This window comes from Pseudoalteromonas luteoviolacea (genome assembly GCF_021654285.1).
GTDB classification, from domain to species: Bacteria; Pseudomonadota; Gammaproteobacteria; order Enterobacterales; family Alteromonadaceae; genus Pseudoalteromonas; species Pseudoalteromonas luteoviolacea_J.
Genome location: NZ_JAKFZS010000036.1, coordinates 1 through 53429, shown reverse-complemented (window position 1 = coordinate 53429; position 53429 = coordinate 1). Strand labels below are relative to the sequence as shown.

At 40.5% G+C, this 53429-nt stretch carries 46 protein-coding genes; 23 read left to right on the top strand and 23 right to left on the bottom strand.

What is annotated here, in order from left to right; all coding sequences use genetic code 11:
• The first annotated feature begins 282 nt into the window (after positions 1-282).
• Positions 283-693, top strand: coding sequence for a hypothetical protein (locus L1077_RS23865; protein WP_237139318.1), 411 nt, complete (start codon positions 283-285; stop codon positions 691-693).
• 138 nt (positions 694-831) lie between these two features.
• Here the strand turns inward: L1077_RS23865 and L1077_RS23860 are convergent, their stop codons facing one another.
• Positions 832-1827 (bottom strand): ChaN family lipoprotein, encoded by a 996-nt coding sequence (locus L1077_RS23860; RefSeq protein WP_237139317.1) that lies wholly within the window; start codon positions 1825-1827, stop codon positions 832-834.
• A 1188-nt stretch (positions 1828-3015) separates the two neighbouring features.
• Here L1077_RS23860 and L1077_RS23855 point away from each other — a divergent pair.
• From L1077_RS23855 to L1077_RS23845, 3 genes are all read left to right on the top strand, one after another.
• Positions 3016-3429, top strand: a complete 414-nt coding sequence (locus L1077_RS23855; protein ID WP_237139316.1) for a hypothetical protein — start codon at positions 3016-3018, stop codon at positions 3427-3429.
• A 113-nt stretch (positions 3430-3542) separates the two neighbouring features.
• Positions 3543-3992, top strand: coding sequence for a hypothetical protein (locus L1077_RS23850; protein ID WP_237139315.1), 450 nt, complete (start codon positions 3543-3545; stop codon positions 3990-3992).
• Positions 3993-4227: 235 nt separating this feature from the next.
• Positions 4228-4659 (top strand): hypothetical protein, encoded by a 432-nt coding sequence (locus L1077_RS23845; protein ID WP_237139314.1) that lies wholly within the window; start codon positions 4228-4230, stop codon positions 4657-4659.
• A 131-nt stretch (positions 4660-4790) separates the two neighbouring features.
• On the opposite strand, the gene L1077_RS23840 is transcribed toward L1077_RS23845, so the two are convergent.
• Positions 4791-5867, bottom strand: a complete 1077-nt coding sequence (locus L1077_RS23840; RefSeq protein WP_237139313.1) for a response regulator — start codon at positions 5865-5867, stop codon at positions 4791-4793.
• A gap of 118 nt (positions 5868-5985) precedes the next feature.
• Here L1077_RS23840 and L1077_RS23835 point away from each other — a divergent pair, with 118 nt between their 5' ends.
• Positions 5986-7080 carry a helix-turn-helix domain-containing protein gene (locus L1077_RS23835; protein WP_237139312.1) on the top strand — a complete coding sequence of 365 codons (1095 nt, stop codon included), beginning with the start codon at positions 5986-5988 and terminating at the stop codon, positions 7078-7080.
• Between the two features lie 68 nt (positions 7081-7148).
• Here L1077_RS23835 and L1077_RS23830 read toward each other — a convergent pair whose 3' ends face one another.
• From L1077_RS23830 to L1077_RS23820, 3 genes are read right to left on the bottom strand one after another with little or no spacing between them, the layout of a single operon-like run.
• Positions 7149-8000: a hypothetical protein gene (locus L1077_RS23830; protein WP_237139311.1), complete on the bottom strand. Its 852-nt coding sequence runs from the start codon at positions 7998-8000 to the stop codon at positions 7149-7151.
• A 30-nt stretch (positions 8001-8030) separates the two neighbouring features.
• Positions 8031-8825: a hypothetical protein gene (locus tag L1077_RS23825; protein WP_237139310.1), complete on the bottom strand. Its 795-nt coding sequence runs from the start codon at positions 8823-8825 to the stop codon at positions 8031-8033.
• 28 nt (positions 8826-8853) lie between these two features.
• Complete coding sequence (locus L1077_RS23820) at positions 8854-9711, bottom strand: hypothetical protein (RefSeq protein WP_237139309.1); 858 nt, start codon at positions 9709-9711, stop codon at positions 8854-8856.
• A 303-nt stretch (positions 9712-10014) separates the two neighbouring features.
• On the opposite strand from L1077_RS23820, the gene L1077_RS23815 reads away from it, so the two are divergent.
• Positions 10015-10380, top strand: coding sequence for a hypothetical protein (locus tag L1077_RS23815; RefSeq protein ID WP_237139308.1), 366 nt, complete (start codon positions 10015-10017; stop codon positions 10378-10380).
• A 79-nt stretch (positions 10381-10459) separates the two neighbouring features.
• On the opposite strand, the gene L1077_RS23810 is transcribed toward L1077_RS23815, so the two are convergent.
• Together L1077_RS23810 and L1077_RS23805 are read right to left on the bottom strand one after the other, a co-directional pair.
• Entirely contained in the window at positions 10460-11968 is a 1509-nt protein-coding gene (locus tag L1077_RS23810) for a hemolysin (protein ID WP_237139307.1), read from the bottom strand.
• Between the two features lie 203 nt (positions 11969-12171).
• Positions 12172-12381, bottom strand: coding sequence for a hypothetical protein (locus tag L1077_RS23805; RefSeq protein ID WP_237139306.1), 210 nt, complete (start codon positions 12379-12381; stop codon positions 12172-12174).
• 77 nt (positions 12382-12458) lie between these two features.
• Here L1077_RS23805 and L1077_RS23800 point away from each other — a divergent pair, with 77 nt between their 5' ends.
• Positions 12459-12965: a GNAT family N-acetyltransferase gene (locus L1077_RS23800; RefSeq protein ID WP_237139305.1), complete on the top strand. Its 507-nt coding sequence runs from the start codon at positions 12459-12461 to the stop codon at positions 12963-12965.
• Here L1077_RS23800 and L1077_RS23795 read toward each other — a convergent pair.
• The 9 genes from L1077_RS23795 to ald form a co-directional block, all read right to left on the bottom strand.
• The gene (locus L1077_RS23795; protein ID WP_063360098.1) at positions 12960-13205 is read right to left on the bottom strand and encodes a hypothetical protein; all 246 of its coding nucleotides are present in this window, start codon (positions 13203-13205) and stop codon (positions 12960-12962) included. The two genes, L1077_RS23800 and L1077_RS23795, sit on opposite strands and share 6 nt — an antisense overlap.
• A gap of 13 nt (positions 13206-13218) precedes the next feature.
• Positions 13219-14061 (bottom strand): CsiV family protein, encoded by an 843-nt coding sequence (locus tag L1077_RS23790; RefSeq protein ID WP_237139304.1) that lies wholly within the window; start codon positions 14059-14061, stop codon positions 13219-13221.
• Positions 14058-17531: a transcription-repair coupling factor gene (gene mfd, locus L1077_RS23785; protein ID WP_237139303.1), complete on the bottom strand. Its 3474-nt coding sequence runs from the start codon at positions 17529-17531 to the stop codon at positions 14058-14060. Before mfd ends, L1077_RS23790 begins: the two co-directional genes overlap by 4 nt.
• 17 nt (positions 17532-17548) lie before the next feature.
• Positions 17549-18439, bottom strand: coding sequence for a carbon-nitrogen hydrolase (locus L1077_RS23780; protein ID WP_046355559.1), 891 nt, complete (start codon positions 18437-18439; stop codon positions 17549-17551).
• Positions 18426-19484, bottom strand: coding sequence for an agmatine deiminase family protein (locus L1077_RS23775; protein WP_237139302.1), 1059 nt, complete (start codon positions 19482-19484; stop codon positions 18426-18428). Before L1077_RS23775 ends, L1077_RS23780 begins: the two co-directional genes overlap by 14 nt.
• 56 nt (positions 19485-19540) lie before the next feature.
• Positions 19541-20137, bottom strand: a complete 597-nt coding sequence (locus tag L1077_RS23770) for a PilZ domain-containing protein (protein ID WP_063360094.1) — start codon at positions 20135-20137, stop codon at positions 19541-19543.
• Between the two features lie 85 nt (positions 20138-20222).
• Positions 20223-22091, bottom strand: coding sequence for a methyl-accepting chemotaxis protein (locus L1077_RS23765; protein ID WP_237139301.1), 1869 nt, complete (start codon positions 22089-22091; stop codon positions 20223-20225).
• Between the two features lie 122 nt (positions 22092-22213).
• Positions 22214-23056, bottom strand: coding sequence for an HDOD domain-containing protein (locus tag L1077_RS23760; protein ID WP_237139300.1), 843 nt, complete (start codon positions 23054-23056; stop codon positions 22214-22216).
• Positions 23057-23209: 153 nt separating this feature from the next.
• On the bottom strand, positions 23210-24331 hold the full coding sequence (gene ald, locus L1077_RS23755) for an alanine dehydrogenase (RefSeq protein ID WP_039609996.1): 1122 nt from the start codon (positions 24329-24331) through the stop codon (positions 23210-23212).
• Positions 24332-24468: 137 nt separating this feature from the next.
• Between ald and lrp the strand changes: the two genes are divergently transcribed.
• The 7 genes from lrp (at position 24469) to rmf (ending at position 32018) form a co-directional block, all read left to right on the top strand.
• Complete coding sequence (gene lrp, locus L1077_RS23750; protein ID WP_039609997.1) at positions 24469-24948, top strand: leucine-responsive transcriptional regulator Lrp; 480 nt, start codon at positions 24469-24471, stop codon at positions 24946-24948.
• Positions 24949-25016: 68 nt separating this feature from the next.
• Positions 25017-27662, top strand: a complete 2646-nt coding sequence (locus L1077_RS23745; RefSeq protein ID WP_237139299.1) for a DNA translocase FtsK — start codon at positions 25017-25019, stop codon at positions 27660-27662.
• 1 nt (position 27663) lies between these two features.
• Entirely contained in the window at positions 27664-28293 is a 630-nt protein-coding gene (lolA, locus tag L1077_RS23740) for an outer membrane lipoprotein chaperone LolA (RefSeq protein ID WP_237139298.1), read from the top strand.
• Positions 28286-29641: a replication-associated recombination protein A gene (locus L1077_RS23735; protein WP_237139297.1), complete on the top strand. Its 1356-nt coding sequence runs from the start codon at positions 28286-28288 to the stop codon at positions 29639-29641. Before lolA ends, L1077_RS23735 begins: the two co-directional genes overlap by 8 nt.
• A gap of 6 nt (positions 29642-29647) precedes the next feature.
• Complete coding sequence (crcB, locus tag L1077_RS23730) at positions 29648-30028, top strand: fluoride efflux transporter CrcB (protein WP_063360119.1); 381 nt, start codon at positions 29648-29650, stop codon at positions 30026-30028.
• A 10-nt stretch (positions 30029-30038) separates the two neighbouring features.
• Complete coding sequence (gene serS, locus L1077_RS23725; protein ID WP_063360088.1) at positions 30039-31328, top strand: serine--tRNA ligase; 1290 nt, start codon at positions 30039-30041, stop codon at positions 31326-31328.
• A 519-nt stretch (positions 31329-31847) separates the two neighbouring features.
• On the top strand, positions 31848-32018 hold the full coding sequence (gene rmf / locus L1077_RS23720; RefSeq protein WP_023398857.1) for a ribosome modulation factor: 171 nt from the start codon (positions 31848-31850) through the stop codon (positions 32016-32018).
• 69 nt (positions 32019-32087) lie between these two features.
• On the opposite strand, the gene fabA is transcribed toward rmf, so the two are convergent.
• Entirely contained in the window at positions 32088-32603 is a 516-nt protein-coding gene (fabA, locus tag L1077_RS23715) for a bifunctional 3-hydroxydecanoyl-ACP dehydratase/trans-2-decenoyl-ACP isomerase (protein WP_046355548.1), read from the bottom strand.
• Between the two features lie 191 nt (positions 32604-32794).
• On the opposite strand from fabA, the gene L1077_RS23710 reads away from it, so the two are divergent.
• From L1077_RS23710 to L1077_RS23695, 4 genes are all read left to right on the top strand, one after another.
• Positions 32795-33649 (top strand): 6-carboxytetrahydropterin synthase, encoded by an 855-nt coding sequence (locus L1077_RS23710; protein ID WP_237139296.1) that lies wholly within the window; start codon positions 32795-32797, stop codon positions 33647-33649.
• Positions 33642-34460, top strand: a complete 819-nt coding sequence (locus L1077_RS23705; RefSeq protein ID WP_237139295.1) for a M23 family metallopeptidase — start codon at positions 33642-33644, stop codon at positions 34458-34460. The genes L1077_RS23710 and L1077_RS23705 overlap by 8 nt, the downstream gene beginning before the upstream one ends.
• Entirely contained in the window at positions 34460-34891 is a 432-nt protein-coding gene (locus tag L1077_RS23700) for an acyl-CoA thioesterase (protein WP_063360085.1), read from the top strand. The genes L1077_RS23705 and L1077_RS23700 overlap by 1 nt, the downstream gene beginning before the upstream one ends.
• Before the next feature lie 524 nt (positions 34892-35415).
• A complete protein-coding gene (locus tag L1077_RS23695) occupies positions 35416-35709 on the top strand; it encodes a hypothetical protein (protein WP_237139294.1) in 294 nt (97 codons plus the stop codon).
• Between the two features lie 472 nt (positions 35710-36181).
• Here the strand turns inward: L1077_RS23695 and L1077_RS23690 are convergent, their stop codons facing one another.
• Together L1077_RS23690 and azu are read right to left on the bottom strand one after the other, a co-directional pair.
• Positions 36182-36475, bottom strand: a complete 294-nt coding sequence (locus L1077_RS23690; RefSeq protein WP_237139293.1) for a hypothetical protein — start codon at positions 36473-36475, stop codon at positions 36182-36184.
• 418 nt (positions 36476-36893) lie between these two features.
• Entirely contained in the window at positions 36894-37337 is a 444-nt protein-coding gene (gene azu, locus L1077_RS23685) for an azurin (RefSeq protein WP_237139320.1), read from the bottom strand.
• Between the two features lie 520 nt (positions 37338-37857).
• On the opposite strand from azu, the gene L1077_RS23680 reads away from it, so the two are divergent.
• Positions 37858-39855, top strand: coding sequence for a S8 family serine peptidase (locus L1077_RS23680; protein ID WP_237139292.1), 1998 nt, complete (start codon positions 37858-37860; stop codon positions 39853-39855).
• Positions 39856-40310: 455 nt separating this feature from the next.
• On the opposite strand, the gene L1077_RS23675 is transcribed toward L1077_RS23680, so the two are convergent.
• Complete coding sequence (locus L1077_RS23675) at positions 40311-42536, bottom strand: TonB-dependent siderophore receptor (RefSeq protein ID WP_237139291.1); 2226 nt, start codon at positions 42534-42536, stop codon at positions 40311-40313.
• A gap of 380 nt (positions 42537-42916) precedes the next feature.
• Between L1077_RS23675 and L1077_RS23670 the strand changes: the two genes are divergently transcribed.
• Complete coding sequence (locus L1077_RS23670) at positions 42917-43987, top strand: sensor histidine kinase (RefSeq protein WP_237139290.1); 1071 nt, start codon at positions 42917-42919, stop codon at positions 43985-43987.
• Positions 43988-43991: 4 nt separating this feature from the next.
• Complete coding sequence (locus L1077_RS23665) at positions 43992-44816, top strand: LytR/AlgR family response regulator transcription factor (RefSeq protein ID WP_237139289.1); 825 nt, start codon at positions 43992-43994, stop codon at positions 44814-44816.
• A 95-nt stretch (positions 44817-44911) separates the two neighbouring features.
• Here the strand turns inward: L1077_RS23665 and pyk are convergent, their stop codons facing one another.
• Complete coding sequence (gene pyk, locus L1077_RS23660; RefSeq protein ID WP_237139288.1) at positions 44912-46345, bottom strand: pyruvate kinase; 1434 nt, start codon at positions 46343-46345, stop codon at positions 44912-44914.
• A 434-nt stretch (positions 46346-46779) separates the two neighbouring features.
• Here pyk and gndA point away from each other — a divergent pair, with 434 nt between their 5' ends.
• Complete coding sequence (gene gndA / locus L1077_RS23655; RefSeq protein ID WP_237139287.1) at positions 46780-48153, top strand: NADP-dependent phosphogluconate dehydrogenase; 1374 nt, start codon at positions 46780-46782, stop codon at positions 48151-48153.
• Between the two features lie 57 nt (positions 48154-48210).
• On the opposite strand, the gene ansA is transcribed toward gndA, so the two are convergent.
• Positions 48211-49221, bottom strand: coding sequence for an asparaginase (ansA, locus tag L1077_RS23650; RefSeq protein WP_237139286.1), 1011 nt, complete (start codon positions 49219-49221; stop codon positions 48211-48213).
• Positions 49222-49306: 85 nt separating this feature from the next.
• On the bottom strand, positions 49307-51175 hold the full coding sequence (sppA, locus tag L1077_RS23645) for a signal peptide peptidase SppA (RefSeq protein WP_237139319.1): 1869 nt from the start codon (positions 51173-51175) through the stop codon (positions 49307-49309).
• 239 nt (positions 51176-51414) lie between these two features.
• Here sppA and L1077_RS23640 point away from each other — a divergent pair, with 239 nt between their 5' ends.
• Positions 51415-53376 (top strand): FAD-dependent oxidoreductase, encoded by a 1962-nt coding sequence (locus tag L1077_RS23640; protein WP_237139285.1) that lies wholly within the window; start codon positions 51415-51417, stop codon positions 53374-53376.
• Positions 53377-53429 lie beyond the last annotated feature (53 nt).

Below are 53429 nucleotides of genomic sequence, written 5' to 3'. Positions count from 1 at the left end.
TATATTGATTTTTTACTGATTTTTATTTCCTTATCTTGGATAATATATAATTTATTTTATTTATTAATGGGTTTTTATTTCGCTTTTTTAAAGTTTGGTGGGTTATCATTAAAGCTCTAATGGTGTGCTTTTGTAATTTAAGCATTTTAGATTTTCTTTTATTGCGATTTGTGATCTGAAAATAAATTTTATGTGGTGATTTTTATATTTGTTGTTGACATAATTTATTTTAAATGACATTTTATTTTTAGATTATATATGCCTAGTTTAAAAGGAGATAAAATGAATAAATATAAATTATTATTGGCATTAGGTTTGGGTTTAGCTAGCATTTCTGCACAAGCAGCTGTTGTTGAATGCCTTATTAGTGGTACACCTACACCTCAAAGGTATACGGAAGAGTCGTGTGCTAGTCAAACTTCATCTCAAAAGTCAGCGGTTAACTTTAGGTTGAAAAGTAGCAAACCTGTTGCTCGAGTAACATGGAGCTATCGCGGCTATAAGGGGCGATGGGATTGTGGTACTGGTACTAGTTGTCGTTTCAGTAATTATTCTTCATATCCGGACGGTACAGTGACAGCTTGTGCTAAAACAGTGTTATATACAGATGGTACTTGGGAAAACTTAAATTCATGTGCAACGGGCATGTATTGGTATCAGGGCTCACCATTTTTCCCTGAAGCAACAGAGTAGGGCTAAAAGAGCATAAGCGTTTTTTCTTATGCTCTTTAATTGTAAATATTACTTATTTGCGATGAATCCTAAGTGATTGCAATTTAATATAAATTCTCGTTTAACTCTTAGTTAATCATTAAAAAATCAAACTATTATTTATAGCTCGCATCTTACTGATTTACGCTTTTTCATCATAGCTTTCACAGCGAGATTCAAATTTTCTTTTTTAATATAACGTTCTGGCAATGGTTTTATAGTGTATACAAAGTCACCAACAGACCAGTCGATTTGGTTGGTTATATATTGTGGGCTAATAACTGCAATTTTGAGGTCAGGATCAAGTCGCTTAAGCGCATCGACGGTGCCTAGGTGGTAGTTACTGTGGAAAGCGCCATTAAAGTGAATTACTTGGCTATTTTCAGATTGTTTGAGTGCATTAAAAATTGATTCCGCCATGGTGTTGTCACGTGCCAACTGAGCGTAAAAGCTATTACTGAGTTTCACAGGGCCAGATTTAGTCGTCTTTGAACCGTGATGGCGCATAGCGGCCATAAACTTTTCTTGGTACGCTGATGAACTGGTGGTTATATCCTCTGCGACCCATTTTTTCTGCGACGCTGTAAATTGTTTAATATATTCAGGGCCTTTGCGTGCAACGCACCTAACAACGTTTAGCGGGGTGTTGGCGGCAATGGCGTCTAGCTTATTTTCACGTGCAAATTCAACTAAAGGGCGGTAGTCACTTTGATAGTTGTCCCAAGCATTAGCTTGTTTAATCAATGTTTGCTCGCCAATTTCATTGTTTAAGTATTGATTTAATATATTTTGTTTATCGCGTGTAAATTGCTCAAAGCTCAGTTTTAAGTTTGGGTTTTGTTGGAATATGAGGGGCAGTAAACTTGCCTGTAAAAGGTGAGAGGCGCTGTGGCTGTGGTATTCACCCATAAAAATTACGTCTGCGTTTTTTAACTTCTCAGTTAGCTTTTTAGTTGTGATAGGTTGCTCATTACTTGCGTCGTACAACGTATAGCCATGTAACATGGTTAGATGATTCGAGTGGGGGGTATCTTGTTGTGTTGTCATGCAGCCCTGAGCTAACATTAAAGGGATTGATAGCATCACTGTGGCTTTAAAGCGCTTGATTTGTTTCATTAAAATTCCGGTTACTTAAATTCAAGTTGAAGATTTTAGCACTTGTAATGATAACTGTTCTCATTAACTGTGTCGAGCTTGATCAAAGACATAGAATTTTTCTTTTTAATCTTGTAAATAATTGAAACCTAATGAAAATCATTGTTGTAACTGATATGTGAAATGTGTTCCTTGAAAAAGGAGCCATTTATATTGAAAAACATTTTATTATCGTCATTACTTATCTCGACACTGACTTACAGTCAGGCTTGATTTTCTTAAGGGTATGATATTACTAAAGATTTTTACTGCGCATCGCCATTCAATAGCGTGTGGACCTTCTGATGGCAATCAAAAGGTTTTTCGTCATTTACGTTATATCCCAATCAAACCGATACAGGTCAAATTCAGCACTGGTTTGATGATGTGATCGATAATGGTTATACCCCTAACGTTGGATTTAATTAATCGATTGTATTGAAATACGGTATAGCACATCAAACGCTACCTTTGCGCCCGGGCTCTAGCGGTGAAGTTGCTGTTGCTCGTTTTACGGCACCAGCTAGTGCTGTTTGCAATTGACAGCGCATTTTTAGCTGGAAATACAGGCTCTATGACAGTTGCAATCAGAGTTAATGGAAACTCTGTTTGGATAAAAGTAAATGCTGGAGTCTTTGAATTTGTTGAAGAAGTGACAGACAGTTTTGAGCCACTTAACTATTGCTTCGAATTTCGCTTCTGTGTTTATTCAAAATACCTCCTTAGGAATAGGTGGGTTTTCTTTGAAATTACCCATCTTCACATCTCAACTATGAGTCGTGAGCCTGTTATCTGAGCTAGGTAATAGCTTTTAGTGCAACACAAAATAAACATAGGAACAGTTTTAGTTTTGTTTTTTCTTACTTTGTTCGGTTAATTTTAATTGTTAATGCCTTTTATTTTAATTGTTTTTACAAGTTACTATAACTTTTGAGTATTAAATGCTTCAGTCTTTTTTATTGGTGTTGTTCTTTCAATTATATTTCCTTTTATTTTTTCTTTGGTGGTTTTTATATCTTTAATTATCAATATTGTTAACCTTCTCTTATCATGGCTCTAAAGGTTATCAAGCCTTATATTTTTTAAATCGGTTGTGAGGCTATGTTGACAAACTAACTTCTTAGGTGGCAGCTTAATAATTGTTAAGGGGATAATTAAAGGGAAATTCAAATGAAAAAACTTACGTTATTAACAGTATTAACATTAGGTATTGCTAGTGCTTCTGCGCAAGCATTAGTAGTTGAATGCTTAGTTAGCGGAACGGCGACAAAGCAAGAGTTTACAGCACATTATTGTTCTAGCGCTACAAATACATTAGATAGCGGTATCTTATTCAACCTTAAATCTAGTAAACCTATAGCCGATGTGACTTGGTCTTATGCTGGGACTAGGGGGAATTGGAGGTGCAACAACAGTACATATTGTTCATATCAATCATATTATGGCATTGAATTTGGCATGGTTGAAGCTTGCGCAACACGTGTTTTATACAAAGATGGTACTTGGGAAAATACAGACGTTTGTGCAGAAGGTGAGTTTTGGTACACCGGTGGTGGTCCTATTGAATTTGGTGCCAAAGGTTAACGCGTATAATCAAAATCAGCCATTGGTCGCCATTTTACTAGATTAATGAAGGCGGCTATTTTAATACTGTTTTAATTAAGGCTGGTTTATTCACTAAACTAAAAGGAATATTTATGAAGCAACTTCACTTATTAGCATTTATAAGCTTTGGTGTTGTTAGTATATCAACTCAGGCTGCGATAGTAGAGTGCTTAATCAGTGGTACACCGACCCCACAAGAATATACGGCCAATTTTTGCTCTAGTTGGACATCGACTACTTCGTCTGCCGTGGTTTTTAGATTAAATGCAACTAAACCTATTGCGTCAGTATCTTGGTCTTATTATGGTTCCGCTGGGAGTTGGGGAGACTGTAGAAATGGTCAGTATTGTATATTCAGAAATGACAGAAGAGAGCCGACTGGTAGTGCAGAAGCTTGTGCAACACGTGTACTATATAAAGACGGCACCTGGGAAAACGTGAACTCTTGTGCATATGGTATGTTCTATCATGAGAGTAATCCAGTTAAGCCGTCTATTGTAGAAATTTCAGCAGCGCTGCTTGACGAGAACATGTCATATTAAAAGTAAAAGCACTATTTAAACTACTGAATTACCCTTTGAGATTTCCTTGTTGTACCAAGTTAATTATTTTGGTTGTGAAAAAGGGGATGTAGCTTTCACATGCTAATTTTTAACTTTATTAAACTGTCAGTTTTTTTGGTTTGATTTAATTGTGTTTTCAATTTCACTCTGATTTTATTTTGTAATTACGGTGAGATGAAAGCTAAATTTAAAATACTTAGATAAGGAAATAATCATGATAAAAAATGCTTTAATACTTACGTTGGGGCTTGGGGTATTCACCTTATCCGCACAAGCTGCGGTTGTCGAGTGTATAGTCAGTGGCACGCCCACACCTCAAGAGTACACAGCGGATTTTTGTTCTAGTGCAGTCAGTTCCACTGCGTCAAGTGTCAGATTTAGGCTTGTTACAAGCAAGCCTATCGCCGAGGTATCTTGGACATATAGCGGCTCGTCAGGAAGGTGGAACTGTGGAAGAGGGCAGTATTGTACCTTTAGTAATTACAATGATGAGCCTAGTGGTGGCGCTCAAGCTTGTGCAAGGCGTGTTTTATACAAAGACGGTACATGGGAAAATATAAACGCTTGTGCATATGGCATGTTTTGGTACGGTAGCGGTCCAGTGATCCCGTTTACTGATGAAGCTTCATCTGAACGAATAAATTAAAGCCTGATATCATATACTAGAGTTTGATGAATAACTATGTGAGTACTCAGGGTAATAGAGTACTTACATTATTGGTTGGTATATCAAAGATAATGGGGGAATGTTTTATCTAGCCTATTACTTATAAATGTTCAGAAAAAAACCATGTTATCATTGTCATCACTTAGATCTTTTTCGGTTGTGATAGCTGCTAAATCATCGACTAATTCATTAACTAACGACAGGCTTTTATCATCTTGCCGATCATTTAAATGCTCTTGTATATCTTGAATGATTGAGTCCATGTGCTGAAGCTTGGCAATTTCATTCAGTCTGATGTCAATGGCTTCGACAACATAATGAAAAATATCAATCAATGAGCCTTTGCTGTAACTGTCGGTTGGCATGTTTTTGACAATGAGCTCGGCTTGATGATATTTAAAAAAAGTTGCTTGACCAAACGATTGTACGTTTGCACTATTCACCTCTAAATCATTGAATAGCTCAAGTTCCATATCGCAAATGGCTTCATCATTATTTTTAAAATGATATTCAGTGCCGTCCGTGAGCTTTAGACGGGCAATGTAATCTAGCTCCCAGCTTTGCATTAATGATGATAAATACCCCGAAAATTTGTTGATATCGTTCAGGTTTAAGCATTGACGGTAAAAGTGTATAAGTGCGTTGTGATCAAGCTGCGTTCTAAAAGTTCTATCTGTTTGTATTTGCGAGTCCTTTTTTGCATGCTTAAGTGCGCGTAATCGCTTCGCTTGGTAATCTAACAAGCTGTCTAATTTTAATTTTAAAACCTCTTTGCCAATGTCTTTTTGTATGTAATTTTCTGCCCCAGCTTCAAACGCTCTTAGTCTCCATTCTAAGTCAGTCTCACCACTTAAAAACACAGTGATCGTATCCTCTTTTTTGGGCGTGTTTATCCTGCGGCAAAACTCTATGCTGTCGCCATCGGGTAAATAAAGATCTAGAAGATAGATATCGAATTGCTGTTTATCTAATGCTTTATTAGCTGCTTCTAAGCTATTACACCATGTAAAATCAGCTCTATCTCCACTTAGAAGTTGTACTAGGTTTGCATAAACTTGGTTGTCTTCGACCAAAAGCACAGAGAATTTTTTCATGGCATTTAACTTGTGAATAGACTGGACTGAACCTTGATAGATAAGTATGCGCTGCAATACGACAAAATCAATTTCTGTACCTGCATGTTTCATGGTAATGCTTTGGAAAAGCACTTTAGATCACATTTATTTAAATTTGTAATTATTTTTGTAACATTTTCAGAGGGGGCACGGTCTGCTTTTGAGCGCAAATGAAAATAAGGAAAATAGTATGTTTGAGCTAGTTACCGATGTGATTAGAAATTTTTATATTCTCAGCTTAGTTTTAGGGTGTATTGTCAGCCTATTACTTTTCTTGTCTAAAACGAAAACACTGGCATGTAGCCTCATAAGCATTTGGATATTATTGTTTGTGACTGAGCTGACTCAAGTTGCGTTTGTCATGACAGATATAATGACATATACCAGCTTTATATCATTTGATGCTTTATATGGATTGGTTTTCTATTTTTATGTTCGCTTTCAAGTAGAAGCAAAAAAAGTCTCCTTTGAGGATGTTTTTCATGCACTGCCAATCTGTGCAAGTTATTTGTTTAGCATGACCTGGGAGTTTTGCTTTGGTGTTGTCTGTGCACTGTCTTACGCAATTTATATTGTCTATTACTTAAACACGCATCGGCCAATCCTTGAAATTGAAGTCACTAATCGACACTACGACAGTTATACTTGGCTTGTCGTGATGGCTAGATTTCAGCTTATCTGTTGGTGTTTAGTTTTTTTACTTTTGTCCGTAAACGATATTTTCTCTGTGCCGGTTAGTAAACTTATTGCCTTAGCAAGCTATGTGCCTATGAGCTTTTGGCTTTTTTATTTGTCCTACTTTAATCAAATCAAGCCGCTTTATGTACAAGGCAATGTGAATGAGCTCAGTGAGAGCATTGACAGTCCTCAAATACATAATAGTCAGTGCAAGTCATATGAACAGATTATTCGACAGCTTAACAGCTCAATGCGCAGTGATAAGCTCTTTTTAAATCCTCAATTGAGTATTTCAGAGCTTGCTAAGCATATTAACTCAACAACTGCTGAAGTCTCTTGCACGTTAAATACACATTTAAACATGAACTTTTATGACTTTGTAAACCGTTACCGTGTTGATGAAGCTAAGCTTTTATTGTGCAAAACTCAGCACAAAGTACTTGCTGTCGCTTTTGATGCGGGCTTCAATAGTAAATCCACGTTCAATAAGTTGTTTAAATCTTATACTGGTTTAACACCAAGCCAATTCAGAAAAGAAGCCTGTGGCTTATTTCATGATGATTCACAAGGTACCGGTAAATCTCTCAATCATTTATTGGTAGAATGATCCGTTTACTCTTAAAAAAGCCATCAAGTTGATGGCTTTAACCGAAGAATGATGGGAGATGTTCGTTACTATTGGTTAGAGAAGAAGTTGCTACCTGCTCGATAGTCATGTATGCCTGTTGTAGAGCGCTTAAAGCCACCTGCAACGGTTGAAGCTTCACCATTTGCTTCGTTGAAGCGCCCACCAAGTACAACCGCTGCTGGGCTGCCTGATTTGTTTTCGCTACCACCTACAACAACTGCATAAGGCGCGTTTGCAGTCGTCTGATTGAATTGACCGCCACTGATTGAAGATGCAAAACCATAAGCAGAGTTGTGTCTTCCTCCTACCACACTCGCAAACTGTGCATATACTCGGTTAGTCTCGCCTCCAGAAATACTGGCCCAAGTTGCATCAGAGTATATGGTGTTGTTGGTTCCACCGAAAATACTGGCATGGTCCGCTTCAACAGTGTGATTGCTCCCAGACATAATTGCTGCGCCATAACCGCTGATGTGGTTATTTGAACCTGCGATGACGCCTGACTTTCCTGTAACAGTGTTATTTTTACCTGTCAAAATGGTACCTGTAGATTGATAGCTATGGCCATCACCTAAAATTACATTGTGTGAGCCTTGACGGTCTAGTTCAGGCGTTTGGCTACCGTAGCGAAGCGTATTGTAGCCTAAGATTAAGTTACCAACACCATTGGCTGTGCTTACATTATTTTTTTCGTGTGTATAGCCCGTGCCATTGGCAATATGCAGGTTGCAACCGTTAATAATTAATGTATTACCAACTTTACTCATGCACTGTAAAATTGCGCGAAGTGCTTGGTCGCTGTCAATTGGGTCGTGGCCATGGTCGTGTGAGTTGGCAAAGGTCACGCTGCTGACTAGTGACAAACTTAATAGGGCAAATGATTTTTTTAAATTCAACATGTTGTTACTCCAAAATAGGTTGTTTTTAGGTTATTTGTCAGAAAAGAAGTAGCCGGCTTGATAGTCGTCATGACCACCAATAGTGCGGCTTAGACCGCCGCCGATGCTTGAAGTAAAGCCATTTGCACGGTTAAACTCGCCGCCAAGGACTGCGCTGAGCTCACCATTTGCTTCGTTGTTTCGGCCACCTGTAATGCTAGAAAGCGGGCCTTCAGTGAAGTTATTCTGGCCACCTAAAATCATAGAGCTTTGACCTTTTGCTATGTTGTTTTCACCCCCATACACGGAAGCGTAGAAGTTTTTAGCCGTATTGCCTTTACCACCTGCAATCAAGGCATAATTATGAAATGGAAGCGTGTTGTTCTGTTGGCCACCTAAAATGGCAGAGAAGGTCGCCTCAGCGGTATTTGATTCACCGCCCCAAATTACACTGTGTGGTCCAGATACATAATTATTCACACCTGCAACGCTAGTTGCATCTGCAAATGCTGAATTATTGTCACCAGCAATCAAGGCACCTGCAGAGTTAAATTGATGTCCATCACCAATAATTAAGTTATGGGAACCCGTTGCAACACGTTGCGAAGGAATCGCTTGGGCATTGTATCCAATGATCACATTGCCTTTGCCATTTTTAGCTGTGTTATCTTCAGAACCATTAATGACTTGCACATCACAGCCACTCACAACCAGGGTATTATCGACTCTTTCTAAACAAGACAGGATATCAATTAAAGCCGTTTGTTCTTGTTCAGTAAGTGTTGCTTGTGCGTTTAAAGAGGCAGCTGATAGCGCAACAACTGCAATTTTTGATAGTATTTTCATGTTCGTTATCCTTAAAGTTCTGTCTTAATTAGTTTTGTTGGTTTAGAGCGTCAGCTCTGTATGGGTCTTGTGAATTGAAAATACCCGCTCGGAACTCATGGTCCTGGGTTGTTTGTCTGTCAGCGCCGCCTGCGATGGTTGAACGGAAACCTTTAGCTGTATTGCGTTGTCCGCCTAAAATAGTGGCTGCTTCTCGTGCTGCGGTGTTGTAACGGCCACCTGCAATAACTGTTTGTTGTACAGTGGCTGTGTTGTTTTGGCCGCCAAGAATGTTGACTTGCAGCGCTTTAACGACTTTGTTATTTACACCACCTGCAATGGTACTGTATTGGCCATCGAGGTCATTACCTTGACCGCCAAGAATAACCATGGCATGAGAAAACTCATCTGAAATTGTGTTGCTATTACCCCCTAAAATGCCGCTTAAAAAAGCTCTGTTTGTATTACCTAAACCACCAGCAATGGTTCCTCTTTCTGCATTTGCCCCTTCAATTAAGCTGCTCGACCCAGCAACCAAGCTTGACGGCGCATGCACGGTATTTTTGGTGCCCGCAATCAAGGATCCAGAGCGTGTGTACGTATGTCCATAGCCTATAACAAGATTGTGCGATCCTGATGTGGTAACAACTGGGGCGAGTGGATTAGAGCCGCCATCGTTGTAGCCAATGATAAGGTTGCCCGTACCATTATTTGATTTAGTTTCCCCGAGACCGTTAGTAATTTGTAAGTTACAACCATGGATATGGATAGTGTCATTAGACTGAGACATACAGCCTAAGATGTTCGATAATTTAGCACGTTGATCAGCATTCAAATGATGCGCGCTGGCTGAGATTGATATGCAGGTTAGCCCAGTTATAATGGCTAGTTTTTTAAATGTGTTCATATTAATTGCTCCAATTTAATATTGTTCTCATCTTGCTTCTAGTGTGCAGATAGCTTGATGAACTGTTTGGTACTTGTTGCTAAGCACTGGAGCCACTTTATCGAGAGTGTGATTCGGATACGTCCGAACTGTTTTAAGAAGACCCTTTTTATTTTAGTTTTCATTAACCTTATGAATATATTAGATTTATTTTATATATATTAAAGTGCATATAAATGTGGACTAGAAAATGAGCCGTTTTCAGGCTGGTCTTGCTGTACTTTTTATGGTTAAAGTAAAGGAGAGGATAAAAAAGGAGAAAATATGGTTATATCTAATATCAAGTATGTAACGTTAGGATGTTTAGTCTCATCCAGCGTATTGGCAGAACCTGTATTTTCGGACTTTAGTGATAAAATAGACATACCAAGTGTCAAACCGGTCATTGTTGAAAATCAAACACAAAGGCAATTTAGCAATTATCTCGATGATACAAAGGCTCAGAAGCACCAGACTTCTATTGGTGCAATATATTCAGCGCTGACGCCAGACGAGCAAATCAAATATAAATATCAGAAAGGCATTTTACGAGAAGCAGTCAAGTTTGAGTCGTTATATGAGTATACTTACAAGGTGAAAGTGTCAGCTAGCAAGGTTGAGCAGCAAACACACTATATATTTTGGGAGTAGAAGAGAGCTCGATAAAAAAAGCGATTTGCTGTTAAGGCCAGTTAAGCAGCAAATCGCATAAAGGTTAGATTAGTTAAATTTAGTCACATCCTTTTTGGATTGGCGTAGTCCACACTCTCACGACAAAGTCATTGTAGTCATTGTCGTTTTGATCTTCCCAGTATTGTTTGTCACCATATACAGTGTAATTAGTGGTTAACTGATTACTGTTTCCGTTGATTGCTAATACATAATTATAACTACTGCCGACTAGCACATCGTAACTACCAGAGCCGCCGTACTCGTCTAGCAGTTTGACATAGCTGCCGTTAACTTTGACGCCCCAATCGTTATTATAACCGGCGCTTTCACTCACGAATTGATAGTTGATACGGGTATATTCGTCTGGAATACACTGTGGGTCATTTTCAAGTACGGTACCTGGTAATGACGCAGAGCCTGTCACATTCTGATCTGCGGTAGCTTGAAGGGTGAATGTTTCGTCGCCTTCATAATCTTGGTCGTCAGTTGTATCAATGACTATATTCGCGGTGGTATCACCGCTCGGGATAGTGATGCTTGTTTGGCTTAGGGCCAAGTCCGCTGAACTGGTCGTACCATGAGTGATACTTAAATCAATAGAGATGTCTTGATAGTAATCATTACTCAAGGTGACTTGATACTCTAGCTGTGCCCCTTCAAAAGCAGAGTCTTTAACAGCTTCCAGTGTAAAAGTTGGAATAGGGTCAGTTTCACACGTTGGCGTAGTGTAACAAGCAACTTCATTGTGCGTGTTCGTGGCTAGATCGTTGAGTCTCACAGGTACAGTCGCCAGTAGGCAAGTGTTACCTGACTGTGGATTCATTTTATAAAGCTTGGAGCGATTCACATGACCATAGTCGTTGATCAGTGTTCGGCTAACTACGACTTCTCCAGCTTGGTTTAACGTCGCACCGGTTGCGGCAGTTAGTGAGTGGTTTGCAAGCTTGGTGACTTCGTATGTAGTTCTATCAATTTGATACACAGATCGACTGGTAATTAGATAGAGGTTACCGTCTTGAATGACTAAGTCTCCCCTAAATTTGCCCTTCAATGAACCTAATGCGCCTAATTCAGTGGCTGCACCAGTATTTTTATTAATTTGATATAGCTTTTTAAAGTCAGTACCAAGTAGGACGTTACTGTCAGGATCAAATACCATACTCAACACTTGTGTGGTTCTGTCAACCACGGTGTGTGAGTTGGTATTAAAGTCGTAATAAGCAAGACGTAAATACTTAAAACGCTGCCCTTCAATAGGTAAGTGCGCCTTTTGCTCTTCAGTGAGGTCTGTTAAGCCACTGATGTCTACTTTGTATTCAATGGGTCTTGGTGCCGAAATGTAATACATACGCTTATCTTCACTGTCATAAGCTAACGCGGAGGCGCTAAATTCGGCAAGGGTTTGTGCATATGCACTATTATTCTGCTCATTTAAGCCAAATAAAATCCCCACATCGCCACGACCAGCATTGATGCCGAATAATTCGCCGTGACAAGTATTTGCAAAGCCAAGGGTGGGCAATGACGCAGTTGCGAGGGTTAAAATGGTTAGTGATGTTTTTAGCATGGTAACAAACTCTGTTCAGTTTATCCTAAGCAAGCTAACACAACACAAAGTAATCACACATCTACATCCTCTGTACGATGTGCATTCTTATTCCTTCGAGACAGACGCATCCATTATTATCTTTGCAATCTCATTATATCATCCTCCCTTATGAACAAAATTACAACAATAAAATACAACTAATGGATTAAAAAAAGCGAGTTTTAACTGTTTTTCTGTGATTCCAAGTAGTTAGGTAGTAGCTCATCAACAATTACTTTTGCAGGGAGTGTATAGCGAACACCTTGGAACATGACAGAAGTGTGTTCATCGATGCCTGTAATACCAGTTAAGGTCCAACCTTCGCCTTTTTCTGGACACAAAACTTTCGTAGTCGGGGGGATCACCTTAAATTCGTCACTTTTTTCCGTCATATTTTTATCTTCACTGGACTTTCAAATAAGATGGGGTAGTTTATACCAAAATAATAAAAAATCGACCCATAAACCAGATGGAACTACGAACAAAAAGGCTGATATTACGCCTCGTTTCTTATAGAGACTGTAACGCGCTGCATAATATTTTAAATGACCCAAAAGTGAGTCACTATAACGACTATGGTACTGACTTATCTTTGCAAGATATCAAGGCCATGATCCAAGGTGATTTAGAGCTTTTTTATCAGGGGGTTGGAGCTCGTTTTGCACTATTAAAGGAGGGGGTTGTAATTGGCTCCATTGGTTTGTTTGACTATCAAGAGTCAACATCAGAAATTTCAATTGGTTATGAACTCGCCCCTGAGCATTGGGGTAATGGGTATATGCGCGAAGCGGCTAGTTGTCTGGTTGATTCATTGACAAACGTACTCCCCAAAGCGCTTATTGAGCAAATTAATGCCAAAGTTGATAAAGAAAATAAAAGAAGTATTAAGTTATTAAAGCATTTGGGGTTTGAGCAAAAGCATAAGCAATATCGCTTACACCTTTGCCAAAATCAATCACAGATGCGTGCCTTATAGGCCTTTTTTGCTAAATAATGTCACGCGATCAGAAACTAGTGTCACAGTAATGTTCTTTGATTCATTTCCCCAAACACAGTTAGTATGCAACGTTTTTTCTTCGCATGAATCTGCTGAACCGAGGACCTTCTCAAGTTCTGCTTTTTCCATACCAACAGATATTTTTTCGTAGTTTTCTATACTGACTTTTGAGCAAGCAGTAAGTGAAAGTAAAGCTGCAATGACTAAAAGTTTTTTCATGCTATTGATCCTGTTAGTGCCTATATTTTCTTATCTGGAAAATAATACCCATTTTAGGGTGGTCTAAATAATGTATATCGCCACTATAAACACGAGTGAACTGAGACATTCTAGCTGATACCAGCTCACCAGTGTCCGACATGTAGCGATAGTCAAAGTTACTCGTCACATATAAGTAGTGGCGAATATGAATTTTCATCGTGCCATCTAGCTCCCACAATGTGTCACCGCCAGATGTTAGGTTGGGCTTTGGCTCGGTACTGAGTAAGCTGATAAAGTTATCGTTACTCGACTCATTATAGATGTAGCTGGCAGGCTCAGCATACTTTTTACCGCCATACACAACAACGTTGGGAGCGCGCTTTTTGCTTTGATCAGGAAAACGCCAACCAGTATGTAAAATAGCTGTATGCCCTTTACGTTCAAGCTTTTTGCGTATTGACTCAAACTTAAGTTGCTCAGGTGCCAACAAATACATAGATTGCATATGTTCAAGAGGCTCACTGACAGGCACAACAGGTAGAACGTCATAGCGCTCTACATAGTTAATGTCGTCATCGCAATACCAAGAGCTTTGGGCTCTAGTAAACTTTTCAGTGACACTGCGTGGGTCATAGTTTGGGTCGCCTGACAAGCAAGACTGATGACCAACATTATTGTAACCCTGCGTGAGTAAATCTAATCGCTTCTCAGTAGGTAACGGTGGTGTTTCAATTGAAAAGTCTTCCCTAATGGTTGACGCATCTTTTTGAGAAAAAGCGATTAACTCAACTTCAAACCAGCGTACTGCAAAAGCAGGCATGGCTGATGTGCTCAATGCTGCTAATAGTCCCCATTTAACGATTGATTGCTTCATGCAACAGCCTTTTTCTGAAAGTCATTCATCATGGCATTAATGAGCTTCAAACGCTCTTGGCCATTTTTTTCTTCTATATTAAAGCGTAGTTTACTCGCGCCTTCCATACGATATATGGCAGGGTTGCTTTGTATCAAGCCGATGATGAACGTCGGGTTAACACTGGTGTTATTACTAAATTCAAAATAGCCACCTTTTGGATTCGCTTCAATTTTCTGTATTCCGATTTGTTGTGCTTTACATTTTAATAGCTGTATTTCGAAAATATTTTTAGCAGCATCTGGTAATAAGCCAAAGCGGTCTATTAGCTCAACCTTTAACTCGTCCAGCTCATTTTCAGAAGACAGAGTAGCAATGCGCTTGTACATGCTCAGGCGAGTATTCACATCATGGATGTAATCATCAGGCAGTAGAGCGGGTAGTTTCAAGTCCACTTCGCTTTGTTGTTGTAACAAGTTTTCAAGCGTTGGCTCTTTGCCATCTTTGAGCGCTTGGACGGCTTGCTCTAGCATTTCCATGTACAAGGTAAATCCAACAGTTTGGATTTGACCGCTTTGGTCGTCACCTAGCAGCTCACCCGCTCCACGGATCTCTAAATCATGCGTTGCAAGTGCAAAACCAGCGCCTAAGTCTTCAAGAGATTCGATAGCTTGTAGTCGTTTTACCGCATCTTTGGTCAAGCTTTGGCTATTTCGAGTGAGTAAATATGCATATGCTTGGTGATGGCTACGACCAACTCGACCACGAAGCTGGTGTAGCTGTGCTAAGCCAAGTTTGTCAGCACGGTCCATAATGATGGTATTCGCAGTTGGAATATCTATACCTGTTTCTATGATGGTGGTACATACCAACACGTTGTGCTTTTGATGGTAAAAGTCACTCATCAAATGCTCGAGCTCGCGTTCGCGCATTTGACCATGTGCAACAGCGATATTGGCTTCTGGTACAAGCGCTGAGATATCCGCTGCGGTTTTTTCGATGGTCTCAACGTTGTTGTGCAGGAAGTAAACCTGACCACCACGTTTGATCTCACGCAAGATGGCTTCACGGATAAGTTCGTCATTGCGCTCACGGACAAAAGTTTTAACTGCCAGTCGTTTTGCTGGTGGCGTTGCTATGATAGATAAATCACGCATACCACTCATCGCCATATTAAGCGTTCTTGGAATTGGCGTTGCTGTCAGCGTTAAAATGTCGACGTCTGCACGAAGCTTTTTAATCTTTTCTTTTTGACGCACACCAAAGCGGTGTTCCTCATCGACAATCAATAAGCCTAAGTCTTTAAACTTTATGTTTTCTTGAATGAGCTTATGGGTGCCAATGACAATGTCAATTTTGCCATCTTCTAAGGCATTTAATGTTTCTTTTTGTTCTTTTGTGCTGTTAAAGCGAGACAATACGCCGACTTCGATAGGCAGATCTGCAAATCGGTCTTTGAAGTTTTCAAAGTGTTGTTGTGCAAGTAGTGTGGTTGGTACTAGAACAGCAACTTGTTTATTGTCGTTTATGGCAACAAAAGCGGCGCGCATGGCGACTTCTGTTTTACCAAAGCCCACGTCACCACATACGAGCCTGTCCATTGCTTGATTAGTTTGCATATCACCAATGACGGCCTCGATAGCGTTGCGCTGATCGTCTGTTTCTTCAAATGGGAAGCTATTGCTGAAATCTCTATATGCGCCACCATCAAGTTTAAATTGATGGCCTGGTTTACTTTGACGCTTAGCGTAAATATCTAATAGTTCAGCGGCGACATCTCGCACTTTTTCAGCGGCTTTGCGCTTGGCTTTCTCCCAAACATCTGAACCTAATTTATGGAGTGGGGCAGAGGCTTCTTCACCGCCAGAATAACGACTCAGCATATGTAAAGATGAAACCGGCACATAAAGTTTGGCATCACCAGAGTAGATAATGGTCACAAACTCTGTGGCAACCCCCGCAGCATCAATGGTTTGCAAACCAAGGTAGCGACCAACACCGTGGTCTAAATGCACAATTGGCTGGCCTTCTTTTAGCTCTGCTAGGTTGCGAATCAGGGCATCTTGTCCTTGCTCGTATTTGTGCTTACGACGTCTGCGTTGGGATACTTTAATCCCCAGTAACTCTTGTTCAGTAATAAGTGATAAAGGCTTCGCGCCATTAAGAAAGACAGATGCTTCAAGCGGACTGACAACCAACCCAACATCTGTACGGCCTTTAGTGAATGCTTCAAAGGACTCGAATTCTTTTAGTTTCAAGCCTGTTGGCTTTAAAAGCGTTAATAATGATTCTCGACGACCATCTGACTCAACACTGAAAAGTACTTTACCTTTTTGTTGTTTTTGTTCAGTGATGTAACTCACAATGGATGAATACGGATCTGCTTGCTTGTGGTCAATACGCACATCATCAATAAGGGCAGAATTAACGTTTGTATGGCCCGCTTTTGTCCCAAGTGATGCTTGGCTTAATCGAATTCTCGGGTAATGTGAAAACGCCTCAAAAAGCGACTCGACATTAAGGTAAAGTTCTTTTGGTTCAAGCAATGGTCTTAATGGATCAACTCTACGGTTTTCGTATCGCTTACTGACATCCGACCAAAAGTCACCAGCGGCGTGCTCGATGTCGCCTAGATGCATGAATACAGCATCTTTTGGTAAATAATCAAAAATGGTCGCCAGCTTGTCATAAAATAACGGTAAGTAGTATTCGATACCTGCTGGCCAATTACCACGTGTTACCTGCATGTAGATGGAGTCTTGTTCAGAGCTTGCTCCAAAGGTTTCGCGGTATTGAATACGAAAACGCTCAATGTCACTGTCGTTGGTTGGAAATTCGTGTGCAGGCAATAAGTCAATTGACTTTATGGTCTCGCTTGAGCGCTGTGTTTCAATGTCAAAAAGACGAATACTATCTAGCTCATCATCAAAAAAGTCTAATCGGTAAGGGTGCTGACTACCCATTGGGTAAAGGTCAATGATAGATCCGCGCACAGCGAATTCACCATGTTCCATCACCTGCTGTACGTTACGATAGCCCGCTTGAGTAAGGGTTTCTTTGAGACCTTGCGCATCTAACGTGTCGCCCACTTTAAACTGCAGAGCATTGCCATAGATAAATTCAGGCGGCGCGGTTCTGAGCATTAATGTTGCAACAGGGATGAGTAGCACCCCCTGTTGCTTTGTGCGTAGCGCATTAAGACTAGCTAAGCGCTGAGAAATAATATCTTGGTGCGGCGAAAAATGGTCATAGGGGAGGGTTTCCCAATCCGGAAAAACCATGACATTGTCTTCACCAAGTAAATAACCGAGTTCAGTTTCTAAGCGAAGTGCACTGGGGGTGTCTGGCGTGACTAACACGACAAGGGATTGATTCTTTTTTACTCCCTCGCTGATAGTAATTGCCAAACTACTACCGAGTAATTGACCCCAATGGATCTTATCCTTTGCTGATTTTACCCAAGGTAGCTCATTCCACTGCACTAATGCCATTCTTAACTCCTAACTACTTAATCTCTGTATATTTTACATAGGTCTTGATAATGATCTATACGTCTATCACGTAAATATGGCCAAATACGGCGAACCGACTCACTGCGGTCTTGATCAATATCGACGACAAGCACTTCTTCTTGATCTTCAGTACCATGAACAAGCAGTTCACCCTGAGGACCGGCGACAAAAGAATTGCCCCAGAATAAGATACCTTCGCTTTGCGCACTTGGATCAGATTCGTGGCCAACTCGGTTCACACTGATAACAGGCACGCCATTAGAAACAGCATGTGCGCGCTGTGCAATCATCCATGCATCACGTTGACGAATCTGCTCATCTTTATCATCACGCGGGTCCCAGCCAATCGCCGTTGGGTAGATAAGCAACTCAGCACCTGCCATGGCCATTAATCTTGCGCCTTCAGGGAACCATTGATCCCAACAAACTAAAACGCCTAGTTTGCCCACTGATGTTTGGATTGGTTCAAAACCTAAATCACCCGGGGTAAAGTAAAATTTTTCATAGAAGCCTGGGTCATCAGGGATATGCATCTTACGATACTTTCCGGCAATGGTACCATCTGACTCAATGACGACTGCGGTATTGTGATATAAGCCCGTTGCTCGTTTTTCAAAAAGCGAGGCGACAATAACAACGTTGAGTTCTTTCGCAAGCGCACAAAATGCATCCGTACTTGGGCCCGGTATGGTTTCAGCTAAGTCGAATAAATCCGTGTCTTCAGTTTGACAGAAATATAGGCTACGGTGAAGCTCTTGTAATACAACTAATTTTGCACCTTGTGCTGCTGCATTTTTAATGCCTGAAATGGACTTTTCGAAGTTACTTTCTAGGTTGTCGCTATTAGCGTGTTGGATTAACGCGACTTTCAAATTATTGTTGCTCATTTGGGTTCCTACTTAAAAAGCCTTGAGGTAGTTGCATTGTGATACAGTGCAAGCTGCCAAATTGATGAATAATTGGCAGGCAGTCAATGCCAATAATGGTTCTTTCAGGATGTGCCTTTTGCAATTGAGTCAGTGCGAGTGCGTCTTTTTCATCCCCATAAATAGGGAGCAACACAGTATCGTTAATGATCAGATAATTCGCATAGGTTGCAGGTAAACGCTCATTCTCATCATTGTATTTAGCACTTGGCCACGGCAAAGGCACTAAGTTATATGGTTCACCTGAAGGAGTGACAAACTCTTTAAGTTGAGACTCCATTGCATTGAGTGCCTGATAATGTTCGTCTTGTTCATCGTCACATTGCACATACACAAGGGTATTATTTGGGGCAAATCTGACTAGCGTATCGATGTGGCTGTCCGTGTCGTCACCAGCAAGGTAGCCATGGTCAACCCACAAAAACGAAGTTGCGCCTAGCTCTTTAGTAAGCTCAGCTTCAACTTGCTGCTTGTTTAGGTGTGGGTTTCGATTTGGATTCAGTAAGCACTCTGATGTGGTTAACAAAACTTTGTGCTCGTTAATCTCGACACCGCCACCTTCTAAAACCAAGTTGACTTGTCGAACTTGGTTACGTTCGTCTGCAATTTGCTGACACATAGCGGCATTGATCTGGGTATCTAAATCACTTTCGTATTTGTTTCCCCAGCCGTTAAAGATGAAGTCTTTAATACTGAGTTCACCGCTTATATTGACTGTAGTAAGCGGGCCATGATCACGTGCCCAAGTATCGTTGCAAGGCGCATCAACAAATACGATTTGTTGCATATCTACGCTGGCATCAATCAGTAGGGTGGTAATATGGTTTTTAAGCGCTTCGTCGTGGGCAACGATAACCACTTTTTGAACCTGTGATATTTGCTGACATAGGGCGATATAAACAGGCTCAACTTGCTCAAGAATATCAGCCCAGTCAGTATTTTTGTGCGGCCATGTGACCATCACCGCATCTTGCGGTGACCATTCAGGTAATAACGTAAAACTCATGACGATAATAGATTTTTAATTGCTAGGGGCTAAGTGTATCACTGCACGGCGCTGTGTCAGCTATTTTGATCACTTTCGGTGTCTGATTGACGCTTTTTTAATTGCCTTGTTTGTGCATGTAAGCTGGCTCGAACTAATAGCTCTTGATCTGTGTCTCTAATTTGAGTGAAAGCTAGGGTATATTGAAGTGCATCATCATCTTGTTTTGAAATCTCAATCACTTGGCTATAGCAAAAAATGGCACTGGCTTCATATTGCAAAAAAACTTTAGTTCTAAAGTTTTGTCCTATTTGAAATTGCTCATTGGTCGTGACCTTGATCCCACCACCGCCATAACTGTCGCAATAGCTGGTTTCATCTTCAGGTTGTTCATTGGCAAGAATGTGGCTCATGATGAGGTCAATTTTTCTCGATTGAGCTTGAAGGTAAGCAGCTAAGTCTGAAGCAACATCACCTAGATTTCTTAAAGGTCTGAGTGCGTTTAAATCTAGCTCATTAATTTCATTAGCTAACCTGAACAAGGGAGGTATTGCGGCTTCAAGCTGAGCTTGGTTTTTAGGCACCATGTTTTCATCAACAGGGAATAAGTTGATTTGGTTTGCTTCGTCTATTTGAAAATATTGGTCAAAGTTTTCTTTTAAGTTCGTTTGCATTTATGTATGCCGATATTAATGTGGCTAGAGTAGCTATACCTTTATTCTCGCCACTCTAGCCATTTAAATCAAGATGTTAACTAATTTATACTTTAAATTGCTCTAACATATCCTCTTGTTTTGCGATTTTATCAACTTGTGACTTCATGGTGTGATCCACCACTTTCGCTTCATCGACAACGGTATTTGATAGGTTTCGTATCTCAGACGCATTGTGATCGACTGCTTCTACCACTGTTTTTTGCTCTTCCAACATGCTGGCAATATTTACATTTAGCTCAACAATGTTGTTAATTGACTCGCGAATGGCATGGAGGGCATCTTTTGTTTCTTCCGCTTTGACAACGGTCTTTTCAACAATAGTTTGACTCTGCTTCATAACCCCTACAGCATTTTCAGCGCCAGATTGAAGTTGGTCGATCATAGACTTAATTTCTGTGGTGGCCTCTTGTGTGCGCTGGGCTAAGGTTCTCACTTCATCTGCCACCACAGCAAAGCCTCTGCCAGACTCACCGGCTCTGGCAGCCTCGATTGCGGCGTTAAGAGCGAGTAGGTTTGTTTGCTCTGCAATACCATTAATGACAGAAAGTATCTGCTCAATTCCAGACGAAGATACTTCTAGTTCATTGACGACTTCTACAGCACGTTCAATTTGTGATGAAAGCTCACTGATGGAGCTAGTTGATTGCACGACTATGCTCTCACCATCTTTTGCCAAACCGTCAGTAGTCTTAATTGCGTCAGCAGCAAGTTGTGCTGTACTTGCAACCTGTTGCTCTGTATTGGACATATTGGCAGTCGAGTTGACTAGTTCATTAAGTGCCTCAAGCTGTCTTTGTATGGCTTGCGTTGCGTGATTAGCACCGGCAGATGTTTGCTTGGCATCGTCGAGTACTTCGTGTCCTAAAGTTTGAATTTCGGCAATGATGTTTTGCAGTCGAGAGGTAAATAAATTGAAGTTTTCTGCTAAGTCCGAAAACTCCGGTTCACTCGAAGCTTGCAACCGAACTGTAAGGTCTGCGTTACCCCTGGCGATATTAGACATCGCAGCGTTAATCGCTTCAAGTGGTTTTAATAAGATATTAATGACGTAAGATAAGGCTAAGAAGCTGGCAATAACTGCGATGATAGAGACGACTGTTGCGTTGTAGGTGAGCGTTTCCATAGCAGAAAACACTTTTTCTTTTTCGAGGGCGACACCGACGTACCAATCATATCCTTCAACTGCTTTAAACATAACAAGATAGGTGATCCCGTCAATTTCAATTTCCTGTGATGATTCCCTGACAACTGTGTTACCTAAAAAGTTACGTGCAGGTTGGCCATTTAGCGATACATCTGGATGAGAAATGGTGCTGCCGTTGGAGCTCACCATAAACGAAAAACCGGCATCAAATAAATTAAATGAATTAATCATGTTGCCCAGTTTCGCAAGGCTGACATCATAAAAGATGGCGCCGTGAAATTGGCTGCCTTTAAATACCGGTGCACCAATTGACACAACAATCTCACCACTGACGGCATCCGCATACGGATCTGTCACGACTAAATTCTTTGCCGCCTTTGCATCTTTATACCAAGGGCGAACTCTTGGGTCCCATGTCGAACCAGGGTTCCAGTTTGGGTCGCTTGCCACATATTTACCTGAACTTTCTTCACCGTAGCCGATGAGTAAAAACTCAGAGGTTAGCTTGGGCTGAGAAATCATAGGCCGTGCCTTTTCAAGGCCATCGACCTGAGCGACTAGCCCTGTAGTAAGCGCTGCAAGGTTCATAGCGCCCTGCATTTGAGCTGTGACAGTATTACTGATCCCTTGGATCACTTCTTCCATACTGTGAGTGACTTGTTCTTCTAAGTTTTCTTTAAGCAGGAAGTATTGCTTGACCGACAGTAAAAATAAGGCAAGCACTAAAACACTCGCAGAAACGGCGACTACTTTATATTTAAACTTCACTGAACGTCTCCCAGATGTGAGCTTATTATTAAAGGTAAATCATAAGCGAATAGTTGCAATGATTTACGGTAGTTTAATGGTTTTATTTACAATTTAGCATCAAAACTTCAAAATAAAGTACGTTATGTTGACTCCAAAGTACTATATAACTCATCCAGTTCTTCTTCAGACATATTCACAAAATCTAATACTTCATCACTAATCGCCTGCCATTCATGATCGTTCTCGATGGTGGCGGTATTTTTGAATAGAAAATTACCGTGACGAGCAAGCTTTAAAACTGAAAGAAGTTCCAAAGCAATACCGTCTAGCTCGCCAGAGCGGAATATGCCATTGGCATCATGTTGGTAATAGATGACGTTGATCATAGGTTTTGGCAACTTCCATTGCTGCGCAAGTAGTGCGCCTATGGTGGCGTGGCTAGTATTGTATTTACCAAATTCAAACTCAGTCGCTTTGCTCCAACCATGGGTTTTCGCAACGTCTATCACCTCGATGTAATCATCAAAATGTACACACAATAAAGGGATCCCAACGGTATGGAATAACCCAAGCATGTAAGCATGGTTCGATAAACCGGGTTTGTTTAACTTCAAGCAGAGCGTTGAGCAAAGCTGCGCAATATCGCTTTGATCTTGCCAAAAGTTTTCTAAAGCTGGTGGCGTTTCAACAGTCGCCTTAACAGCAACCGCTTTAACAAGCGGTATTAAACGCTTCAGGCCAAGGATCATGATGGCTTGTTCAAGAGATTCAATTTCTTTACTACGGCGAAAGGCTGCTGAGTTGACGACTTGGAGTATTGCGGCGCTGATGGCAACGTCACTTTGTAAAATTTGGGTGATTTTATTGATGTTTGGTTCAGGGGATTTTGTTTCTTGTGAAAATTGAACAAGTGCTTCGGGTCTTGGCGGGATGGATATAGACCTGAGGATCTGTTTTTCTTGTTGGGTTAAAGATATGGCCATAACTTCTCGCTCACTGCATTATCTTACATTGATAAGAATAGCCAAGAATTGTAAAAACGAGAAAAATAGAAAGGGGATGGGAGGGAACAATTGATTTAAAATCAAAAAGGCCCGCGAAAAGCAGGCCTTTTAAATATTCAATGCTGTTTGCGATTATGCGTTTTCAACAGCTGAACGTGGCTCAACAAATTCCATATTGAAACCTTCAGCAACTTCTTTACAAGTTACTTGGCCCTTAAGAACGTTAAGACCGTTTAAGAAGTGTTCATCAGAAAGAAGCGCTTCTTTGTAGCCTAGGTTCGCAAGCTTGATGATGTACGGCAGAGTTGCGTTGTTAAGTGCAAATGTAGAAGTGCGAGGAACTGCACCTGGCATGTTAGCAACACAGTAGTGAACAACATCGTCAACGATGTAAGTTGGCTCTGCGTGTGTAGTCGCTTTAGAAGTCGCGATACAACCACCTTGGTCGATTGCAACGTCAACGATTGCAGCGCCAGGCTTCATCGCTTTGATGTGTGCTTCAGTTACTAGCTTAGGAGCAGCAGCACCAGGAATTAGTACACCACCGATCACAAGGTCAGCTTCAACAACGTGCTTCTCTAGTGCATCAACTGTTGAGTAGATAACTTTTGCTTGGCTACCGAACTGAGCGTTAAGGCTACGTAGTACGTCGATGTTACGGTCAAGGATAGTAACGTCAGCACCCATACCAACAGCCATTTGCGCTGCGTTGCGGCCAACCATACCACCACCGATAACAACAACTTTAGCCGGCTCAACACCAGGTACGCCACCTAGTAGCATGCCGCGACCTAGGTTTGATTTTTCAAGCGCCTGAGCACCTGCTTGAATAGACATACGGCCAGCAACTTCTGACATTGGCGCTAGAAGTGGAAGACCACCACGCGAGTCAGTTACAGTTTCGTATGCAATACAAATTGCGCCGCTCTTAATTAGATCCTCAGTTTGTGGAAGATCTGGTGCTAGGTGAAGGTAAGTGAAAAGAATTTGGTCTTCACGTAACATTGCACGCTCAACAGCTTGTGGCTCTTTTACCTTAACAATCATTTCAGCTTTAGCGAAAACGTCTGCAGCTGTAGGTAAAATTTCAGCACCCGCTTGGATATAATCTTCGTCAGTGAAACCAATGCCGATACCTGCATTTGTTTCAACAATAACCTGGTGGCCGTGGTTAATTAGTTCACGAACACTTGCTGGAACCATACCAACACGGTACTCGTGGTTTTTAATCTCTTTAGGTACACCAATAATCATAATAAATCGCCTCAAATAAGAACGGATAACATTTTTGACTATTATAATTATGCAAAGCTAGTGTGTCCTACCTTTTTTGTGGTAATTTAAAGATGAATTGACTATAAACTTTATAAAAATAGGATAAAACACTTTTCATGCATACTCAGCTAGATAGAACTGATAGAAAAATTTTAGTCGAATTACAAAAAGACGGAAGAATTTCTAATGTTGAATTAGCCAAACGAATTGGATTAAGTGCAACACCTTGTCTAGAAAGGGTAAAAAAACTAGAGCGAGAAGGGTTCATAAAAGGATACAAAGCAGTAGTTGACCCAGTTAAGCTTGGCCAGGGGCTACTGGTATTCGTTGAAGTGACCATCAATAAAAACTCGCCAGATGTTTTTGAGCGCTTCAACGAGGCGGTAAAACAACATGATGAAATCATTGAATGTCACCTAGTCTCTGGAAATTTCGACTTTTTACTAAAAACCCGTGTAACGGACATGTCAGAATATCGAGGTGTGCTGGGGGAAATCTTGCTTAAATTACCGAATATTAATGAAAGTCGTACTTATGTTGTTATGGAAGAGGTAAAAGGGGAGGAGGGAGAGATTATAAAACCTTGTGCACCTTAAAGAATTTCTTGATATGGTGTAACCTATAATAGAAGTTTACAACAAAAGATAAATACAGGTTGAATGTAATGCGCTTAAATGGTGTTCAGCGCCTACTAGAAACGGGACTTATTGTTAGCACAGCTGCTGCAATTTTTACGCTTTGCGCCTTAGTTTCATTTGATCCAGCCGATCCGGCGTGGACACAAGCGGGTGAGTTTGTACAAGTCAATAATATCACAGGTGCAGCAGGCGCTTGGGTTGCTGACATTTTATTATTGAGTTTTGGTTGGCTTGCCTTTTGGGTACCAGCTGCAATGCAGCTGTTTGGTTATGTGTTATTTAAAAAGCCTCACAAAATTTTGCAGCTCGACTACACAACGCTTGGCTTAAGGATTATCGGCGCAACGCTCTTAATCGCGTCTTCAAGTGCCATCAGCAGTATCAATTTTGATGATATATACACCTTTTCTTCAGGCGGAGTAGTGGGAGATGTTGTGGCCGGCGCGATGATGCCAGCATTCAACTTCACAGGCACCTCAATTCTACTTTTGTGCTTTTTCTTTGCGGGTGTTACCTTGCTCACCGGAGTTTCGTGGGTTGAAGCGGTTGATTATTTAGGTGAAAAAGTCGTTCAATTTGTGAAGTTTTTATTTAGAAAAGCGACTACAAGAACACCTAAATCCGAGCAAACCTCTGCACAAGTCATTGCAGCTGAAACTGAGCAACCACCTGAAGTAGAACAAAAGGGAAGTATCGATGCCAGAGAGCAAATTGAAGAAAGTGAGCGCGCTCAAAAAGAGCCTGAGGTAGTTGTAGAAGAGGCTAAAGAATCTGATGAATTACAAGCTGAAAAACCGCTAAAATTAAAAGATAAGTTGTTTTCAGTTGTTGGCCGTAAAGACAACAACGAGCAGATGTCTCCTAAAAATGTTGAGCCTGTATTTGAGCAAAAGCAGGAATTTAACGATGCGGTTTCTGCAGATGTTTTTGATGAACTTGATCATATTCTTGAGCAAGAAATTAATTTCTCTGCTATTGATGATGAGTCACTCGATACGGTTGCTGCCCTTAATGCGTTGGACGATGCCGCAGTGAAAGAAGAGCCTGTGACTAAAGTGGTATCGCCAGCAAGGCCAATTAAAAAGCCAACGCCAAGCTCTGAGCAGAAGCCAGCTTACCAACCGCCACCTTCTGCAAAAGAGCAGTTTGAGGCTTTGTTAGAAGCGCAGCCACCTAAAGACCCGCTACCATCTCTTGATTTACTTGATAGACCAGATAAAGCAGAGAACCCAATTACTAAAGAAGAATTAGACTCTGTATCACGCCTTGTTGAAGCCAAATTATTGGACTTTAACATTCAAGCCGCAGTTGTAGGGGTTTACCCGGGTCCTGTCGTTACGCGTTTTGAGCTCGACCTTGCACCAGGTATTAAAGTGGCCAAAATTACTGGTCTTGCAAAAGATTTGGCGCGTTCACTGTCAGCAGTAAGTGTACGAGTTGTTGAAGTTATCCCTGGTAAAACCTATGTCGGATTGGAGCTACCGAATAAAAACCGCGAAATAGTGAGGCTTTCAGAGGTCATTAACGCCCCTAAATTTGAGCAAAATCCTTCACCATTAACCATGGTTTTAGGTAAAGACATTGCAGGCGAACCAGTTGTGGCTGACCTTGCAAAAATGCCACATTTATTGGTAGCTGGTACAACCGGCTCCGGTAAGTCAGTTGGCGTTAATGTTATGATATTAAGCTTACTGTATAAGTCACCGCCTGAAGACGTTCGTATGATCATGATAGACCCTAAAATGTTGGAGCTATCAGTGTATGAAGGCATTCCACACTTGCTGTGTGAAGTTGTGACAGATATGAAAGAAGCTGCCAATGCACTTAGATGGTGCGTAGGGGAAATGGAACGTCGCTATAAGTTAATGTCTGCATTAGGTGTCAGAAACTTAAAAGGCTACAACCAGAAAGTCACAGCAGCTAAAGAATCTGGGCATCCTATTTTAGATCCATTATTTAAAGATACGGATGGTATGGCTGATGGGCCAGAGGAGCTAGATAAGCTACCAAGTATTGTGGTCGTTATCGATGAATTTGCAGACATGATGATGATTGTTGGTAAAAAAGTTGAAGAGCTCATTGCGCGTATCGCTCAAAAAGCACGTGCAGCGGGGATACACCTTGTATTGGCAACACAAAGACCGTCAGTTGATGTTATAACAGGCTTGATTAAGGCAAATATACCGACACGAATGGCGTTCCAAGTTTCAAGTAAAATTGACTCGCGCACCATACTAGATCAGCAAGGTGCAGAGAACTTATTAGGTATGGGTGATATGCTCTACTTACCACCTGGCACGAGTGTACCGATCCGTGTTCATGGTGCGTTTGTAGATGACCATGAAGTACATGCCGTTGTGAATGATTGGAAAGCGCGTGGTAAGCCAAACTACATCGAAGATATTTTATGTGGTGAGGCAACGGAAGAAATTTTATTACCTGGCGAGCAGCCTGAAGGTGCTGACGATGAGTCTGATCCGCTCTACGATGAAGCCGTTGGCTTTGTTATTGAAACTGGTAAGGTATCGGTTTCAAGTGTGCAACGAAAATTAAGAGTTGGATATAACCGAGCAGCACGTTTAGTTGAACAGATGGAGATGTCAGGTGTTGTAAGTGTGCCAGGTCATAATGGCGCGCGAGAAGTATTAGTACCGAAAGGTGGAGCAAATTAAAATGAAGTTTAAAACAATAGCCTTAGTACTAGGTTTAAGTTGTGGCTTTATGTCACAAAGCTATGCTGGCGATGCCGAGTCTCTTAAGGCAAAGCTAAAATCGTTAAATACATTCAAAGCAAATTTCACGCAACAAGTGAAGGACGAAGAAGGCACATTATTACAAGATGGGACAGGCAATATTGCGCTAAAATATCCTTCTAAAATTCGTTGGCAGCAGTTGGAACCGGACGAAACGCTTTTAGTGTCCGATGGTGATAAGACTTTTTATTTCGATAGCTTTGCTGAACAAGTAACTGTTATGAATACAGCCGGCTTAATAGACACCACGCCCTTTGTTTTGTTGACGACACAAGATAAGTCTCAGTGGGCAAAATATGATGTCAGTAAAACAACAGTTGGCTATCGTGTATCGCCAAAGCCTGATGTCGAATCTCAAGTAGAGCAATTAGATATTGTGTTTCAAAGCGCAGGGCTTGCAATTGACTCTTTGAGCATCAAAGATGCTTCAGGCCAGATCTCGACATTTAAATTTGCAGATGCAAAAACAAATTTAGAAATGGACGATAAGTCTTTTACCTTTAAAATTCCGCATGGAGTGGTCATAGACGACCAGACAACAGGTGAGTAATTTCGGTTTTGATTTTGCCCCAGATGTTAGACCTTTGGCCGCTAGAATGCGGCCAAAGTCGTTACAGGGCTATATTGGACAAACACATATTATTGAAAAAGGCTCTGTACTTTATCGTGCCATTGAACAAGGGCGATGCCATAGTCTGATTTTATGGGGCCCGCCGGGAGTTGGAAAAACCACATTAGCCGAGATCATTGCAAATCATGCTGATGCTGAGCTTGAAAAACTATCTGCCGTGACAGCAGGTGTGAAGGAAATTCGTGAAGCTGTGTTAGAAGCAAAAAGTCGACTGTCTCAATCAGGCAGACGAACTTTACTTTTTGTCGACGAGGTCCATCGCTTTAATAAGTCTCAGCAAGATGCCTTTTTACCTCACATAGAAGATGGCACGTTTGTTTTCATTGGTGCGACAACGGAAAACCCGTCGTTTGCATTGAATAATGCTGTGTTGTCTCGTGCCCGCGTGTATACACTGAAACCGCTATCGCAAGATGAATTGCTGTTTACGCTTCATAATGCCATTGATCAAGACGAGCAATTGAGCCAACTTGCTATCCATATTGAACAAGAAGCCTTGGTTGCGATAGCACAAGCGGCTGATGGTGATGCAAGAAAAGCATTAAACCTGTTAGAGCAATCGGTTGATCTTGGCCATCGTACTGGCAGCGACATAAAAATTGACAGTGATGTTCTTTCCCAAATTTTACCAACTCACTTAGCCAAGTATGATAAAGGCGGTGATATTTATTATGATTTGATTTCTGCGTTTCATAAATCGGTTCGTGGTAGCAACCCTGACGCAGCACTTTATTGGTATTGTCGTATTATAGCAGGCGGCGGCGATCCGCTTTATGTAGCAAGACGTTTGCTTGCCATTGCCAGTGAGGATATAGGAAATGCAGATCCAAGAGCGCTTCAGGTCGCACTGAATGCGTGGGATATTTTTCACAGAGTAGGGCCTGCTGAAGGCGAAAGAGCGATTGCGCAAGCGACCATTTATATGGCCAGTGCTGCCAAGAGCAATGCAGTTTATACCGCATTTAAGCAGGCGAAAAGGGACGCTGAGACAGACGGCGATTTACCTGTACCGGAACATCTACGTAACGCGCCAACAAAGCTGATGAAGGAAATGGGGCTTGGGGCAGAATACCGCTATGCACATGATGAACCTGGTGCCTACGCCGCAGGGGAAAACTACTTTCCAGAATCTGTATCAGACAGACAATACTACTACCCAACTGAACGTGGGTTAGAAAAGCAAATTAAAGAAAAACTCAATTACTTAAAAAGCCTCGATAATGCGAGTGCTCAACAAAGGTATGCTCAAAAACCAGGTAAAACGTAAATGGAAGTGCTCAAAACTTATCTAATGATTGCTGTTGGTGGCGCATTTGGTGCCTGCTTACGGTTTTTTATTAGTGATATTGTGTTAAAACTCATGGGTAAGGGATTCCCTTTTGGGACATTGACCGTTAATATTCTTGGTTCATTGTTGATGGGCATTCTTTACGGATTAATCGAAAAGCAAATAATCGCGGTATCTCCTGCCAAGGCGTTGATAGGGGTTGGCTTTTTAGGTGCTTTGACGACATTTTCAACATTTTCCATGGACAGCCTCTTGTTGTTACAACAAGGCCAGTTCGTGAAGATGGCACTGAATATAGCGTTGAATGTCGTCGTATGTATATTTATGGCCTGGATAGGTCTTTGCTTAGTCATGCAAAAAGGTTAAAAGAACAAACATGTTAGATCCAAAGTATTTAAGACAGGACATCGAAGAAGCTGCTGCGCGCTTAAAAAAACGTGGCTTCGAGTTAGATGTTGAGGCAGTTAATGCGTTAGAAGAACAACGCAAGACGTTACAAACAAAAACACAAGAATTACAAAGCGAGCGTAACAGCCGCTCTAAAGCGATTGGTCAAGCTAAAGCAAAGGGTGAAGATGTTCAACCATTGTTAGATGCAGTTGCAAATCTTGGTGATCAACTATCAGCAGCAAAAGCTGAGCAAGATAAAATATTAGCTGAGCTACAAGATTTAGCGTCAACATTGCCAAACTTACCTGCTGAGGATGTGCCAGCGGGCGCGGATGAAGATGACAATGTTGAAGTTTCTAAGTGGGGGGAGCCTAAGCAGTTTGATTTTGAAGTAAAAGATCACGTTGATTTAGGTGAAGCATTAGGTAAAGGCCTAGACTTTGAAACGGGTGTTAAATTAAGTGGTTCTCGTTTTACTGTTATGCGTGGTGGTGTTGCACGCATGCACCGTGCACTTGTTCAATTTATGCTTGATACGCACACTGACAAAAACGGCTACACTGAAATGTATGTACCGTACCTTGTAAACAAAGCAAGCTTATACGGCACTGGCCAGTTACCTAAATTTGCTGCGGATTTGTTTCACACTGAAGTACTCGAAGAAGATCAAGATGGCTACAGCTTAATTCCAACAGCTGAAGTACCATTAACAAACTGTGCCCGCGATGAAATTTTCGACGAGAAAGAGCTGCCTATCAAGATGACAGCACATACACCTTGTTTCCGTAGTGAAGCGGGTAGCTATGGTCGCGATACGCGTGGTCTAATCCGTCAGCATCAGTTTGACAAAGTAGAATTAGTTCAACTAGTCAAGCCAGAAGATTCAATGGCTGCACTTGAAGAACTTACTGGCAGCGCTGAGGGTATTCTTCAAGCACTAGAGCTTCCTTACAGAAAAGTGGTTTTATGTACGGGCGATATGGGCTTTGGTGCGGCGAAAACATACGATCTAGAAGTATGGCTTCCTGCTCAAAATACATACCGTGAAATTTCATCTTGCTCTAACATGCAAGACTTCCAAGCTCGTCGTATGCAAGCGCGCTTCCGTCGTGCTGGTGAAAAGAAACCAGAATTACTTCATACATTGAATGGTTCTGGCCTTGCTGTAGGCCGTACATTAGTTGCAATATTAGAAAATTATCAACAAGAAGATGGCTCGATTATCGTACCAGAGGTACTTAAGCCATACATGGGTGGTTTAGAGATCCTTAAGTGATCAACCCAAGTGATTGATATCAGGCCGCTATCTAGCGGCCTTTTTTATGACAAAATAATGAATGTTTTTTTACGTCTAAAATGGTTTTTTCTATTCTTTATTATCTGCTTTATAGATTGTAAAGTGTTTTAAATGAGATTTAATGCATAAATATTGCAAATAAAAAATTCACAAAAAGTTCTTATCTACTCTTTGTTGCATGTCCTTTCAAACTATGATTAATTAGAACTTGAGGTTTGGCCATTCCTTCTGAATAAGTCTTGCACGCTTTTGAAAAAAGCGAGCTGGAGTCTTATTGTTACCATTATTGCAAAATTGATATTTGATTCTATCCAAGATAGTTAGGCAGGTAATGCACGCTCATAAATCGCAGTAAATATTTTTCATATCAAAGAGGTTGTATGTGCTTTTGCATAACACGCGAAAAGAGTTTGCAAATTACAGTTGCGTTAACTATTTATTAAATGTGGATGTCGATAAGACGAAGCAATCAAAAATTTGAAGGTGAGGAATTTACCTATGAAGAGACAGAAAAGAGACCGTTTAGAAAGAGCACACTCACAGGGATTTAAAGCAGGTTTAGCAGGGCGGTCTAAAGATTTATGTCCATATCAACAAATTGAGCACAGATCAGAATGGTTAGGTGGCTGGCGAGAGGCCATAGACAATCGCAACATGTTTAAAACATAAAACAGAGCCAACAGAAACGAATTGAAAAAATAAAGCCCCGAAAGGGGCTTATTTGTTTATAGCGCTAAATTAGAAAGCGCTTGTATCTTGGAATAGACCTACTTTTAGATCTTTTGCTTCGTAGATTACACGACCGTCAACTTCAACAACGCCGTCAGCAAGACCCATAAATAGTTTGCGCTTGATAACACGCTTCATGTCTACGCGGTAAGTTACTTTTTTAGCCGTAGGTAAAATCTGACCAGTAAATTTAACTTCACCAACACCTAGTGCACGGCCAAGACCAGGGCCACCAGACCATCCTAAGAAAAAGCCAACAATCTGCCACATAGCGTCTAAGCCTAGGCAACCTGGCATTACAGGGTCGCCACGGAAATGACAATCGAAGAACCAAAGGTCAGGGTTGATGTCTAGCTCAGCAATGATTTGACCTTTACCGAACTCACCACCGTCTTCGTTGATTTCAACGATACGGTCCATCATCAACATATTATCGATTGGCAGACGGCAGTTGTTTTCACCAAACATCTTGCCTTCAGCACAAAGGATTAGTTCTTCTTTTGTATAGCTATTTTTAGGTTCCATAGTATTCATTCTTCATTTTTTAATTGCGGGTACTCTAGCGTACAGTTGTACGCTAAACAACTCTGAACAGTTAAATTTTTATCTCAACAATACGTCAAAAAGATTAAAATCAATTCTCTTTATGAATAACGCGATTTTTAGTTGAAAAAACTTTATAATTAGTTTGTTTGTTAGTAATTTAATGGAAATTTATGATCCTTTTTGTAGATGCCTTGACGGTAATAGACTTTTCTTACTTGTGTGCTAAGCGCGGAGCTGTTGGAGAAAGTTGGATAGTTGATATGACTTTACATGGTCAACTCAATGAAGAATCAATGGTTTTGGACTTTGCTAAAGTAAAAAAACAAATCAAAGCAATTATTGATAACACAATAGATCATAAGTTAGCCATTCCTTCTGCACTGAATTGTCAATTGGAAAATCGAGATGGTCGCGTATCTTTTGACTATGAGTTCAGTGGTCACCACCTTGCCATGAATGCACCTGATGAAGCTGTTTGTGTAGTCGAAGGTGATAAAATTGATGAGGCGTCTGTGATTGCTTTCTTAAAACAGCAGATCCTCCCACAAATGCCAGATAATGTTAAAGATATTGAAATTACGCTTCGTCCAGAGCAAACAAGTAGCTTCTACTATCATTACAGCCATGGCCTTAAAAAGCACGATGGTAATTGTCAACGTATTATTCATGGGCACCGTTCTTTAATAGGTATCTTCTTTGATGGTGTCAGTATGCCTAGACTTCAAAAAGAATGGTCTCAGAAATGGGAAGACATTTATTTGGGCACACAAGAAGATTTAATTGAGCATGCTCAATTACAATATATTACAGCTAGAGAAGATGATTACTCTTTTGCTTATGAGTCATCTCAAGGCTATTTTGAAATGTGTATTAGCAAATCACGTTGTGATATTTTGCCGTGTGATACAACAGTTGAGTGTATTGCTGAATACCTTGCTAATGAAATTAAAAAATCAAACCCAGACAAAGAAGTTAAAGTGAGAGCTTATGAAGGAGTGGGTAAAGGAGCAATTGCGTATGCATAAACTGCTGCTGGCACTTAGCGCATGCTTTGCATTAAGTGCACAAGCAATTGAACTGAAGGGGCATCTAACGCAAGGAGGTATGGTTACTGGCCAACTTGAAGGAATTAAATCAGTTTCTTTCAATGGTAAAGAGTTAGATGTTACGCCTGATGGCCAATTTGTGTTTGGGTTTGGACGAGATGCTAAATCTGATCACTCTTTGACTTGGGTAGATAAAAATAATCAAAAACATACTAAAAGTTTTTTAATTACGAGTCGCGACTACGATATTGATCGTATCACGGGCGTCGCAAAAAAGTATGTATCACCCCCAAAAGAAGTGCTTCAACGTATTCGCAACGACTCTGCGAAAGTTGGTGCCGCTAGGGCAAAGAGCAGTAAACTAGAATTCTTTGGTATGCCAGTTTATCGTCCTGCTAAAGGTCGAATCTCAGGTGTATATGGGAGTCAGCGGTATTTTAACGGTGAGCCCAGAAGACCACATTTTGGTTTAGATATAGCCAATAAAACTGGCACGCCTATTTGGGCGCCACTGCCTGGAAAGGTAGTGCTTGCTGAGAGTGAGCTGTATTACAGTGGTGGTACGCTTATTTTGGATCATGGCTATGGCATAACATCAACGTATATTCATATGAGCAAGCTGCATGTCAAAGTAGGGGATATGGTTTCAACCGGTGATGTTATCGGTGATATTGGGGCAACTGGCAGAGTAACAGGGCCGCATTTAGATTGGCGTTTTAACTGGTTTGGCGAAAGGTTAGACCCTGAATTACTTATGATTGATAAACTAGCAAACAAAAGCAGTAAATAATGACAGAACAACATAAAGACGCAACCATCGCGAAGCGTATTGAAGATTCAACAACCTCAGTAACTAAAACTGTATTCCCAGGAAGAACTAACCACCACAATACCCTTTTTGGTGGTGATGCGCTGGCTTGGATGGATGAAGTTGCGTTTATAGCCGCGACACGTTTTTGTCGTAAGCCACTTGTGACTATTTCATCTGACCGTGTAGATTTTAAAGAGGCAATTCCTGCTGGTACATTTGCTGAGTTAGTAGCAAAGGTTGTACATGTTGGTAATACAAGTTTGAAAGTGGAAGTTCAGATCTTCTTAGAAACGATGCACAAAGATGATAAGCATTTAGCGATCTCAGGTAATTTCACATTCGTAGCTGTAGATGACAACCATAGACCAACACCTGTCGTGTGTGACAAGATGCTTAATGGTTTTAAGTAAAGAATAAAACTGTGGGGCTGTAAGGCCCCAATTTCTTTCAGACTTTAACTTATCGATTTGAATCTTTTATCACTGGCAGTCTTATGATATCGCCACTGTTATATTAATTTGAATAAGCTTTTTCCCTCCTAAACTTCTAGCTTAACTTCCTATTTCTGTCATACAGTTAGTTCGCGCTGTATTTAAATTAAAAACACTTACTATGAATTTTTTATGAAAAAAATTACATAACAGGATGGGCTTTCTTGCCACTGAGATATTAAAAATTGTACTGATTTGTTCATGAATGAGATACGAGGGGAAAATGTTAGCGCTTTTTGGCTGCACAAAATGTGTCTTGCTAATTGATTTCTGAACCTTCAGACGTTTTTTATAAGTATTACTTCAATTTAATGTGCAGTATTTTCATGGCTTACATAACTCTTTTTTTAAAAAAAGTCTAAGTCTTCTCACATGAATACACTCTTCTGTTAATCCTGATCTACACTTGTCTTTGGCTTTCATAAAACAGTAAGGAGCTTGTGATGATTACAGTACATAGAGAATATTGCTTATCGGGCGAAAGAGGGTTACATGCCCATATTGAAGTCTTTCCAACAGGGCAACTAGACATTGATATTATTGAACTTCACGAGCATCACTCGACTGAATTCAATAAGATAAAGTATGAGCATACTGGGCCGGATATTGTGGTTACAGGCATTGAGGGGACAACAAGTTGGCAAGTTGTTCTTAAAGAGCGAGATGCGAGAGAATTGTCACATTTGATTGCTGATGCTAACGAAGAGTACGAAATTTTGATGCGTGATCTAGGTTAACCAAATTATTTATATATTGTTTAGATCTGCTGTTTGAAAACTCAATAAACGCCCATAGACATCTTTCGTTCATTAATAAATGAGAAAGGCTAGCTGTGATCACATTTAAACTCTTACGGAAGTGAGAACGACTAGCCTAGCATATGTATCCATATTGCTTTAAAAAATTTTACGCTTTTTCTGCGGGGCTAGCGCCTTTTATCACCTGCTTACTTTCATCTTGTATCTATAATTGAATAATTTTCAATACATAAGAATTTTTTAGTCTTTAATAGTCCAATGGATACTTGGAATGTTCCAAAATGTGCAGTAATTTTCTTTAATTCACTATATAATTTCGTTTTTTTTAATAAACATCAATGTAGTTTCTTTTCGCAGAAATGGGCTTGTGTAGGTAAGTTGGATTGTAGTGTATGCCTGATTCTGTTTTCTTTTTAATTTTGATAATTGGAACCTTACACCATTGGATTGGCTATAAGCTAGTGTTAAATGAAAGGGCGCTTAAACGGATACAGCCAAAGCTTTTATTAGGCCGGTTTTGTACTAAAACTGTTTTGCTAAATATGTGGCATTTTTCGACAGCGTGCTGGTTTGGCTTTGCAGCGCTAATATTTGTTTTCTCTGTGTTTGAGAGCCCTAGCAAAGAAGTAACATTGCTGGTCACATTGAGTGTTTTCTCATTTAGCGGATGGCTATCATCATCTTCACGAAAGTACAAAGTAATATATTGGGGAGCTTTCTTATCTGTTGCGTCTATAAGTTTCATCGTTGCCAAGCATTAAATAACCCTAGCGTATAGAATAATACGATTTTTCCATTTCCTACGTTAAAAGCTAGGTACTATAAAACGCTGACACTCAAGAGAAGATTATAAAATTTAGTTGTTGTGTTTATGCTCCCTAAGACTTGGAATGTCAACGTTGATGTTTTTAAGTGAATTTAGTACTTGTTATTTCATGGTGTTGTTTAAAATCGACTAGATGTAGCCTCAATTTTCACTTAAATGCGTTTCATTTAAAATGCGTAAGCTTGAATGAGAAAATAAAATCTATACTTTAGTATCGCTAGTACTTAAAGGTATGAATCAACATAAAATTTGAAAGCTCGAGGGTTTTTGATTTTAAGGCATTACTTATCGTGAAGTGTTAAATGCCAGTAAGAATATATTCTTACTGGCATTACCATTAAATAATTTTGAAAGCGCCTTTCATTATCGCAAAATGGCCTGGGAATGAACAAAAGAAATTATAGTCTTTATTTTTACTCATACCTGTAGTTGAAAAAGTAATTGACGTCGATTCGCCACCGCCAATTACAGGTGTAAATGCAAAAACCCTTGGATCATCAGGCTTTACATAGCTATTTTTAACGCCAGCTCTCATGCCATCAGAAGCAACTGCTTTAACATTTTTCTTCTCTGTTAACACCCAGTTATGACCCATAACTGTTGCAGCTAGTTTGCCTGTATGAACCAGTGTTAATTTTACTGCTTTACATTTTTCTGACACTGATAGTGTTTTTTCTGAGAATTGCATCATATCATTTGATTCAATTGTCAACTCACATTCATTAGCTGAAGCATGAAAAGCTGAAATACAAAGCGCGGCAGCCGCAACTTTTTTAATAATTTTCACTGATGTTACTCCTTAATAGAAATTATTCTCATTATCCTAGAAACCGATTCTGGAGTAAATCATAATTATTTTAAATAGTCTGGATTAATTTGATCTTGATTATTTATTGGGTCGTTTTTGTTGTTTGTTGTCTTTATTTTTACTAACTAGCAACAAGCTAAAGCCAAGATCTGTTTTAAAAATTTATGTTTAATGATCGCGAACAAAGTTTTTTCATGGTCGTGTAAAAAAATATTCCCAATATTGTTATTTTTCTTGATGTTGATTGTTTTATTTAATAGATAGGTAATTTTCATATGGCCTTATTGAGGTTTTCTGCTCAAAAACCAATCAATTGCATAATTTGATTTATTGCTTTTTTAATTTTAATGAATAAAAAATGAATTTTTGTAAATAAGTGGTTGCAAGTGAAGGTTTCCTTGTGTAGGGTGTTTACATGTTAGGTACATAGTTACTATCGCAATAGGGATTCACCGCATTGGATGCGGATAAAAATAAGAATATAGGAATCAACATGAAAAAAATGTTCAAACTAACTTCAGTTGCGTTTGCAGTTGCAGCGCTTTCTGCAACGGTTGCTCAAGCACAAGAAACAAAACAATACATCTTAAAGCAAAGTGATTTGAGTATCTTTGCACCTGAGACAAGCCGTTTTGCAAGAGCAAATATTGCAGAGAGCTTTAGTGCAGACGCCTCTACAGAAGTATTATCTGCAGATACAACAGGCACTGTTGTAACTATGGAGCTGACACCTGAGCAAGTTGCTAAGTTAAAAGCATCAGGACAATACGCTTATATCGAAGAAGATTTCGAATATGTGCCATTTACTCAAGACTTCGTAGGTGAAGCGTCTCCTTATGGACTTGCAGAAGTTCAAGCAAACCTATTACAAGATACTAACGCTGACTTGTTCAAAGTCTGTGTTATCGACTCGGGTTATGATTTAGGCCACCCTGATTTGCCACAAAATGCAACTGGCTTTACTGATTTACCAGGTTTAACTTGGTATCAAGATGGTTCAGGTCATGGTACTCACGTAGCAGGCACAATTGTTGCGATCGATAATGGCTTCGGCGTAGTAGGTGTATTACCAAATGATAAGGTTGGTATTCACAATGTACGTGTATTCGACAATGACGGTAAACAAGGCCTTACATCACGTATTGCTCGTGCAGTAGATAACTGTGTTGAAAACGGCGCTAAAGTTATCAACATGAGTTTAGGTGGTGGCAGTCCAAGTCAGTATTTCCAAGAGCGCTTGCAAGCTGCATATGACAAAGGCGTGTTACTTATCGCTGCTGCGGGTAATGATGGTAATGCAACAATGAGTTATCCAGCGAGTTACGATACTGTCGTTTCTGTAGCAAACATTGATGAAAACAGAGTGAAAAACCCATCTTCACAATATAACGTGCAAGTTGAAATTGCAGCACCTGGTACTGATGTATTATCTACCGTGCCAAGAAGCTCTGGCATTCTTGCTGCTATTACAGTAGGTACTGATGTAGTTAAAGCTGGCGGCATGACACACTCAGTAGAGGGCACTGTAAGTGCAGATCTCGTTGACTGTGGTCAAGGTTTAACAGCATGTGCTGCGACACAAAGCATCTGTTTAATAGAGCGCGGCGGTGCATCATTTAAAGATAAGGCTGCAAATTGTCAAGCGGGCGGTGGTGTAGCTGCAATTATCTTCAACAACTCACCAGGTGAATTTGGTGGTACGCTTGGTGATACAAACCATGGTCTAACTATTCCAGTGCTTTCTTTATCACAAGAAGCTGGTACCGCACTTAAAACATCTGTTGGCAGTTCAGTTAAGGTCGAACTTAATGCAGTTCTTGATTATGGACTTATGACTGGTACATCAATGGCAAGTCCACACGTTGCAGGCGTTGCAGCATTAGTTTGGAGCCAACACCCAAGCTGTACAAACGTAGATATTCGTAATGCACTGAATGCAACTGCAATTGACCTAGGCACAGCTGGTCGTGACGACGAATACGGTTATGGTTTAGTACAAGCGAAAGCTGCATCTGATTATATTGCAGCAAATGGTTGTGGGGGTGCTGTTGATAATCAAGCGCCAGTTGCAGATTTTACTTTTAGCTGTAGCGCATTAGCATGTGATTTTAATGCGACTTCAAGCCGTGATGCAGATGGTCAAATCGTAAGTTATGACTGGAATATCGGTGGCTTTAATACAACAGGTGCCAGAGTTTCACACGCTTTTGCAAATGCTGGCGTATATCAAGTTTCTGTTACTGTGACTGACGATGCAGGTGCTACACACAGCGTGTCAAAATCTGTAACAGTTACGGATGGCGCTGATAATACAGGCTGTGCAGGTCTAACTGAGTGGAGTGCATCAAAGACGTATGTTGCAGGTGCTGAAGTGTCTTACCAAGGCAGTAAGTATCGCAGCAACTGGTGGAACAGAGATGCAAACCCAGCTCAGAATTCTAATGTCGGTAACGACTGGAAAGTATGGACTGACCTAGGTAAGTGTAACTAATTCCTTAAAAACCTTGAGATGAAAAGGTAAAAAGGCGACATTAAATGTCGCCTTTTTTATTTGATAGCGTCCAGAATTTTTTTAATGAGCTGCTGTTTATTAAAAGGTTTGTAAAGAATTTTATCTGTTGTTAGGTGCTCAGTATCTTCGCAATCAATAAAACCAGAAATAAATAGCGTAAGTTATTTTGAATCGTTAATGCGGATTGAATAAACTCTATGCCGTCAGAGTTTGGCATAATGACATCGCTCACCACGAAATCAACACAGTACATGTTGTAAAACAGATAGCCCAGCATAGCTTAGTATGTTTCGAGCTTATCAACATACTGTTTCTTTTTAGTATTTGGTTGAATAGTTTAGAATACTAGCTTTGATGTTTTGAAAAGAGTTTGTAGGGCTTATAAAATGGCGCCATTAACTTGAATGAATGACGCCACAATAAATCACGTAAAATTAAAAGCGATATTTTAAGTTAGCTGTGATGGTACGGCGCTGGCCATAGAAGCAATCGCCGCGGTATAAACAACTGGTGATCACTGTCTTGTCTGTTAAGTTGTCGATGTTTAGGCTTAACTCATAGTCGTTAAACTGATAGCCAACCATCATGTCATATAACGTAAAGCTATCTGTGGTAAGCGCCTTATGGTATTCAACATTACCAACAGAAACTGAGCGGCTACCATCAAATGTTTTACCAACATAACGAATACCTGCACCGAACTTTAACCCCTCTAACAGGTTGTCTGCACGGTAAGTTGCCCATACTGATGCCAAATGCTCTGGGGTTGCTGACAGAGGCACATCATCAGTGCCAGCTGTTAATACAGCACCAGCCATAATTTGCTGCTGCCGATCCGGAGCCTGTTGAGCTAACATAGCTGCCTGAGTAAAGATTTCTTGTGCAGATAGAGGAGTGGTATCTTGCTCAGATTCTGTGTACGCATATGAAGCATAGACATCTAAATTTTCCCACTCTAGTTGCGCTTCAAGCTCAAAGCCATCAACTGAGACTTCACTATCTTGTACATGTTCAAGAGGGGAAATTTTTCTCACATGATTTTTATCTGTAATATGGAAAACACTAGCAGTAATTAAGTGTTCAGTGCCAGCAGGTTGATATTTCACACCGTATTCTATTTGCTCACCCTCTTTAGGCTTGAAGCTTCCGCCTTGTGGCCTTGAACCATATATAGGCTGGAATGATTCCGAGTAGCTAACATAAGGTGAGATACCATTTTCAAATTGGTATAGTCCGCCAATTCGACCTGTTAAAGCACTTTGTGATTTTTTAACTTGCAATAGACTTGCAGCATCACCTACTTTTTCCCACGTTTTTTGCTCGAGATCGTCGTGACGAAGTGCAGCGTTTACAACAAGGTTGTTGTACTCAAACGTCGCTTGGATATATCCACCCAATTGAGTATTTACTTGCTCAGGTGCGATGTCTTTTATTTCTGTTGGTAATGGATCATTTAAACCGTACACAGGGTTGTATAAATCTAGCTTGGAAGAGACAACACCGCGTAAACGACTGGTGCGCGTTTCTGCATCTTGAAAATCAATACCAGCAACAATGTTTACTTCTACGTCACTGAATTCGATGTATTGATGTAATTGGATATCACTTAATAAGCTCTTTGACTCGCCATCTGACATACTAAATACACGGCTAATAGAACGCTTATCAGCTTCAAACTTAGGTGGCCAAGAATAAATAGTACGGTACTCAGAAGAGCTATCACTATAGCGAGTAGACCAGTTAACTTGCGTGTCTTCAGCAATACTGTGCTCAACAATTGTTGTGATTGCAAACTGCTCTGTATCGTAGCGGTCCCAACCCGGCTCACTTACAAATCGCTCACTCGGTATTTGGCCGTATTTAGCAGGTAAAATGGTGCCTTCATGTGGAAAGAATTGAGTTGAAGATCCTGACTCATTTTCTTGTATCTTGGTCAAGATTGTTAAACGCGTATCTTGGTTGATATCCCAAGCAAAACTGGGTGCAAATACCAACGTATTGTCTTCAACAAAGTTTGTTTGAGTATCACTATTACGATATACACCGACAAATCTTGCTTGATATTCATCGTTTTGACCAAACGCAGTGTTGTAGTCACCGGCTAGCTGTGCGCGATCATAGTTACCCACTTGTGCCCAGATCTCGCCTTGAGTTTCGCTGTGTGGACGTTTTGATACTGAGTTTATAATACCGCCTGTTGAGCCTTGACCATAAAGAACAGAAGAGGGGCCTTTTAAAATTTCAACGCGCTCAAGTGTATATGGATTAGTACGAGTGTTGTTGTAGTTTCCAAACTGCATTTGTAGGCCGTCTACATAAATTAGAGGGTCTACACCACGTACTTTTGACCAATCACCACGTGTATCGACACCATATGGGCCATTATATACACCAGCTACATAACCAATTGCATCTTGTAAGGTTTCTGCACCAAGATCGGCGATTCGCTTTGACGTTAAAACAGAAACTGATACAGGTGTTTTTGTGATAGGTACATCTGATTTTGATGCACTTGCACTAACATAAGAAATAAGCCCTTTCGGACTGACTTCAATCACTTCCAATTCATTTTTTTTTGAATCGTCAGCAAGTGATGTAGCAGAAAAAGCAATCGCAAGTGCTGAAAGAAGCATTGGATATTTGGTTTTAAATGAGCGCATGATTTTCCTTTATTATTAAATAATCGCGCGAATAGTATTGCAAGTGATAACGATTATCAATGGTGTTTTTGGGGTTTTTGTTATAAGAAACATATATGTAAGAAATCACTTAACACATCACCATGTCTCTTCATTTTAAATTTACATACATACCTTTAATTGAAACGTTTTTGTCTGGATTAGCAGGCGGTTAAATTGTGGTTGGAATCGATATTTAAACTGATAATTAAGGTTGAGTTTGATTAGTTACAGCGTTGTTACTGTGTTTCAATAACCTATATGTTTGCGGTTAATTGTTGGAAATACAAGACTATTGGTAGTGATTAACTGGTTTTCTATGGGATATAATCCAAGGTAGGTTATTAGAGGTAAAAATTAATTTGAATTGGCAAGCTTTAGTCGATAATCGACAACGATTTTTTTGGGTTTTGCAGATATCTGGTTGGATCGGTTATGCGCTGGTTAACTATATAGGCTCAAAAGTATTTGAAATGCGAGACATCTATGTATTTGTCATCGTACTCAATGCGTATGCTGGTTGTTTGATGACGGTGCCACTTAGGTATCTCTATCGTCGAGTTTGGAATGCAAAGCCTTGGATTTTGATATTTGTTGTTTTTAGTGTTTCTTACATTACAGGTACGTTGTGGTCAGTTGTACAAAAGTATAACTTGTGGGAAATATACCGACATGGCTATCGTCCAGAAGAATGGTTTTATTACCTTCAACAAGGGTTAGATTCAGTTTATATCGTCTTGTGTTGGAGTGGCCTATATTTTGGTATTAAATATTACCAGTTACTTCAAAGTGAACGTCAAAAAGCACTAAAGGCCAATACCATGGCCCATGAAGCGCAATTAAAAATGCTTCGTTATCAGCTCAACCCTCATTTCTTATTTAATACACTAAACGCAATATCAACATTGATATTAGTGGAAGAGAACAAAGACGCTAACCAGATGGTGTCTAGATTAAGTGACTTTTTAAGGTATACCTTAAATACAGATCCAATCAAAAAAGTGCCACTTGAGCAGGAGCTTCACGCATTAAAATTGTATTTAGAGATAGAGAAGGTTCGCTTTGACGAACGTTTGGCGATAGATTTAGATATCACTGAGCAAGCAAAAAATGCGCTTGTCCCAAGTCTGATATTGCAGCCACTGATTGAAAACTCCATTAAATACGCGATAGCTCATATGGATGAGGGTGGCAAGATTGAAATTAAAGCGCAAGTATTTGCCAATGAACTATTGTTAGAAGTTGGAGACAATGGTCCAGGGGCTGAGCTTACTGATGGCCAGCTGACCAATGCAAGCGGTGTTGGCATCGCAAATACCAAAGACAGATTAAAAACACTTTATGAGAATAATTACTCGTTTGTGTTATCAAATAATTCGCCTTCAGGATTGAAGGCAAACATACGAGTTCCGTTTGAAAAGGCCGAGAAGTGAAGTAATGAGCAAGATTAAAACGATAATTGTTGACGACGAGCCACTAGCAAGAAAGGGCTTGGCAGTCAGATTAAGAGAATTTGATGAAATAGAAGTAGTCGAACTTTGTAACGGTGGACAAAAAGCCATAGACATTTGCCAGCAGCAGGATATTGATTTGGTCTTTTTAGATATCCAAATGCCCGGGTTAAATGGTTTTGAAGTAGCACGAATTCTAAGTGAAAGTGTTAAACCTTTGCCTGCTATTGTCTTTGTTACAGCGTTTGATCACTATGCGGTCAAAGCGTTTGAGATCCACGCTTTGGATTATATTCTAAAACCAGTTGATGACAACAGACTAAAACAGGCGATCGAAAAAGTGCAAAGTTATTTAAAGAACCAACAAGATAACGCCCACAAGAAAAAGCTAGCCAGCTTTGTGGCGGGGATAACAGGTAACAATTGCGAAGAAATTCTAAAAAAGCTAGCCACTGGTGATGCAATTGAAGACAAAAAGTTTCCTGAATCTCTTGCTGTAAAAGAGCAGGGCGAAATAATCAGAGTGTCGACTGCAACCATCCAATGGATTGATGCTGCGGGTGATTATATGTGTCTACACTGTGCTGACGGACAAACGCATATCTTACGCAAAACAATGAAAGAGCTGGAACAAGAGCTCGACCCGAAACTGTTTGTACGTGTACATCGTTCTGCCATCGTAAACACGGGCCAAATCAGTAAACTAGTGACACAAAGTAGTGGTGAATATTTGTTGGTATTGGATAACGGTCAAGAGCTCAAAGTTAGCCGTAGCTATAGAGATAAAGTGAAGTCAGCGTTGGCAAGCTAGCGCATAGCACTTTAATATCGTTTTGCCTTAATGTCTGATACAAAAAAGCCCAACTAATTTAAGTCGGGCTCAGTATGTATCAGGAATCGTAATGATTATACAGTGACGATTTTCAATGTATTGGTAGCGCCAATAGTTTCCATTAAGTCACCGTGAGTAAGAATAACGGTATCACCTTTTTCTAAAGAGCCACTTTCAACAAGCGTATTTAGCGCATCATTAACAAGCGAATCTGCTGTGCAACTTGTTGAATCAAAGTACACTGGGTAAACACCGCGATATAGTGCTGTTTGACCTAGTGTCGTGGCATGACGAGATAGCGAGTAAATCGGCAATCCAGAGCTGATCCTCGACATCAGTTTAGAAGTGTTGCCTGATTCTGTTAATGCGACAATTGCCTTCACTGAATCTAAGTGGTTCGCTGCGTACATTGCAGATAGCGCTAAAGTCTCTGATGTATCTGCAAACATACTGTCTAGTCTGTGCTTAGAAATATGTGTTTCAGGTTGAGATTCTGCACCTAAACAAACGCGAGCCATTGTTGCTACTGTTTCTTCTGGGTAATCGCCAGCCGCTGTTTCAGCTGAAAGCATAACTGCATCTGTGCCGTCTAATACTGCGTTTGCAACATCCATTACTTCAGCACGCGTTGGCATTGGGTTGTCGATCATCGACTCCATCATTTGTGTCGCTGTAACAACGGTTCTATTCAAAGAACGTGCGCGGCTGATAATTTGTTTTTGCTTACCAACAAGCGCTGCATCACCAATTTCAACACCCAAGTCACCACGTGCAACCATTACTGCATCTGATGCTAATACAATATCGTCAATTGCTTCAACTGTTTCAACAGCCTCTGCGCGTTCGATTTTAGCAAGCAACTGTGCGTTAGACCCCGCTTTTTCTGCAAGGCTTCTTACATAACGCATGTCATCACCGCTACGAGGGAATGAAACTGCAATATAGTCTACGCCGATTTCAGTCGCAGTGATTAAGTCTTCTTTATCTTTATCTGTAAAGGCAGGAGCTGTTAAACCGCCACCTAATCTGTTGATACCTTTGTTGTTTGACAAGATACCACCAACGGTTACGGTACAAATTACTTTTTTACCGACGACTTCATCAACGGTTAATTGAATCAAACCATCGTTCAATAATAGAAGATCACCCTTATTTACGTCTTGCGGTAATTCTTTATAGTCAATGCCCACTGCTTCAACAGTACCTTCACCGAGGCCTAGTTCAGCATCTAGTGTGAACTTTGCACCTACCTCTAGGTTAACTTTACCTTCAGCAAAAGTAGAAACACGGATTTTAGGCCCCTGTAAATCTGCTAAAATTGAAACATGCTTATCTAGTCTTTTAGCGATTTCGCGAACAGCGTCTGCTCTGTTTTTATGATCTTGCGCTACACCATGGGAAAAGTTTAGTCGTACTACATTAGCACCCGCGCGAATGATTTTTTCTAAATTATTATCTCTATCTGTAGCTGGTCCCAGTGTGGCAACTATTTTAGTGCGTCTAAGCATCAGATTCTCCTGTAGGCTGCTCTTGCTAACATCTTTTTCAATTGAAAGTGGTTAAATAGTGGCCTTTTAAACCTTAATTAAGCAAATATTCTCAGATAATTACGCTTTTCTGTAAAGTTTTGCCACTAAACCCTTTTTCATACACAAATTAAATTATATGATCTGTATGACGTGATTATGACACCGGTGTCAGTAGTCGTCAATCTTAGAGTGAAAGAAGATTAGCTTTAACACTCTGACTGATAATGTGTTTAGCCTGTGTGTAGAGCAAAATTTTGCTTGTGCTAAAACACGAGATGACTAAAAAAGTACTAAACTTCAAATTGTTTGATAGTTAAGGTGGCCCGAGCAGAATATTGTTGAATGCTCAGGTATAATGTACCGGACATCGTGTAGACGAATTTAAGTGTGGTTGTTACCGAGGAGGAAACTTAATGCAAGTTGCATTAGTTGGTTTAGGTGTAATGGGCAAAAACCTTGCACTGAACTTAATAGAGAAAGGTATGACATTAGTCGCCTATGATAAAAACCCAGATGCAGGCGCTGAATTAATTAGCTGTGCACAGTCTTTGGGTGTAGAAGAGCGTCTCCATATCGTATCGGATCTCGGTGATATGGTTAGAAGGCTGGAGCCTCCTCGTTCGGTACTACTATTAGTACCAGCAGGCGAGCTAGTTGACTCAGTATGTAATGAACTAATAGAAGCCGGCGTGTCAAAAGGCGATATTATTGTTGATTGCGGAAACAGTAATTACAAAGACGGTATTGCTCGTAAACTTAAGTACCAAAATAAATTTGAGTTTGCCACCATGGGGATTTCAGGTGGTGCAGAAGGAGCAAGACATGGCCCAGCTATGATGGCTAGTGGCTCTGAAGGCGGTTGGGAGCGTTTGGTTCCTTGGTTTGAAAAAGTTGCTGCCAGCTACAATGGCGAGTCATGTTTTGCGCGTGTAGGTCAGTCTGCGAGTGGACACTTTGTGAAAATGGTTCATAACGGCATTGAATATGCGCTAATGCAATTAATTGCTGAAGTTTATCACTTGCTTCGCATCGGCACAGGTCGCTCACCAAAAGAAGTGGCTGAGATTTTTGAATCTTGGTCAGAAGGTGAGTTGAATAGTTACTTATTATCGATCTCTCGTCACATTCTTAGCCTAGAAGACAGCAACCAAACACCATTAGTTGATCTGATTGACAATAAAGTCGGTGCGAAGGGCACTGGCCTTTGGACCGCACAAAATGCGTTAGAATTGGGCATTGCAGTGCCTTCACTGGTTGCTGCAGTACAAGCGCGTCACTTAACTAATACCATCAGTACGCTTGCAGCGAAAGAGATGACTTACCAAGCGAAAGAAACCAAAAAAATCGATATCGATTTGGATGAGCTTAAGTCAGCATTTTATTTTGCTAGCTTGCTTTGCTACCGTCAGGGTCTTGCGTTAATCAAAGGTGCTTCACGTTCACATCAGTGGAAAGTTGATCTTGCCAAGACATTACAAACTTGGCGTGCCGGTTGTATCATTCGTGCAGATTATCTTGATGACATCGCAAAGGGTGTTGATTTCATCGATACACTTGAAGCAGAAGCGCATGCACTAAGAAGTATTACAGGCCAAGCAATTCAGACTGGTTTGGCTTTCCCTGTACTTGCTTCGACACAAACTTATATTGCAACGCTAAGCACGCCTAGCAATGGTCATCTAGTTCAAGCACAACGTGACTATTTTGGTGAGCATGGCATTAAAACACACAGCGGTGAGACTTCTCATTTAACTGATTTAGTCGATTTACCTGAAAAGGTACGTTAACTATCGAAAAGGCCACGTTATGTGGCCTTTTATAATTGCTTGCGTAACTAGAAATGATTATCTAGTTAATTCACCTCGCAAATTATCCTGCATCAAGTGACGAATTGTTTCTAATTCTAGATCTTGACTGAATAAGTAATGTAACTTTGTTAAACATGCCTCTAGCGTCATGTCATAGCCGCTGATCACACCACAGTTTAATAGTGCATTACCAGTTGCATAGCCCCCCATATTCACTTGACCTTGTATACATTGCGTTAGGTTTACAATAACAACACCACGTTCAGACGCACTCTTCAGGGTCGCTAAAATATCGTCCTGTTGTGGGGCATTTCCTACGCCAAAACTAAGTAAAATAAGTGCTTTAACATCGGATGACAGCACATTTTCAACCATAGTGGCGCTAATTCCAGGATAGAGGTGCAGTACCGCAATTTGCTGAGATTGAATAGAGGTGACATCTAAGTCTTGATCGACATACGGGCTCAACTTGCCTTCTTGGAGCTGAATATTAATCCCTACCTGAGCAAGCGGGGCTAGGTTAGGGGATGCAAAAGCATCAAACCCATCGGCATGTGCTTTAAGCGCACGATTACCTCTGAATAACTTATTGTTAAAAAACAAGCTGACTTCGGCAATAGGGTAGTTTGCTGCAAGGTACATTGCATTTAATAAGTTAACTTGCCCGTCTGATCTAAGTTGAGACAGTGGGATTTGAGAGCCTGTGACGATCACGGGTTTTGTGAGGTTTTCAAACATGAAAGACAGGGCTGATGCTGTGTATGCCATGGTATCTGTTCCATGCAATACTACGAACCCATCATAGTCATCGTATTTAGATTGAATATCTTCAGCGATTAATTGCCAGTGCAAAGGTGACATGTCTGAAGAGTCAATGAGCGGACAATATTCATGAATATCAAATAACGGCATTTCTTCACGTGTGAATTCGGCGTTATTCTTGACAGTTTCTGTGAGATAACCAGCAACGGGTACATACCCTTTGCTTGATTGCTTCATTCCTATGGTACCGCCGGTATAGGCAATATAGATTTTTTTTCTTTTCATAAAAAAAGCCCAGATTTGAGTCTGGGCTTATTATACCAACTGCAGCATCACATTGCAGTTTATTCATTAACCTTGTAGCTATGAACTATGGGGACACATCACACATAGTACACAAGCTATATATACTGTTTGGGTCGTTATATAGTTCAATCATATTTGCACTTTGTTGCACTTTATTTATGAGCTGATTGATACTTTGCTGAGTTACTTTTTGAAGCGTATCAGACTGTGTTGCATTTGGCAGTAAAGATTGCACTATTTCAGCACCAAATATTTGTTGCATTAATAGCTCTTTTTCACTGAGAGTTTGCTCAACTGTGAACACTTCATAATGTTCTAGACTTGCAAGTGCAGCAGCGGATTCGATAGCCTCATCTTTCGTGCCAAGCTTGTCTATCAAACCAAATTCTAATGCTTGAGGGGCAAGCCAAACACGTCCTTGAGCAACTTCATCCACTTTTTCTTTGTTGATGTTTCTTGCATCAGAAATCATAGATAAAAACTTGTCGTAAGCATCTTCAACACCCATTTGAATAATATCTGCGTATTGAGGATCGATGCCCCGTGCAATAGAAGAAGACCTAAGTTCTGTCGTTGCAACACCGTCGGAATATAAGCCAAGCTCTTTTAAAGAGTTTTCAAATGTAAATATAGTGCCGAAAACCCCGATAGAACCCGTGATGGTTGAAGGCGATGCCCAAATTTCATTGGCGGATGCCGCAATCCAATAACCGCCTGATGCAGCAACAGAACCCATAGAAGCTACAATGGGTTTCCCAGCCTCTTTTATGGCTAATACTTCATTTCGGATCTGTTCGGAAGCAAACATGCTGCCGCCACCTGAATCAATACGAAGTACAACTGCTTTTACATTGCTATCAAGACGTGCTTTTCTGAGTAAGGCTGCCGTAGAATCCCCACCAATCATACCAGCTTTACGTTTGCCATCGACTATTTGCCCTTTGGCGACAACGACAGCGACCTTGTCGGTGAACGGGTTAGGTTGAGTGGGGAAGCCGGAAATTGATGCTAAATACTCTTTATACTTTACTTGCTTGTATTTATTGCCTTTGGCGTCAGTACCTACTAATTCAACGAGTTTGTTATTAAATTGCTGGTCTGTTTTGAGTGAATCAATCCAGCCATATTTTATCGCAAATTGTGCAGAGTCACCTGATACAGTTGACATTTTTTCACCAAGTTGCGTTAAGGTCTCATCGAAGTTATCCGTGTCAAATGGTCGTCGCGCAGCAACATCATTTTTGTATTGTGCCCAGAGATTATTGAGCCAAAGTTTGTTCGCTTCTTTAGCTGCATCTGACATATCGTTTCTGATAAACGGTTCAACCGCTGACTTAAAAGTGCCAACTCGGAAGATATGCTGCGTTACTTGTAATTTATCTAGCGCATCTTTGTAATACATTGGGTAAGTACCAAAGCCTTTGATGCTTACGCCTCCATAAGGATGCATAGATATTTCGTCCGCCGCCGCAGCTAAATAGTACTGCGTTTGCGTAAAGTAAGGGCCGTGTGCATATACGGGTTTTCCCTGCGCTTTAAATTCATCAAGTGCCGTTGTGATGTCTCTTAATTTGTCCAAGTGCCCATGATGCAAGCCTTTAAGGTCAAGATGTATTGCTTTAATACGATTATCATGGGTTGCTTTATTAATGACTCTAATTACATCATCAACTAGCACTTCCATTGGTTTATCGCTTGGACCGAATGCATCATCCAGTGCTGCATCGACGGGGTCGACGTAAGTTAGCTGTTCTACTAACTTGCCTGAAAGATTTAAACGTAAAACGCTATCTTGAGGTACGAGGATTTCCTCTTCTGAAGACATCATAGCAACAACAACGCCTATGATAAGTACAACAAATACCAAGTTTACAAGTAGCCTGCGAGAGAAGTTCAACGCATGCCATATGCCTTTAAATAGTTTTGCGATCAGCTTCAATGTTTTTCCTCTGGTTTTAGTACCGAAATGCTCTCATTAATATCATAACTTAGTTGTGCGCTCAGTGTTACTTTTAAAACGTAACGAAGTATTACTTCGCTCACTTTAGTCGCAAATTTGTGGAATTATTATAAATTTATCTACTTTTAAGTAATAAATTTTTGCTTTTTACTTGCCAAAATCTATAAATTGGTTAATGTTCACAGGTAGGACCAGTTACATTGGGGCGAGCAATGTTAGAACAAAAACTAAAACTTAAAAATTCTGAGCTACGTAACCGCTTGGTCATGGGTTCAATGCACACAGGACTTGAAGAAGGGTGGCACAACCGAAAAAGGCTGCGCGCTTTTTACGAGGAAAGAGCTAAAGGCGGTGTTGGCCTAATTATAACGGGTGGATACAGCCCAAATATACGTGGTAAACTTACCCCCATCGCGTCATCTTTTAATTCCCGCTATGATGTGATTAAACACAAGGCATATACAGAAGCTGTACATCAGCATCAAGGTAAAATTTGCCTACAACTTTTGCATGCTGGGCGCTATGCATATCACCCATTCAATGTTGGGCCGAGTAAAATTAAAGCGCCTATAAATCCATATACACCAAAGTCCATGTCGATAAGCATGATCAAAAGCACGATTAAAGATTTCGCTAAATCAGCCTACATGGCAGAAAAAGCGGGATATGATGGTGTTGAAATCATGGGCTCAGAAGGGTATCTAATCAACGAATTTATGGCACCACATACCAATCATCGTAAAGATGAGTATGGCGGTACACTCGAGAACCGTATGCGGCTGGCCGTAGATATTGTAAAAGCGGTCAGGGCACGCGTGTCTGACCAATTTATTATTGTGTTTAGGTTGTCCGTGATGGATTTAGTGCCAAATGGTTCCACCAGCGAAGAAGTAACGGTGCAAGCCAAAGCCCTTGAAGCCGCTGGTGTTGATATTTTAAATACGGGTATCGGTTGGCATGAAGCACGTGTGCCGACCATCGCCAGCATGGTGCCTCCTGGTGCATTTAGAGAAGCGTCTAAGCGTTTAAAAGACGTTGTAGACATTCCCGTTGTCGCGGTAAACCGTATAAATACACCTGAACTCGCGAATAATATCCTTGACAAAGGTGAGGCCGACCTTATTTCAATGGCAAGGCCTCTGCTTGCAGATCCTGACTTTTTTAACAAATACGCAGAGAATAAGTCTGAGCAAATCAATATTTGTATTGGATGTAATCAGGGGTGTTTAGATCATGTTTTTAAAGGCAAACGAGCAACTTGCTTGGTGAATCCTCAAGCTGGCTTTGAATTAGATTATCCCCTCGAGAAAACCTCAAGCCCTAAAGATGTATTAGTCGTTGGAGCGGGGCCTGCTGGGTTGTCAGTTAGCTGCTATTTGGCTAAAAAAGGTCATCAAGTTACATTGATAGATAAGAATGAGCATGCTGGGGGTCAATTTAATCTTGCAATGCGGATCCCAGGTAAAGAAGATTTTAAATTAGCGCTTAAATACTTTTTAAACGAGGTGACACGACTCGGCGTAAAAATGGAGCTTGGCAAGCCTTATAACAATAAAATGGATGTAGATTACGACGATATTGTTTTTGCGACTGGAGTTAGCCCGCGCTTGTCTAAAATTGAATGTAGCGATGGCAAACGTGTTTTGGCATATGATGAAGTTATTCTCAAAGAAGTGGAGCTTGGCGATAAAATCGCGATTTTAGGGGCTGGTGGCATCGGTTTTGATATGGTCGCATTTTTAACAGAGCCTGAAAACCAGTCCATTGAAGAATTCAAAGGCCAGTGGGGTATTGAACAGTCTGTTGTTCAATCAACAGAACAGCGAAAAATATATATGCTTAAACGCAGTTCGGGTCGCTTTGGTTCAGGTTTAGGCAAGACGACAGGTTGGATCCATAGAGCTGTGGCTAAGCACCACAATGTCGAGCAGCTTGCAGGCTGTGAATATGTTTCTTTTTCAAATAATGGACTAGTTGTACGTATTGATGGTAAAGAGCAAACACTTGATGTGGATACAGTGATCGCTTGTATTGGTCAAACTTCAAATGAGTCTGATTTTGACAAAGAAAGCCTGCCAAATAATCATCACGTGATTGGTGGAGCATTGCTTGCAAGTGCCATTGACGCAAAGCGGGCTATTTACGAAGCATTACAAGTCGCAAGAAAGATATAACCTTTCAAAAAACAAAACGGCACGGGGTGTTAATGCCGATCAGTTAGGCATTA

What these genes read in the sequence shown, in the direction of transcription:
- L1077_RS23865 (WP_237139318.1), top strand. Translation starts at nt 283, where the DNA reads ATGAATAAATATAAATTATTATTGGCATTAGGTTTGGGTTTAGCTAGC.
- L1077_RS23860 (WP_237139317.1), bottom strand. Translation starts at nt 1,827, where the DNA reads ATGAAACAAATCAAGCGCTTTAAAGCCACAGTGATGCTATCAATCCCT.
- L1077_RS23855 (WP_237139316.1), top strand. Translation starts at nt 3,016, where the DNA reads ATGAAAAAACTTACGTTATTAACAGTATTAACATTAGGTATTGCTAGT.
- L1077_RS23850 (WP_237139315.1), top strand. Translation starts at nt 3,543, where the DNA reads ATGAAGCAACTTCACTTATTAGCATTTATAAGCTTTGGTGTTGTTAGT.
- L1077_RS23845 (WP_237139314.1), top strand. Translation starts at nt 4,228, where the DNA reads ATGATAAAAAATGCTTTAATACTTACGTTGGGGCTTGGGGTATTCACC.
- L1077_RS23840 (WP_237139313.1), bottom strand. Translation starts at nt 5,867, where the DNA reads ATGAAACATGCAGGTACAGAAATTGATTTTGTCGTATTGCAGCGCATA.
- L1077_RS23835 (WP_237139312.1), top strand. Translation starts at nt 5,986, where the DNA reads ATGTTTGAGCTAGTTACCGATGTGATTAGAAATTTTTATATTCTCAGC.
- L1077_RS23830 (WP_237139311.1), bottom strand. Translation starts at nt 8,000, where the DNA reads ATGTTGAATTTAAAAAAATCATTTGCCCTATTAAGTTTGTCACTAGTC.
- L1077_RS23825 (WP_237139310.1), bottom strand. Translation starts at nt 8,825, where the DNA reads ATGAAAATACTATCAAAAATTGCAGTTGTTGCGCTATCAGCTGCCTCT.
- L1077_RS23820 (WP_237139309.1), bottom strand. Translation starts at nt 9,711, where the DNA reads ATGAACACATTTAAAAAACTAGCCATTATAACTGGGCTAACCTGCATA.
- L1077_RS23815 (WP_237139308.1), top strand. Translation starts at nt 10,015, where the DNA reads ATGGTTATATCTAATATCAAGTATGTAACGTTAGGATGTTTAGTCTCA.
- L1077_RS23810 (WP_237139307.1), bottom strand. Translation starts at nt 11,968, where the DNA reads ATGCTAAAAACATCACTAACCATTTTAACCCTCGCAACTGCGTCATTG.
- L1077_RS23805 (WP_237139306.1), bottom strand. Translation starts at nt 12,381, where the DNA reads ATGACGGAAAAAAGTGACGAATTTAAGGTGATCCCCCCGACTACGAAA.
- L1077_RS23800 (WP_237139305.1), top strand. Translation starts at nt 12,459, where the DNA reads ATGGAACTACGAACAAAAAGGCTGATATTACGCCTCGTTTCTTATAGA.
- L1077_RS23795 (WP_063360098.1), bottom strand. Translation starts at nt 13,205, where the DNA reads ATGAAAAAACTTTTAGTCATTGCAGCTTTACTTTCACTTACTGCTTGC.
- L1077_RS23790 (WP_237139304.1), bottom strand. Translation starts at nt 14,061, where the DNA reads ATGAAGCAATCAATCGTTAAATGGGGACTATTAGCAGCATTGAGCACA.
- mfd (WP_237139303.1), bottom strand. Translation starts at nt 17,531, where the DNA reads ATGGCATTAGTGCAGTGGAATGAGCTACCTTGGGTAAAATCAGCAAAG.
- L1077_RS23780 (WP_046355559.1), bottom strand. Translation starts at nt 18,439, where the DNA reads ATGAGCAACAATAATTTGAAAGTCGCGTTAATCCAACACGCTAATAGC.
- L1077_RS23775 (WP_237139302.1), bottom strand. Translation starts at nt 19,484, where the DNA reads ATGAGTTTTACGTTATTACCTGAATGGTCACCGCAAGATGCGGTGATG.
- L1077_RS23770 (WP_063360094.1), bottom strand. Translation starts at nt 20,137, where the DNA reads ATGCAAACGAACTTAAAAGAAAACTTTGACCAATATTTTCAAATAGAC.
- L1077_RS23760 (WP_237139300.1), bottom strand. Translation starts at nt 23,056, where the DNA reads ATGGCCATATCTTTAACCCAACAAGAAAAACAGATCCTCAGGTCTATA.
- ald (WP_039609996.1), bottom strand. Translation starts at nt 24,331, where the DNA reads ATGATTATTGGTGTACCTAAAGAGATTAAAAACCACGAGTACCGTGTT.
- lrp (WP_039609997.1), top strand. Translation starts at nt 24,469, where the DNA reads ATGCATACTCAGCTAGATAGAACTGATAGAAAAATTTTAGTCGAATTA.
- L1077_RS23745 (WP_237139299.1), top strand. Translation starts at nt 25,017, where the DNA reads ATGCGCTTAAATGGTGTTCAGCGCCTACTAGAAACGGGACTTATTGTT.
- lolA (WP_237139298.1), top strand. Translation starts at nt 27,664, where the DNA reads ATGAAGTTTAAAACAATAGCCTTAGTACTAGGTTTAAGTTGTGGCTTT.
- serS (WP_063360088.1), top strand. Translation starts at nt 30,039, where the DNA reads ATGTTAGATCCAAAGTATTTAAGACAGGACATCGAAGAAGCTGCTGCG.
- rmf (WP_023398857.1), top strand. Translation starts at nt 31,848, where the DNA reads ATGAAGAGACAGAAAAGAGACCGTTTAGAAAGAGCACACTCACAGGGA.
- fabA (WP_046355548.1), bottom strand. Translation starts at nt 32,603, where the DNA reads ATGGAACCTAAAAATAGCTATACAAAAGAAGAACTAATCCTTTGTGCT.
- L1077_RS23710 (WP_237139296.1), top strand. Translation starts at nt 32,795, where the DNA reads ATGATCCTTTTTGTAGATGCCTTGACGGTAATAGACTTTTCTTACTTG.
- L1077_RS23705 (WP_237139295.1), top strand. Translation starts at nt 33,642, where the DNA reads ATGCATAAACTGCTGCTGGCACTTAGCGCATGCTTTGCATTAAGTGCA.
- L1077_RS23700 (WP_063360085.1), top strand. Translation starts at nt 34,460, where the DNA reads ATGACAGAACAACATAAAGACGCAACCATCGCGAAGCGTATTGAAGAT.
- L1077_RS23695 (WP_237139294.1), top strand. Translation starts at nt 35,416, where the DNA reads ATGATTACAGTACATAGAGAATATTGCTTATCGGGCGAAAGAGGGTTA.
- L1077_RS23690 (WP_237139293.1), bottom strand. Translation starts at nt 36,475, where the DNA reads ATGAAACTTATAGACGCAACAGATAAGAAAGCTCCCCAATATATTACT.
- L1077_RS23680 (WP_237139292.1), top strand. Translation starts at nt 37,858, where the DNA reads ATGAAAAAAATGTTCAAACTAACTTCAGTTGCGTTTGCAGTTGCAGCG.
- L1077_RS23675 (WP_237139291.1), bottom strand. Translation starts at nt 42,536, where the DNA reads ATGCGCTCATTTAAAACCAAATATCCAATGCTTCTTTCAGCACTTGCG.
- L1077_RS23665 (WP_237139289.1), top strand. Translation starts at nt 43,992, where the DNA reads ATGAGCAAGATTAAAACGATAATTGTTGACGACGAGCCACTAGCAAGA.
- pyk (WP_237139288.1), bottom strand. Translation starts at nt 46,345, where the DNA reads ATGCTTAGACGCACTAAAATAGTTGCCACACTGGGACCAGCTACAGAT.
- gndA (WP_237139287.1), top strand. Translation starts at nt 46,780, where the DNA reads ATGCAAGTTGCATTAGTTGGTTTAGGTGTAATGGGCAAAAACCTTGCA.
- ansA (WP_237139286.1), bottom strand. Translation starts at nt 49,221, where the DNA reads ATGAAAAGAAAAAAAATCTATATTGCCTATACCGGCGGTACCATAGGA.
- L1077_RS23640 (WP_237139285.1), top strand. Translation starts at nt 51,415, where the DNA reads ATGTTAGAACAAAAACTAAAACTTAAAAATTCTGAGCTACGTAACCGC.